The 40,614-nt window shown below is 71.4% G+C and carries 32 protein-coding genes; 16 read left to right on the top strand and 16 right to left on the bottom strand.

From position 1 onward, the window contains the following. Positions 1-104 precede the first annotated feature (104 nt). The 4 genes from CSC62_RS15045 (at position 105) to CSC62_RS15030 (ending at position 3,010) form a co-directional block, all read left to right on the top strand. The gene (locus tag CSC62_RS15045) at positions 105-599 is read left to right on the top strand and encodes a TPM domain-containing protein (protein WP_162407501.1); all 495 of its coding nucleotides are present in this window, start codon (positions 105-107) and stop codon (positions 597-599) included. 199 nt (positions 600-798) lie between these two features. Next, positions 799-1,716 (top strand): prolipoprotein diacylglyceryl transferase, encoded by a 918-nt coding sequence (gene lgt / locus CSC62_RS15040; RefSeq protein WP_162407500.1) that lies wholly within the window; start codon positions 799-801, stop codon positions 1,714-1,716. Beyond that, on the top strand, positions 1,713-2,507 hold the full coding sequence (locus CSC62_RS15035) for a thymidylate synthase (protein WP_162407499.1): 795 nt from the start codon (positions 1,713-1,715) through the stop codon (positions 2,505-2,507). Before lgt ends, CSC62_RS15035 begins: the two co-directional genes overlap by 4 nt. 68 nt (positions 2,508-2,575) lie before the next feature. Beyond that, positions 2,576-3,010: a dihydrofolate reductase gene (locus CSC62_RS15030; RefSeq protein WP_246194480.1), complete on the top strand. Its 435-nt coding sequence runs from the start codon at positions 2,576-2,578 to the stop codon at positions 3,008-3,010. Positions 3,011-3,018: 8 nt separating this feature from the next. Here the strand turns inward: CSC62_RS15030 and CSC62_RS15025 are convergent, their stop codons facing one another. The 5 genes from CSC62_RS15025 to CSC62_RS15005 form a co-directional block, all read right to left on the bottom strand. Continuing rightward, positions 3,019-3,870, bottom strand: a complete 852-nt coding sequence (locus CSC62_RS15025) for a symmetrical bis(5'-nucleosyl)-tetraphosphatase (protein WP_162407498.1) — start codon at positions 3,868-3,870, stop codon at positions 3,019-3,021. Between the two features lie 10 nt (positions 3,871-3,880). Next, on the bottom strand, positions 3,881-4,267 hold the full coding sequence (apaG, locus tag CSC62_RS15020) for a Co2+/Mg2+ efflux protein ApaG (protein ID WP_162407497.1): 387 nt from the start codon (positions 4,265-4,267) through the stop codon (positions 3,881-3,883). Positions 4,268-4,316: 49 nt separating this feature from the next. Continuing rightward, the gene (gene rsmA / locus CSC62_RS15015; protein ID WP_162407496.1) at positions 4,317-5,102 is read right to left on the bottom strand and encodes a 16S rRNA (adenine(1518)-N(6)/adenine(1519)-N(6))-dimethyltransferase RsmA; all 786 of its coding nucleotides are present in this window, start codon (positions 5,100-5,102) and stop codon (positions 4,317-4,319) included. Between the two features lie 38 nt (positions 5,103-5,140). Beyond that, positions 5,141-6,535, bottom strand: coding sequence for a sigma-54-dependent transcriptional regulator (locus CSC62_RS15010; protein WP_162407495.1), 1,395 nt, complete (start codon positions 6,533-6,535; stop codon positions 5,141-5,143). Between the two features lie 67 nt (positions 6,536-6,602). After that, entirely contained in the window at positions 6,603-8,204 is a 1,602-nt protein-coding gene (locus CSC62_RS15005; RefSeq protein ID WP_162407494.1) for a sensor histidine kinase, read from the bottom strand. Between the two features lie 203 nt (positions 8,205-8,407). Here CSC62_RS15005 and sucC point away from each other — a divergent pair, with 203 nt between their 5' ends. From sucC to CSC62_RS14990, 3 genes are all read left to right on the top strand, one after another. Further along, positions 8,408-9,571: an ADP-forming succinate--CoA ligase subunit beta gene (gene sucC, locus CSC62_RS15000; protein WP_162407493.1), complete on the top strand. Its 1,164-nt coding sequence runs from the start codon at positions 8,408-8,410 to the stop codon at positions 9,569-9,571. A 20-nt stretch (positions 9,572-9,591) separates the two neighbouring features. Beyond that, the gene (gene sucD / locus CSC62_RS14995; RefSeq protein WP_162407492.1) at positions 9,592-10,464 is read left to right on the top strand and encodes a succinate--CoA ligase subunit alpha; all 873 of its coding nucleotides are present in this window, start codon (positions 9,592-9,594) and stop codon (positions 10,462-10,464) included. 534 nt (positions 10,465-10,998) lie between these two features. Next, a complete protein-coding gene (locus tag CSC62_RS14990; protein ID WP_162407491.1) occupies positions 10,999-12,636 on the top strand; it encodes an NAD+ synthase in 1,638 nt (545 codons plus the stop codon). A gap of 15 nt (positions 12,637-12,651) precedes the next feature. Here the strand turns inward: CSC62_RS14990 and CSC62_RS14985 are convergent, their stop codons facing one another. Beyond that, the gene (locus CSC62_RS14985) at positions 12,652-13,521 is read right to left on the bottom strand and encodes an outer membrane protein assembly factor BamD (protein WP_162407490.1); all 870 of its coding nucleotides are present in this window, start codon (positions 13,519-13,521) and stop codon (positions 12,652-12,654) included. 102 nt (positions 13,522-13,623) lie between these two features. Here CSC62_RS14985 and rluD point away from each other — a divergent pair, with 102 nt between their 5' ends. After that, entirely contained in the window at positions 13,624-14,604 is a 981-nt protein-coding gene (rluD, locus tag CSC62_RS14980; protein WP_162407489.1) for a 23S rRNA pseudouridine(1911/1915/1917) synthase RluD, read from the top strand. Then, positions 14,601-15,371, top strand: coding sequence for a peptidoglycan editing factor PgeF (pgeF, locus tag CSC62_RS14975; RefSeq protein WP_162407488.1), 771 nt, complete (start codon positions 14,601-14,603; stop codon positions 15,369-15,371). The genes rluD and pgeF overlap by 4 nt, the downstream gene beginning before the upstream one ends. Before the next feature lie 99 nt (positions 15,372-15,470). Here pgeF and CSC62_RS14970 read toward each other — a convergent pair whose 3' ends face one another. The 5 genes from CSC62_RS14970 to CSC62_RS14950 form a co-directional block, all read right to left on the bottom strand. After that, on the bottom strand, positions 15,471-16,250 hold the full coding sequence (locus CSC62_RS14970) for a DUF481 domain-containing protein (protein WP_162407487.1): 780 nt from the start codon (positions 16,248-16,250) through the stop codon (positions 15,471-15,473). Between the two features lie 213 nt (positions 16,251-16,463). Then, positions 16,464-17,831, bottom strand: a complete 1,368-nt coding sequence (gene otsA, locus CSC62_RS14965) for an alpha,alpha-trehalose-phosphate synthase (UDP-forming) (protein ID WP_162407486.1) — start codon at positions 17,829-17,831, stop codon at positions 16,464-16,466. Beyond that, complete coding sequence (locus tag CSC62_RS14960) at positions 17,828-19,621, bottom strand: glycoside hydrolase family 15 protein (protein ID WP_162407485.1); 1,794 nt, start codon at positions 19,619-19,621, stop codon at positions 17,828-17,830. Before CSC62_RS14960 ends, otsA begins: the two co-directional genes overlap by 4 nt. A 52-nt stretch (positions 19,622-19,673) precedes the next feature. Then, positions 19,674-20,450: a trehalose-phosphatase gene (gene otsB / locus CSC62_RS14955; RefSeq protein WP_162407484.1), complete on the bottom strand. Its 777-nt coding sequence runs from the start codon at positions 20,448-20,450 to the stop codon at positions 19,674-19,676. A gap of 218 nt (positions 20,451-20,668) precedes the next feature. Further along, the gene (locus tag CSC62_RS14950) at positions 20,669-23,101 is read right to left on the bottom strand and encodes a TonB-dependent receptor plug domain-containing protein (RefSeq protein ID WP_162407483.1); all 2,433 of its coding nucleotides are present in this window, start codon (positions 23,099-23,101) and stop codon (positions 20,669-20,671) included. A gap of 164 nt (positions 23,102-23,265) precedes the next feature. Here CSC62_RS14950 and CSC62_RS14945 point away from each other — a divergent pair, with 164 nt between their 5' ends. From CSC62_RS14945 to CSC62_RS14925, 5 genes are all read left to right on the top strand, one after another. Then, on the top strand, positions 23,266-23,739 hold the full coding sequence (locus CSC62_RS14945; protein WP_162407482.1) for a DUF3574 domain-containing protein: 474 nt from the start codon (positions 23,266-23,268) through the stop codon (positions 23,737-23,739). A 67-nt stretch (positions 23,740-23,806) separates the two neighbouring features. Further along, positions 23,807-26,065 carry a TonB-dependent receptor gene (locus CSC62_RS14940; protein ID WP_162407481.1) on the top strand — a complete coding sequence of 753 codons (2,259 nt, stop codon included), beginning with the start codon at positions 23,807-23,809 and terminating at the stop codon, positions 26,063-26,065. Positions 26,066-26,114: 49 nt separating this feature from the next. Beyond that, positions 26,115-27,710, top strand: coding sequence for a hypothetical protein (locus tag CSC62_RS14935; protein ID WP_162407480.1), 1,596 nt, complete (start codon positions 26,115-26,117; stop codon positions 27,708-27,710). 125 nt (positions 27,711-27,835) lie between these two features. After that, positions 27,836-28,426, top strand: coding sequence for a DUF4166 domain-containing protein (locus tag CSC62_RS14930; RefSeq protein WP_162407479.1), 591 nt, complete (start codon positions 27,836-27,838; stop codon positions 28,424-28,426). Then, the gene (locus CSC62_RS14925) at positions 28,410-28,832 is read left to right on the top strand and encodes a thiol-disulfide oxidoreductase DCC family protein (protein WP_162407478.1); all 423 of its coding nucleotides are present in this window, start codon (positions 28,410-28,412) and stop codon (positions 28,830-28,832) included. Before CSC62_RS14930 ends, CSC62_RS14925 begins: the two co-directional genes overlap by 17 nt. Positions 28,833-28,838: 6 nt before the next feature. Here CSC62_RS14925 and CSC62_RS14920 read toward each other — a convergent pair whose 3' ends face one another. Both CSC62_RS14920 and CSC62_RS14915 read right to left on the bottom strand, forming a co-directional pair. After that, positions 28,839-29,969, bottom strand: a complete 1,131-nt coding sequence (locus CSC62_RS14920) for a saccharopine dehydrogenase family protein (protein WP_246194478.1) — start codon at positions 29,967-29,969, stop codon at positions 28,839-28,841. Then, positions 29,966-30,256, bottom strand: coding sequence for a GIY-YIG nuclease family protein (locus CSC62_RS14915; protein ID WP_162407477.1), 291 nt, complete (start codon positions 30,254-30,256; stop codon positions 29,966-29,968). Before CSC62_RS14915 ends, CSC62_RS14920 begins: the two co-directional genes overlap by 4 nt. A 114-nt stretch (positions 30,257-30,370) precedes the next feature. On the opposite strand from CSC62_RS14915, the gene clpB reads away from it, so the two are divergent. Together clpB and CSC62_RS14905 are read left to right on the top strand one after the other, a co-directional pair. Further along, on the top strand, positions 30,371-32,956 hold the full coding sequence (gene clpB, locus CSC62_RS14910) for an ATP-dependent chaperone ClpB (protein WP_162407476.1): 2,586 nt from the start codon (positions 30,371-30,373) through the stop codon (positions 32,954-32,956). A gap of 142 nt (positions 32,957-33,098) precedes the next feature. Beyond that, on the top strand, positions 33,099-34,388 hold the full coding sequence (locus tag CSC62_RS14905; RefSeq protein ID WP_162407475.1) for an O-acetylhomoserine aminocarboxypropyltransferase/cysteine synthase family protein: 1,290 nt from the start codon (positions 33,099-33,101) through the stop codon (positions 34,386-34,388). A gap of 13 nt (positions 34,389-34,401) precedes the next feature. On the opposite strand, the gene CSC62_RS14900 is transcribed toward CSC62_RS14905, so the two are convergent. The 3 genes from CSC62_RS14900 to CSC62_RS14890 form a co-directional block, all read right to left on the bottom strand. After that, complete coding sequence (locus tag CSC62_RS14900) at positions 34,402-35,610, bottom strand: NAD(P)/FAD-dependent oxidoreductase (protein ID WP_162407474.1); 1,209 nt, start codon at positions 35,608-35,610, stop codon at positions 34,402-34,404. 666 nt (positions 35,611-36,276) lie between these two features. Beyond that, complete coding sequence (ybaL, locus tag CSC62_RS14895) at positions 36,277-37,980, bottom strand: YbaL family putative K(+) efflux transporter (protein ID WP_162407473.1); 1,704 nt, start codon at positions 37,978-37,980, stop codon at positions 36,277-36,279. Between the two features lie 179 nt (positions 37,981-38,159). Then, a complete protein-coding gene (locus CSC62_RS14890; RefSeq protein ID WP_162407472.1) occupies positions 38,160-40,502 on the bottom strand; it encodes a TonB-dependent receptor plug domain-containing protein in 2,343 nt (780 codons plus the stop codon). Positions 40,503-40,614: the final 112 nt, after the last annotated feature.

Raw genomic sequence — 40,614 nt, 5'->3', positions numbered from 1 at the left:
GGCTGGGGCGGAGGCGGCTTCGGCGGCAGTGGTTTCGGGGGAGGCGGCGGCTGGTCGGGCGGTGGCGGCATGTCCGGCGGCGGCGGCGCCTCGGGGCGGTGGGGATGGCCGCCGGCCTACGTCTGCTGCGGCACCTGTTCGCGCCTTCGGCCGCAGGCCGCTTTCCCGATCAGGTTTTGGCCCGGATCGGCGAGGCGATCGCCGCCGGCGAGCGCCTGCACGACGGCGAGGGGGTGTTCGCGGTCGAGGCAGGGCTGCCGGCCGGCGAGGCCTGGCGCGGCACCGCGCCACGCGCCCGTGCCGAGGAAGTATTCGCCCGTCTGCGGGTCTGGGACACCCAGGCCAACAACGGTGTGCTGCTGTACCTGCTGCTGGCCGATCACGCCATCGAGATCGTCGCCGACCGCGGCCTGCACGGCCGGGTCGCCGCCGCGGAGTGGGAAGCGGTGTGCGCGGCGGTGCGCGAGCGCCTGCATGTCGACGGCGACAAGGCGGCGGCGGTCGACGGCGTGGCCCGGATCTCGGCGCTGCTGGCCGCGCATTTCCCGGCCACCGACGAGCCCCGCGACGAATTGCCGGACCGGCCCGTGCGGCTGTAGGCGTCCCTGGCGTAAAAGCGCTGGCTTCGGGCTGGGCCGCCGTGCCTTGGGTCTGCGGTGCACCGCTCGGGCAGGCATCCTGCCCGCAACTCGCGGCCGTGGCACGTCCCTGTGCCACTAAACGCAACTGTTGCCGTGCCGTTGCAAGAAATTCGACCTGCTCGGGCACAATAGGGCCCTCGCACCGCCGGCAGGTTCCATGACCGTCCTCCACCAGATCGATCCCATCGCCTTCTCGCTCGGCCCGCTGCGGGTCCACTGGTACGGACTGATGTACCTGCTGGGCTTCGGCACGGCCTGGTGGCTGGGACGGCAGCGGATCGCCGCCGGGCGCCTGCCGGGGGTGGACGCCAACGGATTCTCCGACCTGCTGTTCTACGCGATGCTCGGGGTGATCCTCGGCGGCCGCTTGGGCTATGTGCTGTTCTACGGCCTGGACGAACTGCTCCGAGACCCGCTGATGATCGTGCGCGTCTGGGACGGCGGCATGAGCTTCCACGGCGGCCTGGTCGGCGTGCTGGCCGCTGCCTGGCTGTGGTCGCGGCGGCAGCGCCTGCACTTCTTCGACACCATGGATTTCGTCGCCCCGCTGGTGCCGCCGGGCCTGGGCTTCGGCCGGCTCGGCAACTACATCGGCGGCGAGCTCTGGGGCAAGCCCACCGAGGCCGGCTGGGGCGTGGTGTTCCCGACCGGGCTGCCCGAGCGCTTCCAGCAGCTGGACCCGGCCGCGCTGCGGGCGCAGTTCGAGGCCGGCGCGCTGGACGCCTGGGCCCGCCATCCCTCGCAGCTCTACCAGGCCTGCCTCGAGGGCCTGGTGATGTTCGTGGCCTTGTGGTGGTTCTCCTCGCGCCCGCGACCGCGCTATGCGGTGTCCGGGCTGTTCGCCCTGCTGTACGGCGTGTTCCGCTTCCTGGTCGAGTTCGTGCGCGTGCCCGACGCCCAGCTCGGCTACCTGGCCTTCGGCTGGCTGACCATGGGCCAGGTGCTGAGCCTGCCGCTGGTGGCGCTGGGGCTGTACCTGCTGTGGCGCTCGCGGCACGCCCCGGTGCTGGAGCCGCTGCCGGCCGCGCCTGCGGCAGGCGTCGATGCCAGGGCGGGCAAGGGAGGCAGGCCATGAAGCAGTACCTGGACCTGCTCGGCCACGTGCTCGAGCACGGCACCGAGAAGGCCGACCGCACCGGCACCGGCACCCGCAGCGTGTTCGGCTGGCAGATGCGCTTCGACCTGGCCGAAGGCTTCCCGCTGGTCACCACCAAGAAGCTGCACCTGCGCTCGATCGTGCATGAGCTGCTGTGGTTCCTGAAGGGCGAGACCAATATCGCCTACCTCAGGGACAACAAGGTCAGCATCTGGGACGAGTGGGCCGACGAAAACGGCGAACTCGGCCCGGTGTACGGCAAGCAGTGGCGGCGCTGGACCGGCAGCGACGGCGCCGAGATCGACCAGATCCGCTGGGTGGTGGACGAGATCCGCCGCAACCCCGATTCGCGCCGGCTGATCGTCAGCGCCTGGAACGTGGCCGAGCTGCCGCAGATGGCGCTGATGCCCTGCCACACCATGTTCCAGTTCTACGTCGCCGGCGGGAAACTGAGTTGCCAGCTGTACCAGCGCAGCGGCGACATCTTCCTCGGGGTGCCGTTCAACATCGCCAGCTACGCCCTGCTGACCCACATGGTGGCCCAGGTCACCAGGCTGCAGGTGGGCGACTTCGTCCACACCCTGGGCGATGCGCACCTGTATTCCAACCACTACGAGCAGGCGCGCGAGCAGCTCGCGCGCAGCCCGCGGCCGTTGCCGACCCTGCGCCTGAACCCGGCGGTGACCGACCTGTTCGAGTTCGCCTACGAGGACATCGCCATCGAGGGCTATGACCCGGCGCCGGCGATCAAGGCGCCGGTGGCGGTGTGAGCCAGCCTCCGCGGCTGGTCCTGGTCGCGGCCCTGGACCGCGAACGCGGCATCGGCCGCGGCAACGCGATGCCGTGGCACCTGCCGGACGACTTCCGTCACTTCAAGGCGCTGACCCTGGGCAAGCCGATCCTGATGGGGCGCAAGACCGCGCAGTCGCTGGGACGCGCGCTGCCGGGGCGGACCAACCTGGTGCTGACCCGGCAGGGACAGGCGCCGTTCGCCGGCATGCAGGCGGTGGCCTCGCTGCGGCAGGCATTGGAATCGGCCTCGGCGCAGGGCGCGGACGAGCTGTGCGTGATCGGCGGCGGCGAGGTCTACGCCCTGACGTTGCCGCATGCGCACGCGCTGCAGCTGACCCACGTGGACACGGTGGTCGCCGGCGCCGATGCGTTCTTCCCGGCCTGGGACCCGGCGCAGTGGCGGGTGGCCTCGCGCGAGGCGCACGCGGCCGACGACCGGCACGCGCACGCGTTCGAGTTCGTGGAATACCGGCGGCCGTAGCCGCCGGGCTATTCCTTGCGCAGGTGCGGCGGGATCGCCGACACGTCGCGGCCGGGCGACTGCACCACGCGCAGCTCGTCGGTGTCCAGCTGCAGGGCGGTGAGCTTGCCGCCCCAGACCGCGCCGGTGTCGATCGCGTGCACGCCCTGGGCGATGGTCAGGCCCAGGGTCGACCAGTGGCCGCAGACGATCTTCAGGTCGCGCTCGACCCGGCCCGGCGCCTCGAACCAGGGATACAGCCCCGGCGCCTGGGTGCCGGGCGTGCCCTTCTCCTCGATCGCGATGCGCCCGCGCGGGGTGCAGTAGCGGGCGCGGGTGAACCAGTTGATAGTCGCGCGCCAGCGCTCGTGGCCGCGCAGGCCCGAGGACCAGTTCGGCTTGTCGCCGTACATGTTGCGCAGCAGGGTGCGGTAACCGTCGCCCTGCAGCTGGCGCTCGATCTCGGCGGCGTAGCGTTCGGCGTCCTGGGTGCTCCACTGCGGGGCCAGGCCGGCGTGGACCATCATCCAGCCCAGCGCGCGGTCGGCGTGGACCAGTTTCTGCCGGCGCAGCCAGCCCAGCAGTTCGTCGGCGTCCTCGGCCAGGACCACGCGCTGCAGGTCGGGGTTGACCTTGCGCTTCTCGGCCAGCGGACGCTCGCCGATCGCCAGCAGGGACAGGTCGTGGTTGCCGAGCACGACCACGCTGCGTTCGCGCAGGGAATGCACCAGGCGCAGGGTCTCCAGCGACTGGCCGCCGCGGTTGACCAGGTCGCCGCAGAACCAGAGGGTGTCGGCGGCCGGGTCGAAGCGGATCTTCTCCAGCAGTCGCTGGGTGGCGTCGTAGCAGCCCTGCAGGTCGCCGATGGCCCAGATGCTCATCGTCTCGGCCTCAGTGCAGGGTACGCGGGACGGTCAGCAGGAACGGGGCGATGGGCGCGTCGAAGCGGGTGCCGTCGGCGGCCAGCATGTCGTAGCGTCCCTGCATGGCGCCGTCGCCGGTCTCCAGCACCACGCCGGAGGTGTATTCGAAGTCCTCGCCCGGCTCCAGCCAGGGCTGTTCGCCGACCACGCCTTCGCCGTGGACTTCCTCGGTACGGCCGTTGCCGTCGGTGATCCGCCAGTGGCGGGCGATCAGGCGGGCGGCGACGCGGCCGCGGTTGTGGATGCGGATGGTGTAGGCGAAGACGTAGCGGTCGGCGTCCGGCTCGGACTGGTCGGCCAGGAACCGGGGCGTGACATCGACGTCGATCGCGTAGGGCGTATCGGTGCGGGACATGGCGACAGTGTAAGCGAAGGTCGTGATGGCGATGACCACGCCATGGTCGCTACTCGCCGTTCTTCGCGTTCGCCAGGCGGACGAATGCGGCGACCTCGATCTGCTCGGCGCGCGCGTCGGGACTGACCCCGGCGGCCTCGAACCGGGCGGCGTCGCAGACGCCGTGAAGGGCGTTGCGCAGGGTCTTGCGGCGCTGGCCGAAGGCCGCGCGCACCACCTCGGCGAAGCGGGCGCGGTCCTCGATCCCGACCGTGGCCGGGTCGCGCGGCACCAGCCGCACCACCGCCGAATCGACCTTGGGCGCCGGCCGGAACGCGCCCGGCGGGACTACGAACAGCGGCTGCACCTGGCAATAGGCCTGCAGCATCACGCTCAGGCGGCCGTACACCTTGCTGCCGGGGCCGGCGCCCATCCGGTCCACCACTTCCTTCTGCAGCATGAAGACCATGTCGCGGATCGCCGCGGCGTGGTCCAGGGCGTGGAACAGGATCGGCGAGGAGATGTTGTAGGGCAGGTTGCCGGCCAGCTTGATCGGGGTGCCGGCGGCCAGCGCGGTGAAATCGACCTGGAGCACGTCGCGGTGGACGATGGTCAGCTCGCCCACGCCTTGCGCCATCGCTGCCAGCGGGCCGACCAGGTCGCGGTCGAACTCGATCACGGTCAGGGCGCCGTGGCGGCGCAGCAGGGGCAGGGTGATCGCGCCCTGGCCGGGGCCGATCTCGACCACGCGGTCGCCGGGTTTCGGATCGATGGCCTGGACGATGCGGTCGATGTAGACACGCTCGTGCAGGAAGTTCTGGCCCAGGGACTTCTTGGGCGTGTGCGGGCTGCTCATGCGCCATTATCGCCGGAGGCGGGCGGCGATGGCGGCCCTCAGTCCATCCCCAGCTTCTTCAGCTTGTAGCGTAGGGCGCGAAAGGTGATGCCCAGCTGCGCGGCGGCGCGGGTCTTGTTCCAGCGGTTGTCCTCCAGCGCCTTCTGGATCGCGGCGCGCTCGAGCTGCTCGATGTAGGAGGGCAGGGCGCCGGTGCCCGGGTCCAGGTCCAGCACCGCCTCGGCGGGCGGGGCGGACGGGCCGTTGTCGGGCGTGCCGGCGGCGCGCATCGGCGCCTGCGGCAGGTGCAGGTCGGAGCCGTCGATGCGCTCGCCGTCGGCCAGGGCCAGGGCGCGCTCGAGGATGTTCTCCAGCTCGCGCACGTTGCCGGGGAAGGCGTAGCCGGCCAGGGCGGCGACCGCGCCGGGGGTCAGCTCGGGCGCCGGGCGGCCCTGGCCGGAGGCCAGCCGGGCCAGGATCGCGCCGGCCAGCTGCGGCAGGTCGCCGGTGCGCTCGCGCAGGGGCGGCACCCGCAGCTCGATCACGTTGATCCGGTAGTAGAGGTCGTGGCGGAAGCGGCCGTCGGCGACCAGTGCCGACAGGTCCTTGTGGGTGGCCGACAGGATCCGCACGTCCACCGGCACCTCGCCGGCGGCGCCGACCGGGCGCACCGATTTCTCCTGGATCGCGCGCAGCAGCTTGACCTGCATCGGCAGGGGCAGTTCGGCCACCTCGTCCAGGAACAGGGTGCCGCCGCTGGCGGCCTGGAACAGGCCGGGCTTGTCGGCATGGGCGCCGGTGAAGCTGCCCTTCTTGTGGCCGAAGAACTCGCTCTCCATCAGCTCGGCCGGGATCGCGCCGCAGTTGACCGGGACGAACGGCCCGCCGGCGCGCGCGCCCTGCTCGTGGATGGTGCGGGCGACCAGTTCCTTGCCCACGCCCGACTCGCCCAGGATGTAGACCGGCGCCTGGCTGCGGGCGACCTTGGCGATGGTGGCGCGCAGGGTGGCCATGGCCGGCGAATCGCCGAGCAGGCGGCTGGCCTGTTCCGGCGGCGGCGGGGGCGGCTTGGGCCGCTCGGCGTTGTTCAGCTCCAGCGCGTGCTTGACCAGGCCGCGCAGGACGTTGATGTCCACCGGCTTGCTGACGAAGTCGAAGGCGCCGGCCTTCAGCGCCTCCACCGCCAGGTCCATGCTGCCGAAGGCGGTGATCATCGCCACCGGGGTCTGCGGGTGGTTGCGGGCGATCTCGCCGACCAGCTCGATGCCGTTGCCGTCGGGCAGGCGCATGTCGGTGAAGCACAGGTCGTAGCGGTTGCCGCCCAGCAGTTCGCGGGCCTCGGCCAGGTTGGCGGCGGTGTCCACGCGCAGGCCCATGCGGCCCAGGGTCAGCACCAGCAGCTCGCGGATATCGCGTTCGTCGTCGACGATCAGGGCGCTGCGGCTTGGGCTCATGACCCTGAACGATAGCGGACCGGGCCGACCGGGCCAAGCCGGGCGTCGCGGCGACCGCGCGCCGGGCTCACACCGGCAGCATGTTGTGCGGGCCCGGCAGGACCACCCGGAAGCAGGCGCCGCCGCCGGGCACCGGCACGTACTCCAGCCGCGCCTGGTTGGCCCGGGTCAGCTCGCGGGCGATGTACAGGCCCAGGCCGGTGCCGTGCTCGGAGGTGGTGAAGAACGGCCGGAACAGCTGCGCGGCCACGCCCTCGGCGATCCCGGGGCCGCGGTCGAGGACGTCGACCAGGGCGTTGCGCTCGGTCTGGAACACCCGCAGCCGCACCCGCGCCGGCTCCTCCATGATCCGCCCGTACTTGAGCGCGTTGTGGACCAGGGCGGTGAGGATCTGCTGCAGGTGCTTGGGGTCGACCAGGGCCTGGACCGGCTGCGCCGGCACGATCGCCTCCAGGCTGTCGGTCTCGATCGACAGGGTCTGGCGGTAGTCGTCGACGAAGCGACGCACGAACGCGCCCAGGTCGATGTTCTCCGGGTTGGCGCGCTCGCGCCGGGCCAGGCCGAGCACGCTCTCGACGATGCCGTTGGTGCGCTGGCACTGCTGGTGGATGATCTGCAGAAGGCGCTTGTCGGCGTCGTCCACCCCGCGCGATTCCTCCAGCAGCTGGACCGCGTAGTTGATCGCCGCCAGCGGGTTGCGGATCTCGTGGGCCAGGCTGGCCGAGAACCGGCCCAGCGCGGCCAGGGTCAGCGACTCGGCCCGGCGCGAGACCACGGTGGCGTCGTCCAGAAACACCAGGACCACGTCGCTGTCGGCCAGCAGCCGGGCGAAGCGCGGCTGCACCTCGGGCTGGTCGGGCAGCAGCTGCAGGGGGCTGTCGTCCACCTGCCAGCCGTTGCGCCAGCGCTGCAGGCGCCGGGCCAGCTCGGGCGCGACCTGGGCCAGCGAGGTCGCGCCATCGCCGCCCCCGTCGCCCAGCAGCAGGGAGGCGGCCTCGTTGGCCAGGGTGATGCGGCTGTCGGCGTCCACCACCAGCACCCCGGTGCGCATGCGCCGGATGATCAGCTCGTTGATCTCCACCAGGTTGGCGACCTCGGCGGTGCGCTTTTCGGCCAGGCGCTGGCTGGAGCGCGCGCGCTGGCCGATCTGGTGGGCCAGCCAGGCCAGGGCCAGGTAGCTGGTGACGAACATCGACAGCTCGGCCAGCGAGCGCGGCGCCGGCCCGGGGTCGAGCATCGACCACACGTACTCGACTATCATCGCCCCGGAGGCCAGCACCGCCACCGCCAGGCCGTAGCGCAGGGGCAGCAGCATCGCCGCGGCGGCGACGTTGAACAGCAGCATCATCGCGATGCCGGCGCCGACCCCGGGCAGGGCGTGGGTGGCCAGGGTCGCGGCGAGGATGTCGATGCAGGTGCCGCCGAACACGATCGGCAGCAGCCAGCGCTCGTTGCGGCCCAGCACCAGCAGGACCAGGGCGGCGACCAGGTAGGCGGTGGCGACCGTCGCGGCCAGGGTGGCGCTGCGCGGCTCGCCGGCCAGCTCGCGCAGGGGGCTGAACGCCAGCGCCGCCACCAGCCCGGCCTCCAGCACCCGGTACAGGGCGAAGAAATAGAGTTCGCGCCGGGGAATGGACTCGATACGGTCGATCAGCGAGGCGTGCGGCAAGCGGCGGGCTCCCGGGGGCGCGACTGGCCCCAGTATAGGCGGCTGTCCCCGGGTCAACCGGACCGTTCCGGCCCGGATGTCCGGTGTTTTGCACCGCCGGGGGCTTGTCGGCGACAATACCGGCCCCGCCCCGAACGCCCACGGCCGCCTGCCGGCCCGGTCCGCGCCCGCCCGGCGGCCGTTCCCCCCCCCACTGGTGAAGCATGAATTTCCACGAGTACCAGGCGAAACAACTGTTTGCCGAATACGGCATTCCGGTCCCGGCCGGACGCGTCGCGTCCACCCCGGCTGAAGCGGTCGACGCGGCCAAGGCCCTCGGCAGCGGCCCCTGGATGGTCAAGGCCCAGATCCACGCGGGCGGCCGCGGCAAGGCCGGCGGCGTCAAGTTCTGCAAGACCACCGATGACGTGTTCAATGCCGCCATCGGCATGCTCGGCACCAGGATGGCCACCTACCAGTCCGGCGGCGTGGCCCTGCCGGTGAACCAGGTACTGGTCACCGAGGCCGGCGAGATCGCCAAGGAACTCTATCTGTCGGTGCTGGTCGACCGCGGCAGCAAGTCGATCACCTACATCGCCTCGTCCGAGGGCGGCGTGGACATCGAGCAGGTCGCGGCCGAGACCCCGCACCTGATCCAGACCCTCAACGTGAACTTCGTCGAAGGCCTGCAGCCGTACCAGGCGCGCGACGTCGGCTTCGCCCTGGGCCTGAACGCCAAGCAGGTCGGCCAGTTGGTCAAGATCATGACCGGCCTGTACCGGCTCTTCAACGAGAAGGACCTGGCCCTGGTCGAGCTGAATCCGCTCGCCATCCTCGACAGCGGCGACCTGTACGCGCTGGACGGCAAGGTCAACTCCGACGACAACGCCAGCTTCCGCCATCCCGAGCTGGTCGCCATGCGCGACAAGAGCCAGGAAGACGAGACCGAGGTGCTGGCCAGCCAGCACGACCTCAACTACGTCACCATGGACGGCAACATCGGCTGCATGGTCAACGGCGCAGGCCTGGCGATGGCGACCATGGACGTGATCAAGCTCAACGGCGGCGAGCCGGCGAACTTCCTCGACGTCGGCGGCGGGGCCACCAAGGAGCGGGTGACCACCGCGTTCAAGCTGATCCTGTCCTCGGACAAGGTCAAGGCGATCTTCGTCAACATCTTCGGCGGCATCGTCCGCTGCGACATGATCGCCGAGGGCATCATCGCCGCGGTCAAGGACGTGGGCGTCAAGGTGCCGGTGATCGTGCGCCTGGAAGGCACCAACGTGGAGGAAGGCAAGAAGCTGCTGAAGGAAAGCGGCCTGGCCATCATCCCCGCCGACGACATCAACGACGGCGCCAAGAAGTCCGTCGCCGCCGTCGCCGCCTGAATCTCGAGGACTAAAAACGCATGTCCGTTCTTATCAACAAAAACACCAAGGTGATCGTGCAGGGCTTCACCGGCCAGCAGGGCACCTTCCACGCCGAGCAGATGGTCGAGTACGGGACCCAGGTGGTCGGCGGCGTCACCCCGGGCAAGGGCGGCCAGCAGCACATCGGCCTGCCGGTGTTCAACACCGTCGCCGACGCGGTCAAGGCCACCGGCGCGGACGCGTCGGTCATCTACGTGCCGCCGCCGTTCGCGGCCGACGCGATCCTCGAGGCCGCCGCCGGCGGCATCAAGGTCATCGTCTGCATCACCGAGGGCATCCCGGTGCTGGACATGCTGCGGGTCAAGAACGTGCTCAAGGGCTACGAGGGCGTGACTCTGATCGGCCCGAACTGCCCGGGCATCATCACCCCGGGCGAGTGCAAGATCGGGATCATGCCGGGCCACATCCACAAGCCGGGCAAGATCGGCATCGTCTCGCGTTCGGGCACGCTGACCTACGAAGCGGTCAAGCAGACCACCGACGTGGGCCTGGGCCAGTCGACCTGTATTGGTATCGGCGGCGACCCGATCAACGGTCTGAACTTCGTCGACTGCCTCAAGCTGTTCAACGAGGATCCGCAGACCGAAGGCATCATCATGGTCGGCGAGATCGGCGGCAGCGCCGAGGAAGAGGGTGCCGAGTACATCAAGCAGCACGTCAAGAAGCCGGTCGTGGGCTTCATCGCCGGCGCCTCGGCCCCTCCGGGCAAGCGCATGGGCCACGCCGGCGCGATCGCGTCGGGCGGCCAGGGCACGGCCGAGGGCAAGTTCGCCGCGATGGAAGCGGCGGGCGTGACCACGGTGCGTTCGCCGGGCGACTTGGGCGCGGCGATCAAGGCCCGCCTGGGCTGATCCGGCGCCGCAAGCGATGCGAGAGGGCCGCCTTCGGGCGGCCTTCTTTTTGGTCCTGCTTTTGCAGGGGCGCGGGAAAGCTGGATGCACTGCTGCGGCGCTTTGGCGCGCGGCCTGCTGCCGCTCATGTCCCCCGGTCCCGGCCCGACGGGCCAGGACCTCCTCCTTTACTTCCCGTCAGCAGGCCACACGCCAAAGCGCTCCAGCCTGGCTGGCGGCCAACGGAAAGCGGGATCCGCGCGCGCCGAAACAGGCGTCAAGCGCCTTGGTCTTTCGTTCGGCGGCCGATGACCATGAAGCGGTGCGGTGCGATACCTGCTGACGGGAAGTAAAGGAGGAGGCTGCGGCCGCAGGCCGCGGCCGGGGGACATGAGCGGCAGCAGGTATCGTGCCGCACCGCCACGACCCGACTTCCCGCCCCCTGCTTTCCGGCCCAGTTGGAAGAAGGTTTGTCCCGGTCCCGCACGCAGCGCTGGCGCCGGCCTCACGCATTGCGCCGGTATCATGGGCCGCATCCCACGACCGGTGTCCGCCATGAAGGAATCCCTGCGTCTCGCAATGGCCCAGTTCGACTTCCCGGTCGGCGCGGTGGCGCGCAACGCGGAAAGGATCGCGGAGATGATCGCCGAGGCGCGCGACGAGTTCGGCGCCGACCTGGTGCTGTTCCCGGAGCTGGCGGTCAGCGGCTATCCGCCGGAGGATCTTTTGATGCGGCCGGCGTTCCTGGCCGAATGCGAAGCCGCCCTGCAGTGCATCGCCGCCGGGGTGCATGGCATCACCGCGGTGGTCGGCTGGCCGCAGGCGGCCGGCAGCGTGCTCTACAACGCCGCCAGCGTGCTGCGCGACGGCAAGATCGAGGCCACCTACCGCAAGCGCGAGCTGCCCAACTACGCGGTGTTCGACGAACGCCGCTATTTCGAGGTCGATCCCGACGGCGGCCCCTGCGTGTTCGAGGTCGAGGGCGTGCCGGTGGGCGTGGTCGTCTGCGAAGACCTGTGGTTCGCCGAGCCGCTGGCCGAGACCGCGGCCGCCGGCGCGCAACTGGTGCTGGTGCCCAACGCCTCGCCGTTCGAGCGCGGCAAGCACGCCCAGCGCGATGCCCTGCTGGCCGAGCGTACCCGCGAGAGCGGGGCGGCGCTGGCCTACCTCAACGTGGTCGGCGGCCAGGATTCGCTGGTGTTCGACGGCGCCTCGGTGGTGGCCGACGGCGATGGCACCGTGCATCCGGCCGCGGCCGCCTTCACCGACCAGTGGCTAGTGGTGGATTACGCCACCGCCACCCGCAGCTTCACGCCTTTGCAGTGGGTGGACGACGGCGACGAGAGCATGGACGCGCTGGCCTGGCGCGCGGTGGTGCGCGGGATCGCCGACTACTGCGGCAAGAACGGCTTCGCCAAGGCCTGGCTGGGGTTGTCGGGCGGGATCGATTCGGCCCTGGTGCTGGCCCTGGCGGCCGAGGCGCTGGGACCGGAGAACGTCACCGCCGTGCGCCTGCCCTCGCGCTATACCGCAGGCCTGTCCAACGACCTGGCCGCCGAGCAGTGCGCGGCGCTGGGGGTGAAGCTGGAGACGGTGCCGATCGAGCCGGCCTTCACCGGCTTCCTGCAGTCTTTGCAGGCGATGTTCGCGGGCCAGGACGCGGATATCGCCGAGGAGAACCTGCAGTCGCGCAGCCGCGGCGCCATCCTGATGGCGCTGTCCAACAAGTTCGGTGGGCTGCTGCTGACCACCGGCAACAAGAGCGAGTACGCGGTCGGCTACGCCACCATCTACGGCGACATGTGCGGCGGCTACGCGCCGCTGAAGGACCTGTACAAGACGGAGGTGTTCGGCCTGGCCAAGTGGCGCAATACCGTGGGCGGGGCGCCGGTGATCCCGCCGGCGGTGATCGCGCGGCCGCCGTCGGCCGAGCTGCGAGCCAACCAGACCGACCAGGATTCGCTGCCGGCCTACGACGTGCTCGACGGGATCCTCTACCGCTACGTCGACCAGGAGCAGTCGCGCGACGAGATCGTCGCCGCCGGCTACGCCGCCGAGGTGGTGGACCGGGTGCTGCGGCTGGTGCGGACCAGCGAGTGGAAGCGGCACCAGGCCGCGCCGGGCCCGAAGGTGTCGCGGCGCGCGTTCGGCCGCGAAAGGCGCTATCCGATCAGCAATGGTTTTGGCCGCTGAGCGGCCGGCGGCCGGTCAGCGCGTGCGCTGGCCGGTCGCGGCCGACTTCTCGCCGGCGAACGGGTTGAGCTTGCGGATCGCCCACGGGTACTTCGGCCAGTCGCCGCTCAGGTACGGGTGCTGCGGGGCGTTGAGTTCCAGCACCCGGCGGGCGTCGGCCGACAGGGTCTGCTCGCCCATCTGCTGGTAGGACTCGGCCAGGGCGGCGACGGCGTCGTTCTGGTAGTCGCTCTGCGGGTAGGTCTCGAGGATGTACTGGGCGCGGCCGGCGGCCGACAGCCAGGCGCCGCGGCGCATGTAGTACAGCGCGGTATCCAGCTCGTGCTGGGCGAACACGTTGCGCAGGGCGACCATGCGCTGGCGGGCGTCGGCGGCGTAGCGGCTGTTGGGGTAGCGCTGCAGGACGATGCTGAAGTCCTGGTAGGCCTGCTGCGGCGAGGACAGGTCGCGGCGGCTGGGATCCAGCGACCACACCCTCTGCATGAACACCGCGTCGCGGTTGGAGTTGGACAGGCCGCGCAGGTAGTAGAAGTAGGCGATGTTGCGGTGGGTCGGGTAGGTGCGGATGAAGCGGTCGATGGTCGACACCGCGTCGTCGTGCTTGCCCGACTTGTACTGGGCGTAGGCCGTCTCCATCAGCGCCTGCTCGGTGTACGGGCCGTACGGGTACTGGGCGACCAGGCGCTTGAAGGTCTGCTCGGCGCCGGCCCAGTTGCCCTTCTGCATCCTTTCGTGGGCCTTCTGGTACAGCTCGGTGACCGGCATGCCTTCCTCGGCATCCTTCTTGCTGTTGCGGTTGCAGCCGGTGGCCAGGACGGCCACGGCGAGCAGCAGGGCCGCCAGGCGCAGCGGGGAGGGGATGCGGAAACGGGGGCGAGGGGCCATCGGGGCGCGGGCTGGCGGGAAAACGGAGGGGCCGATGATAGCCTAGTGGCCTGTCCGGCGACTGACTCCGCGGTCCCGGGCCGTCCCCGCCAAGACTTTTCCATGCCCCAGCCTTCCGATACCCCCCGCCAGGCCGTCGTCCCCGACGAGGCCGCCGGCCGCCGCTTCGACGCGGTCCTGGCCGAACTGTTCCCCGAATACTCGCGCTCGCGCCTGGCGGCCTGGATCAAGTCCGGCGACGCCCTGCTGGACGGTGCGCCCGCCCGCCCGCGCGATCCGGTCCGCGGCGGCGAGACCGTCAGCCTGGTCGAGGTGGCCGAGATCCAGACCGAGGCGGTGGCCGAGGACATCCCGCTGGACGTCCTCTACGAGGACCCGCACCTGTTCGTGCTGGACAAGCCGGCCGGGCTGGTGGTCCATCCCGGCGCCGGCAACCCGGCCGGGACCCTGGTCAACGCCCTTCTGCACCGCGACCCGGGCCTGGCGGCCCTGCCGCGGGCCGGAATCGTGCATCGCCTGGACAAGGACACCAGCGGGGTCATGGTGGTAGCCCGGACCCTGCCGGCGCATACCGGCCTGGTGGCGCAGCTGGCCGCGCGCGAGGTCCACCGCCAGTACCTGGCGGTGGTGGTCGGCGCGCTGGTCTCCGGCGGCACCGCCGACGCGGCGATCGACCGCCATCCCCGCGACCGCCTGCGCATGGCCGTGCGCGAGGACGGCAAGGACGCGGTGACCCACTACCGCCTGCGCGAGCGCTTCCGTGCGCATACCGCGCTGGAGTGCCGGCTGGAGACCGGCCGCACCCACCAGATCCGGGTGCACATGCAGCACCAGCGCCATCCCATCGTCGGCGATCCGCTTTACGGCGGTCCGCTGAAGCTGCCCAAGGGCGCCACCGAGGCGCTGGCCGCCGGGCTGCGCGGCTTCAAGCGCCAGGCCCTGCACGCCGAGGTGCTGGAGTTCGCCCATCCGGTCGGCGGCGCGCCGGTGCGGGTGGAGGCGCCGTTGCCGGCGGACATGGTCGGGTTGCTGCGGATCCTGCGCGAGGACACCCGGGCGTGGGAGGAGAGCCAGCGCCGGTGAGCGCAGCGATCCTGCCCGCGGACTGGCCTTCGCCGGCGTCCGTGCACGCGTTCACCACCCTGCGCCATGGCGCGGGCGGCTCGGCCGCGCCGTTCGACCGCTTCGACCTGGGCGCGCGCAACGGCGACGATCCGGCCGTGGTGGCCGCCAACCGCGAGGAACTGCGGCGGCGCTTCGGCCTGCCTTCGTTGCCGCACTGGTTGCGCCAGGTCCACGGTACCGGGGTGCTGCGCTTCGACCGCGCCCTGGATGCGGCCAGGGCGACCGACGCCGAGCCGGAAGCCGATGCCGCGGTCACCTCGGTTCCTGGAGTCGTCCTGGCGGTGCTGACCGCCGACTGCCTGCCGGTGGCGTTCGCCGCCGAGGACGGCAGCGAGGTCGGGGTGGCCCATGCCGGCTGGCGCGGCCTGGCCGCTGGCGTGCTGGAGGCGACCGTGGCGGCGATGCGCACGCCGCCGGCGCGACTGCGGGCCTGGCTGGGTCCGGCCGCGGGGCCGCAGGCCTACGAGATCGGCGCGGACGTGCGCGAGGCCTTCGTCGCCGCCGATCCGGCCGCGGCCGCGGCCTTCGTCGCCACCCGTCCGGGCCACTGGCGGGTGGACCTGTACGCGCTGGCCCGCCGGCGCCTGGCGGCCACCGGCCTGCGCGCCGACGCTGTCCATGGCGGCGGCCTGTGCACGATCACCGACGCGGCGCGCTTCTACTCGCACCGGCGCGATGTGCGCACCGGGCGGATGGCGACATTGGCCTGGATCGAAGAGGGCTGAGCCGGCTTGCCGGCGAGCGCCGGGGTCGACGGATCACGGGCATCCGGCGCCTCTGCGCCAGCCCTCTGTGGACCGGAACCGCGGCTGCGGCCGGTGCCGTCAGCGGAAGTTGTAGACCAGGTTGACCGTGGTCAGGGTGTCGGTCTTCTTGATGTCCGCGCTTTCCACTTCGCTGTTGTGGCGCGCCTGCAAGCCCGCCTTGAGCGCGAAGTGCGCGTTCATCGCCACTGCCACGCCCAGGTCGTTCTGGGCGAAGGTGTTGTCCTTGCCCGACTCGACCAGCAGGGTGTTGAACAGTTCGGTGTTGCCGGTGAGCTGGTGGCGGAAGTCGAGCAGGCCGCGGCCGATCACGCTGCTCTGCACCTCGCCGGTCTCGGTTTCGCGCGCGCGCCGGTAGCCGGGGCCGATCTCGCCCACCAGCTTGGTGCGCTCGCTGTCGAGGAAGCGGTGGCCGTAGCCCAGGGCGACGGTGGCCTGGTAGTCGTAGGGCGCGAAGTCGTCGTTCTCGTAGCGCCCCGAACCGGACACGTGGTTGCGCGGGTCGAACTTGTAGGCGCTCGAACCGCCCAGCTCGTAGCGGTTGGCGCTGGTCTCGTAGCGCTCCTCCTCGATGCCGTCGTCGTCGAAGTCGCCCTGGACCTCGGCGCGCGAGCGCAGGGCCGAGGCGCTGAAGGCGTTCTTCCAGCGCTCGTCCTCGCGGCTGAAGCGCAGCCGGGTGTTGAGGCTCTCCGAGCGCGAGTTGCCGCGCGCCAGCGCCAGGCCGAGTTCGCCGCTGCCGGTCCAGTTGCCGGCGGTGGCGGCGTCCGCCTCCTGGGCCTGGGCGGCGAACGGAACGAGGGAGGCGAGCAGGAGCGGGATGGCGGCGTGGCGGACAGGCATGGGCGATCCTTGTCGGAGGGAGGGGAGGTGGGCGCGCATGCCTCAGCGGTCGATTGCATGATCGGCGCGACGCGGCACCGCCGCGCCGGGCATGCGCGCCCGGGGGGCCATGATGCGAACCCTGCCTGAGCAGAACCTGTCAGCCGACCCGCCGTCGGTGTGGAGCCGCTCAGGTTGGTCCACGCCGGGTGGACATGGCCGAAGCGAGTGTCATTAGGTGGCTTCCAGCGCCTGCAGGTAGTCGCGGCGCCAGGCGTGGATGTCGTGCCTGAGCAGGTGCTGCATCATCGCCTGCCAGCGCTCGCGACGCCGCGCCAGCGGCATGGTCGCGGCGGTGGCGATGGCGTCGGCCACGCCGTCCAGGTCATGCGGGTTGACCAGCAGGGCCTCACCCATCTCCTGGGCCGCGCCCGCCAGCAGGGACAGCACCAGCACGCCGGGGTCGTCCGGATTCTGCGAGGCCACGTATTCCTTGGCCACCAGGTTCATGCCGTCGCGCAGGGGCGTGACCAGGCCCACCCGCGCGCTGCGGTAGAAGCCGGTGAGGGTGGCGTGCGGGAAGTTGCGGTTGACGTAGCGCAGGGGCGTCCAGTCCGGGGCGGCGTGGCCGCCGTTGATGTGGCCGGCGATCTGCTCGAGCTGGTTGCGCAGCTTCTGGTACTCGCCCACCTCGCCGCGCGAGACCGGAGCGATCTGCAGGTAGGTGAGACTGCCCTTCTGGTCCGGATGCCGCTCCAGGTAGCGCTCGAAGCCATGGAAGCGCTCGGGCAGGCCCTTGGAGTAGTCGAGCCGGTCCACGCCGATCGCCAGCATCCGCCGCTCCAGGCTGGTGTGCAGGTCGCGCACGGCAGGCTTGGACATGGCCGCGGCGGCCTGGCGGGCGACGTGCGCGGTGTCGATGCTGATCGGGAACGCGCCGGTGCGGAAGCGGCGCCCGCCCGGGGCCTCCAGCAGGTTCTCGCCGACGATCCTGCCGCCGCCGTACAGGCGCACGTAGGACTGGAAGCGGTCGTTGTCGCGCCGGGTCTGGAAGCCGATCAGGTCGTAGGAATACAGGGTCGACAGCAGGCGCTGGTGGTCGGGCATGGCCATCAGCAGGTCGGCCGAAGGCACCGGCACGTGCAGGAAGAAGCCGATCCTGCAGCCCACCCCGCGCTCGCGCAGCAAAGCCGCCAGCGGGATCAGGTGGTAGTCCTGGACCCAGACCGTGTCGTCCTCGCGCAACAGGGGCGCGAGCTTGTCGGCGAACAGGGCGTTGACCCGGCGGTAGCCCTCGCGGGTGGCGCGGTCGTAGTCGACCAGGTCCAGGCGGAAGTGCAGCAAGGGCCACAGGGTGCGGTTGGAGAAGCCGTTGTAGTAGGCGTCCAGGTCGGTGCGGCTCAGGTCGACGGTGACGTAGCGGATGTCACCCTCGCGCTGCTCGTGGATCTCGCCGCTGGGCCCGCGCACGCTCTTGCCGCTCCAGCCGAACCAGACTCCGCCGCGTTCGGACAGCGCGCCCTGCAAGGCCACGGCCAATCCGCCGGCGCGGTTCTCGCCGGGGATGGCGACCCGGTTGGAAACGACGACGAGCCGGCTCACGAGGCCTCCTGCCAGGAACGCGACAGGCGCATGGCCGCGATGATCAGACCCACGTGCGAGTAAGTCTGCGGGAAGTTGCCCCAGCCCTCGCCGTCCTCGAAGGCCATGTCCTCCGACAGCAGGCCCAGGCGGTTGCGCCGGGCCAGCACCCGCTCGAACAGTTCGCGTGCCTCGTCCATCCGTCCGATCGCCGCCAGCGCGTCGATGTACCAGAAGGTGCAGATGGTGAAGCTGGTCTCCGGGGTGCCGAAGTCGTCCGGGGCGAGGTAGCGGAACACGCCGTCGCCGTGGCGCAGTTCGCGCCCGATCGCCTCGACCGTGGCCACGTAGCGCGGATCGTCGTCGGCGACGAAGCCGATGTCGGCCAGCAGCAGCAGGGAGGCGTCCAGGTAGTCGCTCTGGAACGAGGCGCTGAAGTGGCCGGCCTCCTCACGCCAGGCCCGCTCCAGGGTCGCGTCGCGGATGGTGTCGGCGCGCTGGCGCCAGTAGCCGGCGCGGTCGTCGCGGCCCAGGCGCAGGGCGATCTTGGCCAGGCGGTCGCAGGCGGCCCAGCACATCGCCGCGGTGTAGGTGTGGACCTCAGCGCGGCCGCGGAACTCCCACAACCCGGCATCGGGCACGTCGTACAGGGCGAAGGCGCGCTCGCCCAGCGGCTCGAGCCGGGCGAAGGTGTCGGCGTTGCCGGGATCGACCAGGCGCTGGTCGAAGAACAGCTGGGTCGAGGCCAGGACCACGCTGCCGTAGACGTCGTGCTGCTTCTGCACCCAGGCCAGGTTGCCGCGCCGCACCGGGCCCATGCCGCGGTAGCCGGCCAGCGACTCGACCTCGTGCTCCTCGAGCTTTTCCTCGAAGCCGATCCCGTACAGGGGCTGCAGGCTGCCGTCGTGGGTGGCGATGTTGAAGATGTAGCGCAGGAACTCCTCCATGCTGCGGGTGGCGCCCAGGCGGTTGAGCGCGCGCACCACGAACGCGGCGTCGCGCAGCCAGCAGTAGCGGTAGTCCCAGTTGCGCGAGCTGCCCGGCGCCTCCGGCAGCGAGGTGGTCATGGCCGCGATGATCGCGCCGCTGTCCTCGTACTGGCACAGCTTCAGGGTGATCGCGCTGCGGATCACCGCCTCCTGCCATTCCAGCGGGATCGACAGGTAGCGCACCCACTCGCGCCAGTAGTCGAGGGTGCGGGTCAGCGCTTCCTCGACGTAGCCGGTGATCGAGCGGGCCAGCGGCTCGTCCGGGCCGAGCACCAGGTGCATGCGATGGCCGAGCACGAACGGCAGGCCGTCGCGGACGAAGCGCACCGGCACGTCGGTGGTCAGGCGCAGGGTGAACTGCGGCAGCAGCCAGCGCATGTGGTTGCTGCCCCAGGTGTGCTCGGGCACCCGCGCGCCCCAGTCGGCCAGCGGCCGCAGCCGCACCCGGATCCGCGGGCTGCCGGCCAGCGGGGTGATCCGGCGCACGATCGAGACCGGGCGGTAGACCCGGTCGTTCTGCTTCCAGCGCGGGGCGAAGTCCAGGATCTCCAGCGAGCCGCCGTGGGCGTCGTGGAGCACGGTGCGCAGCACCGCGGTGTTGGGCACGTAGGCCTGCTCGGCGCGGGCGAAGTCCTCCAGCTCGATGCCGAAGTCGCCGCCGGCGTGCCCGCGCGGCGAGAGCAGGTCGCAGAACGCCGGGTCGCCGTCGAAGGCCGGCAGGCAGCCCCAGACCACGCGCCCGCGCTCGTCGACCAGGGCGCCGAAGCTGCCGTTGCCGATCACGCCCAGATGCAGGTTCGATTGTCGTACGTCCAGATCCATTCCTTGTCCCCTTGCTCGTCCCGTCGGATGCGGGCGCGGCGACGCCATGGCGCTACCGCGTGTCGGTGGCCTCCCCTTGTGCCGCATTGGCGATGAGCCAGGCGTGCACGGCGCGCGTGTCGGCCAGCGCGTGGCTGGCGTGGCTCGGTTCGCGCGTGCCCACGCGCACGCTCCAGCCGCCGCCGCAGTTGGCGGCGGCGAAGCCGAATTCGTCGGTGAGGTCGTCGCCGACGAACACCGGCACCCGCCCGGCGAACGGCGCGCGCGCCATCATCCGTTCCAGGGCCCGGCCCTTGTCGGCGCCGGCGGGGACGAACTCGACCACGTGGTCGCCCGGCTGCAGGCGGTAGCCGGGCAGCCCGGCGATCGCCTCGCGGGCGAAGCCGTGCACGGTCGTGGCGTGCTCCGGCGCCTGGCGCCAGTGCAGCGCCAGGCTCACGCCCTTGTCCTCCACCAGCACGCCGGGATGGGCCGCCGCCAGGTGCGCGGCGCGGCCGTGCAGCTCGTGCAGGAAGGCGGAGGTGTCGGCGGGGATCTCCGCTTCCGCTTCGGCGGTGGCGCGGAACTGGTGGCCGTGCAGGCCGGCGGCGGGCAGCCGCAGCGGTGCGAACAGCGCGTCCAGCTGCGCCAGTGGGCGGCCGCTCACCAGCGCCACCGCGCCGCCGAGGCGGTCGCCGATGCGGCCGATGGCCTCGCGCACCTGCGGCAGCAGGCGCACGCTCGCCGGGTCGGGATCGAAGTCGATGAGGGTGCCGTCCACGTCCAGGAACAACGCACAGGAGGCGTCGAGCAGTGGCGGCGCCGGGCGGTGTGGGGTCGCGTCGGCCATGGCCCCATTGTGCACGATGACGGCGTGATGTTCAGGTCACGCGCCGGAATGCTGTCTTGGCAACGGCAGGAGCATCGGGTTGCGCCGGCTTCGGAAGGAGTCCGCCGTCACATGGGGGATGGCCCACCCCTCGGGACGACATCCTGTCTTTACTCGGGGCCGTGGCACATCCCTGTGCCACTTGGTCCGCCATTCGCCAGACGCTAACGAACCCAGGCTCAGAACGTATAGCGCACCCGCCCGTACCAGTAGGCGCCGTTGCTGCCGACCGGGGAGAGCACGTCGTAGGGCAGGTTGCCGAAGTAGTAGATGTCCTCGTTCGACAGGTCCGGGTACTCGTCCGTCAGGTTCTGGCCGCCGATGGCCACGCTCCAGCGCTCGCTGATCCGGTATTCGGCCTCTGCGTCCAGCTGCCACTCGGCGCCGTAGACCTGCTCAGGCTCGTAGCCGCCGCCGAAGTTGAACACCCGCTTGGCGCTGCCGTGGCGCTGCAGCCGCGCCAGCAGGCTCCAGCGGTCGTTGTCCCAGCCGGCGCTGAACTGGGCGCGGGTGCGCGGCGCAGCGTCGGTGAGAGTGTTGCTCTCCTCCACCCCGAACACGATGTAGTCCGGGTCCAGCGCGGCCAGCTGCGCCGGGGTGGCGACCACGTTCTCCAGCTCGGTCTTGGCGTAGCTCCAGGCGGCGGTCAGCAAAAGGCGGCCACCGGCCAGCTCGTCGCGCCAGTTGGCCACCAGCTCGGCGCCGCGGGTACGGGTGTCGGCGGCGTTGACGAAGAATTGCGCGCTCTCGATCCGGGCCACGTCGAAGTTGGCCTCGACGAAGTCGGTGAGGGCGTCGCCGGTGATCGCCTCGGACAGGGCGATGCGGTCGTCGATCTCGATCTGGAACAGGTCCAAGGACAGGTCGAAGCGCTCGCCGATCCGGCTGGTGAAGCCCAGGCTGAGGTTGACGGACTTCTCCGGGTCCAGGTCGGTGGCGCCGAGCGCGCGCGCGATCGGATTGTTCACCGACAGCAGCCGGCCCTCGACGATCTGGCCGGCGGCGTTGTAGCCGGTGCTGGTCGACTCGTAGCCGACCTGGGCCAGCGCCGGTGCGCGGAAGTTGCTGGAGACCGCGCCGCGCAGGGCGAAGGCCGGGGCGAACTCGTAGCGCGCGGCCAGCTTGCCGGTGAACTGGCCGCCGAAGTCCTGGTAACGCTCGTAGCGCGCGCTCAGGTCGGTGCTGAACTTCTCGCCGAAGCGCGAGGACACGGTGGCGTAGGCGCTGGCCACGTCGCGGTCGAGGTCGGCCTCGTCCTGCGGGGTCAGGCCGCCGCCGGCCTGGGAGCCGGCCGGGCGGTCGGTGTAGGGACCGATCGCATAGCTGGCCGGGTCGCCCGCGCCGGTTTCGTAGTGCTCGGCGCGGAACTCGGCGCCCACCGCCAGGCTGTGGAAGGCGTCGCCGGACTCGAAGCCGCGGCTCAGGTCCAGGTTGGCCAGGGTCTGTTCGAAGGCGTAGTCGCCGGTGCGGAAGCGGGTCGGGCTGGAGGGGCCGAGCGAGGCGTTGAGCGAGTCGCGCAGGCGGTAGGTGAAGTCGTTGCGGCCATGGTTGAGGCTGGCGTCGTAGTCCCAGGCGCCCCAGCGCCCGCGCACGCCGGCGACCACGCCGACATCACGGTTCTCGCCGACCGATACCGGCCGGTAGCCGTCCGGATAGACCTGCGGCCAGTTGGCGTCGCCCTCGGGGTAGCGGTAGTAGTTGGCGCCCTCGGTGTCGCGCTGGTTGAAGGTGCCGAAGCCGTACAGGGTGGCGTCGGCGCCGAGCGCGATCTCGGTGTTGAACCAGGCGTTGAGGTCCTTGGAGTCGCCGTCGCCGAGGTGGTAGTTGCGGCGGCCCTGCACGGCCAGGTTGGCGTCGGTCTGGTCCCAGGGCGGCACCTGGTCGTAGCCGGCGCGGTTGGTCGCCTCGCGGTTCTTCAGTTCCAGGCCCACGCGCAGGAAGCCGTCGGCGCCGAGCGCGGTGCCTACCTTGCCGGACAGGAAGCTCGTCTGGCCGTCGCTGAGGGTGCGGCCGATCGGTTCCACGTCGGTGTGGTGCAGGCCGTAGCTCGCCTCCAGCGCGCCGCCGTCGGCGCCGTCGTCGAGGATCACGTTGACCACGCCGGCCACCGCGTCCGAGCCGTACTGGGCGCCGGCGCCGTCGCGCAGCACCTCGATCCGCTTGATCGCGCTGACCGGGATGGCGTTGTAGTCCACCGGGGTGGTGCCGCGGCCGATCTTGCTGCCGGTGCTGACCAGGGCGCTGGTGTGCCGGCGCTTGCCGTTGACCAGGACCAGCACCTGGTCGGGCGAGAGCCCGCGCAGCTGCGCGGCGCGGACGTGGTCGGCGCCGCCGGAGTTGGACTGGCGCGGGAAGTTGATCGAAGGCAGCAAAGCCTGCAGGGCGCTGCCCAGCTCGCCGTTGACCACGCCGGCGCGGCGGATGTCCTCGGCGGTGAGCACGTCCACCGGCGAGGTGGATTCGAGCACGGTGCGGTCGGCGGCGCGGGTGCCGGTGACGATTACCTGGTCGAGGGTGGTGGTGGACTGCGCGGCGGCGGGCGCGGCGAGGGCCGGCAGGACGGCGGCCAAGGCCAGGGCGAGCGCGGACGGGATCGGGTGCGGGCGGGACATCGGGTGTTCCAGGCTGTGGGGATACATCCATCCGGATGAAGCGATATGATCGCCGCCGGTGCCGGCCCGGCGAAGTCACGCCGCGGCATGACCTTATGCCGCGGCGTTGTTTGCCGGCCCGCGCCGCCGCGCACACCCTGCCGGCCTTTCACAGGAACCGCCCCATGCGCCTGCGCCTTCCCGTCCTGCTGCTGTCCGCCGCCTTGCTGGCCGGCTGCGCCTCCGTCCCGGCGCCGGCGGGCCCGGCCGCCAGCGCCAGCCTGCAGGGCGATGCGGCCCGCCCGGCGCAGGCCCAGGGCTGGGTCCGCAGCGAGCTGTACTTCGGCGTCGGCCGCGAGGACGGGCCGTCCGAGCGCAGCCAGACCGACGCCATCGGCGAGGAGCGCTGGCGCGCCTTCCTCGACACCGAGGTCACCCCGCGCTTCCCCGACGGCCTGACCGTGTTCGACGCCTACGGCCAGTGGCTGTTCCGCGGCGCGCCGGAGCCGAACCGGCTGCGGACCAAGGTGCTGGTGATCCTGCACGAGGACACCCCGGAGCGCCGCGCCGACATCGAGGCCATCCGCCTGGCCTGGAAGGAGGCCACCGGGCACCAGTCGGTGCTGTGGTCGCGGCAGCCGGTGGAAGTATCGTTCTGAGGCCGGGCGGCGCGCCTGCCGCCGCGGCCGCTGTTCCCGCGTCCATTCCCACCCCCGAGGACCCGCCATGACCACGCCCTCCCGCCGTACGCCGCGCCCGCACGCGCTGGCCGCCGCCACCATCCTGGCCCTTTCGCCGGCGCTGGCCGCCGCCCAGGACAGCGCCACCACCCTGGACGCGGTCCAGGTCACCGCCCAGCGCAAGGTCGAGAACATCCGCGAGGTGCCGGTGTCGATCACCAGCATCGACGCCGAGAAGCTGGACGTGCTCGGCTCCGGCGGCACTGACATCCGCTTCCTGTCGGCGCGGGTGCCCAGCCTGAACATCGAGTCCTCCTACGGCCGCGCCTTCCCGCGCTTCTACATCCGCGGCCTGGGCAACACCGACTTCGACCTCAACGCCTCCCAGCCGGTGTCGCTGGTGTACGACGACGTGGTCCAGGAGAACCCCCTGCTCAAGGGCTTCCCGGTGTTCGACATCGCCCAGGTCGAGGTCCTGCGCGGCCCGCAGGGCACCCTGTTCGGGCGCAACACCCCGGCCGGCGTGGTCAAGTTCGATTCGGTGCGCCCGGCGCAGGAGACCAGCGGCTACGCCCAGGTCGCCTACGGCAGCGACGCGATGTTCAACTTCGAGGGCGCGGTCGGCGGCGCCCTGGGCGGCAACTGGTCGGGGCGGGTGTCGGCGCTGTACCAGCGCCGCGACGACTGGGTGGACAACACCTACGCCGCCGGCGCCAACGACGGCTTCGAGGGCTACGACGAATCGGCCGCGCGGCTGCAGCTGCTGTACGAGGGCGAGGGCTTCGAGGCCCTGTTCAACCTGCACCGGCGCGACCTCAACGGCACCGCGCGGCTGTTCCGGGCCAACATCATCGAGCCGGGCAGCAACCGCTTCGTCGCCGGCTTCGACAGGGACAAGGTGGCGGTCGACGGGATCAACTTCTCCGACCTGGAGGCCTGGGGCGGCAGCGCGCGCCTGCGCTGGGACTTCGGCGACCTGAGCCTGCACTCGATCACCGGCTACGAGACCCTGGAGTCGCTCAACCGCGGTGACATCGACGGCGGCTACGGCGCGGTGTTCCTGCCCGACTCTGGCCCGGGGCTGATCCCGTTCGCCTCCGAGTCGGCCGACGGCATCCCCGACCACAAGCAGGTCAGCCAGGAACTGCGCCTGGAGTCGGACTACGGCGGCCGCTTCGACTGGCAGGCCGGCCTGTTCTGGTACCGCGAGGACCTGACCATCGACAGCTTCAACTACGACTCGCTGGCGCCGGGCAATCCGCTGGCCGGCCACGCGGTGCAGGAGCAGGAGAACACCGCCTGGGCCGTGTTCGCTTCCGGCGAGTTCGCCGCCAGCGAGCGGCTGAGGCTGCGCGCCGGCGTACGCTACACCCAGGACGAGAAGGACTTCTCGGCGCGGGTGCTGGAGGCGGCGCCGTTCGGCGCCCCGGTGGGCGGCCCGTACACCGTGGCCACCGACGTGGACGACGTCAGCTGGGACGCCAGCGCGGTCTACACCGTCAGCGATGCGGTGAACCTGTACGCGCGCGTGGCCAAGGGCTTCCGCGCGCCGTCGATCCAGGGCCGGCTGCTGTTCGCCTCGGCCGCCGCGCCCAACGGCGGCGTGTCCACCGCCGACTCGGAGAAGGTGATCTCCTACGAGGCCGGGATCAAGGCCGACCTGTGGGACCGCCGCGCGCGGCTGGGCTTCAACCTGTTCCGCTACGAGGTCAGCGACCAGCAGCTGATCGCGGTCGGCGGCGGCGCCAACATCGCCACCCTGCTCAACGCCGACAAGACCCTGGGCCAGGGCGCGGAGCTGGACCTGGAGGCGTGGCTGGCCGAAGGCCTGCTGCTGACCTGGGGCAGCAGCTACAACGACACGCAGATCGACGACCCGAACCTGGCCGTGGCCATCTGCGGCGGCGGCTGCACCATCACCGACCCGACCACGACCATCGCCGGGGGCACCTACGCCCTGATCGACGGCAATTCCCTGCCGCAGGCGCCGGAGTGGATCCACAACCTGACCCTGCGCTACGGCGTGCCGGTGGGCGAGGGCGAGTTCTACGCCTACACCGACTGGGCCTACCGCAGCGCGGTCAACTTCTTCCTGTACGAGTCGCCGGAGTTCCGCGGCCGTTCCTCGCTGGAGGGCGGCCTGCGGGTGGGCTACGGCTGGGGCGGCGGCGACTACGACCTGGCGGTGTTCGGCCGCAACATCACCGACCAGACCCGGATCGTGGGCGGGATCGACTTCAACAACCTGACCGGCTTCATCAACGAGCCGCGGACCTGGGGCGTGGAGTTCAGGTACGCGTTCTGAGCCTGTGGCCGGGGCATCCGCCCCGGCCGTCTCCCACCACGGAACCACGATGCCGCACGCTTCCGCTTCCCGCCGCCTGCCCTGGTTCGTCGCCGGCGACCTCAACGGCTTCTTCGGCCTGGTGGTCGACAACCTGTCGATCCTGGGCTTCATCGCCGCCGCGCTGGTCGGCATCTTCGGCTTCCCGGCCGAGGTGGTGTTCCAGAGGATGTTCCCCGGCACCGCCCTGGGCGTGCTGGTCGGCAACCTGGTCTACACCGCGATGGCGCGGCGGCTGGCCGCGCGCGAAGGCCGCGCCGACGTCACCGCGATGCCGCTGGGCCTGGACGCGCCGACCAGCATCGGCATGGCCCTGCTGGTGCTGGGGCCGGCCTATGTGGGCTTCCGCCAGCAGGGCCTGGACGAGGCGGCCGCGGCCCAGGCCACCTGGCAGCTGGGCATGGCCTCGCTGGTGGTGATGGGCGTGCTCAAGCTGGCCCTGTCCTTCGCCGGCGACTGGATCACCCGGGTGCTGCCGCGCGCGGCCCTGCTCGGCTCGATCGGCGGCGCGGCGCTGGCCCTGCTGGGCTTCCTGCCGCTGGTGGAGACCCTGCGCAACCCGGTGGTCGGCCTGGCCAGCCTGGGCCTTTTGCTGTACGTGCTGCTGGGCCGGGGCCGGCTGCCGTGGGGCGTGCCGGGGGTGTTCGCCGCGTTCGTGCTCGGCACCGTCCTCTACTACGGTCTGGGCCTGGCCGGGCTGGGCCTGCCGGGCTTCGCCCTGCCGCAGGCGCAGCCGCTGAGCTTCGTCCTGCCCTGGCCCAGCCTGGGCTTCGTCGACGGCCTGGCCGATACCGTGCCCTACCTGCCGCTGCTGCTGCCGTTCGGACTGCTGATGGTGGTCGGCGGGATCAACGTGGCCGAGAGCGCGCGCGCGGCCGGCGACGACTACCGCACCCGCGACGTGCTGCTGGCCGAGGCCTTCTCCACCCTGGTGGCGGGGCTGTGCGGCGGCGTGGCCCAGACCACGCCCTACATCGGCCAGCCGGCCTACAAGCACATGGGCGCGCGCCACGGCTACACCCTGCTGACCGGGCTGTTCATCGGCCTGGGCGGGATCCTCGGCTACGTCGCCACCCTGGTGCAGTGGCTGCCGGTGGCGGCGCTGGCGCCGATCATCGTCTACGTCGGCCTCGACATCACCGTGCAGGCCTTCCACGAGAGTCCGCGCCGGCATGCGCCGGCGGTGGCGCTGGCGTTCCTGCCGGCGATCGCCTACCTGCTGGGGATCAAGCTCGGCAACCCGGCCTGGATCGCGCCGGACGCGTTCGCCGCGCTGTACGCCGGGATCGACGCCCACGGTCTGCCGGACCTGGCCACGATCGTGACCCTGGGCAACGGCTTCATCATCACCGCGATGCTGTGGAGCACCGCGCTGGTGGCGATCGTCGAGCAGAGGCCGCGCCGGGCGGCGGCGGTGCTGCTGCTGGCCGCGGCGCTGACCCTGTTCGGGATCGTGCATTCGGTCGATCCGCGCGGCGGCATCTACCTGCCGTGGAACCTGGAGGGACTGCGCGCGACCATCGCCTGGCAGTTCGCCGCGGCCTACGCGGTGCTGGCGGCCCTGCTGGGGCTGCTGTCTTTGCAGAAACCGGCGAAGGCGGGCTGAGGCGGGCTGAGGCGGGGCCAAGGCGGCGCGGCGCGGCGGTCCGGCCGGCGGCATCCACCGCCGGCGGCCGTTCCCGCCGGGGCAGGCGGTATCCTGCGCGCCAGCATCCCGTCCTCCGTTCCCGCATGCCTCGCCCCAGCCAGCGGCCCGCCGCATCGCCGTCCAGCGCCATCGAGCCGACCGTGTTCCAGCAGGTGCTGCGCGCGCCGTTCTTCAACCTGCCCGACAGCCTGCGTCTGCTGCATTCGCTCCGCGGCCGCGGCGAGTACGCCGGGCGGGTGGAGATCGAGCGCGGCCGCAACCCGCTGGCGCGCCTGTGCGGCTGGCTGGCCGGGCTGCCGCCGGCGATGCGCGACGCGCCGCTGCGGGTGGAATTCCAGGCCGACGCCAGGGGCGAGACCTGGCGCCGCGACTTCGGCGGCCACCGCATGGCCTCGCGCCTGCGCTGCCGCAAGGGCCTGCTGGTGGAGCGGCTGGGGCCGATCCAGTTCCGCTTCGCCCTGCACACCGCCGGCGGCGCGATCTACTGGAACGCCGTCGGCGCGCGCCTGCTCGGGATCGTGCCGCTGCCGGCGCGGCTGTTCGCCCGGGTGCAATGCCGCGAGCGCGAGCACGAAGGACGCTACGAGTTCCGGGTGGAGGCGGCGCTGCCGCTGGCTGGGCCGCTGATCCGCTATGAAGGATGGCTGGAGCCGGCCGATGGCCGATCGCCCTGAGGCGCCGGCACCGGGCGGGATCGTCGTGTTCGACGGCGTGTGCGCGCTGTGCAACGGCTGGGTCGATTTCCTGTTGGCCCGCGACGCACGCGGGCGCTACCGCTTCGCCGCGATGCAGTCGCCGGCCGGGCGCGCGCTGCTGGCGCGGCACGGGCTGGATCCGGACGATCCGGCCTCGTTCCTGCTGCTGGACGAGGCCGGCGCGCACACCGACAGCGACGCCATCGTCCGGGTCCTGGCTGGGCTCGGCGGACCGTGGCGCGCTGCGGTACTGGCACGGCTGTTGCCGCGGCGCCTGCGCGACGTTCTCTACCGCGCGCTGGCGCGCCGCCGCTACCGCTGGTTCGGGCGCCGCGACGCCTGCCGCGTGCCCGATCCGGCCCAGCGCCACCGCTTCGTCGAGTGATCCGGATCAGATCACCTGCAGGCGGGTCTCCACCGCGAAGCCACGCAAGGCGTCCAGGTACTCGTCCAGGGTGAACAGGTCCAGACAGGCCGTCGCCCCGGCCGCCGGCAGGCGGCCTTCGGCCAGCCTGCGGGCCAGCACCACCGCGGCCGTGCACGGGATCTGCGGCCCGTCGCCGTCGCGCGCGACCAGGGTCCAGCGCAGCGCCAGCGGACGCCCGTCGAGGCCGGTGCCGGCCAGGTCCACGTGCATCACCCCGACGTCCGAGCCGGCATCGAGCCAGCGCTCGCTCAGGCGCAGCAGAGGCCTCGCCCAAGGCCGCAGGCTGCGCAGCAGGCGCGCGCGCACCGCCCAGCTGGCCAGCCACAGCCCCAGGTGCATGCGCCGCAGTTCCAGCCCGGCGCGGAAGTCGCAGCCGCGCAGCTGCGGGTAGCGCGCGGGCAGCACGTCCAGGTCCGGCACGTCGCAGCGCGCCAGCCAGCGGCTGCCGACGTCCGGGTAATGCTCGCGCCGCAGCGACTGCCAGCCGAACGCGGTACGCCGCACGCCGCCGGCCAGCACCGGCAGAGGGCGGCCGACGTAGCCCAGGATCGCCTCGGTGGTCGCCAGCCCGCGCGGGGTGCGGTTGCCGGGGCTGATGCCGCTGGACACCGACTCCAGCGTGGCGAAGCGGTCGCGGTAGGCCTCCACCACCGCCGCACTCAGCCCCGGCACGCTGCTGGCGCCGGCCACCGCCAGCCGGCCCGCGGCGCGGGCGGCGGCGTCCAGGCGGTGGAAGCCGGCGACGTAGCCGCGCGCGTCGGCCAGGTCGACGTAGTGGGCGCCGGCCGCCAGCGTGGCTCGGGCGACGGCGTAGTCGCGCTCCTGGAACGGACCTGCGGTATGGATCACCAGCGCCGGGGCGAGCGCGATCAGCCGCGCCTCCAGGTCCGGCGTCGAAGCGTCCACCGCGGCCGCGCGCATGTTGCGGCCCGGGGCGCCGCTGGCGTCGACGAAGGCCTGGGCGCGGCCTGCGTCGCGGCCGGCGACGACCACCTCGAAGCGCGGATCGGCCGCCAGCGTGCGCGCGATCCGGCCACCGAAGTGCCCGTATCCGCCCAGGACCAGGACGCGCAGCGGCACGCAAGCGGCGGTCATGCCCCGGGGACCCCGTCCGCGTCCGCGGCTTCCCCGCCGAGCAGGAACGCCAGCTTGCGCCCGCGCGGCATCCGCTTGAGCGCCCATTCGGCCCGCGAGGCCGCGGCGCGGTCGGGATAGGCGCGGGTGCCGAGCAGCCGCAGGGGCGGGTTGGCCCGGGTGTAGCGCGCGCCCCTGCCGGCGGCGTGGGCGCGGTAGCGGGCCTCGACGTCGTTGCTGATTCCGGCGTACAGGCTGCCGTTGCGGCACAGCAGCAGGTACAGGAACCAGGGGCGGGGATCGGCCATGCTGGCATTGTAGGAGCCGGGCTTCCCCATCTCACCTCCCCTTGAAACCCCCCGCCGCAACCTCATCTGGGTAGCATCGCCGGCACCGCCGGCCACTCCTTCGAGGGACTCCCGATGCGGATGGACAAGCTCACCTCGCGTTTCCAGCAGGCGCTGGCGGACGCGCAGTCGCTGGCCGTGGGCCGCGACCACAACCTGCTCGAGCCGGTGCACGTGCTCACCGCCTTGCTCGACCAGTCCGGCGGCAGTACCCGGCCGCTGCTGGCCCAGGCCGGGGTCAACGTGCCCCTGCTGCGCGAGCGCCTGGGCGAGGCCCTGGAGAAGCTGCCGAAAGTCTCCGGCCAGGCCGGCAACCTGTCGGTCGGCAACGACCTCACCCGCCTGCTCAACCTCACCGACAAGCTGGCCCAGCAGAACGGCGACCAGTTCATCGCCAGCGAGTGGTTCGTGCTGGCCGCGCTGGAGGACGGCGGCGCGGTCGGCCAGGCGCTCAAGGCCGCCGGCGCGAACAAGGCGAAATTGCAGGAAGCGATCACGAAGATCCGTGGAGGCGAGACCGTGCAGTCCGAGAATGCCGAGGACCAGCGCCAGGCGCTGGAGAAGTTCACCATCGACCTCACCGCGCGCGCCGAGTCGGGCAAGCTCGACCCGGTGATCGGCCGCGACGAGGAGATCCGGCGCACGATCCAGGTGCTGCAGCGGCGGACCAAGAACAACCCGGTGCTGATCGGCGAGCCGGGCGTGGGCAAGACCGCCATTGTCGAGGGCCTGGCCCAGCGCATCGTCAACGGCGAGGTCCCCGAGGGCCTGCGCGGCAAGCGCGTGCTGTCGCTGGACATGGGCGCGCTGATCGCCGGCGCCAAGTTCCGCGGCGAGTTCGAGGAGCGGCTCAAGGGCGTGCTCAACGACCTGGCCAAGAACGAGGGCCAGATCATCCTGTTCATCGACGAGCTGCACACCATGGTCGGCGCAGGCAAGGCCGACGGCGCGATGGACGCGGGCAACATGCTCAAGCCGGCGCTGGCCCGCGGCGAGCTGCACTGTATAGGGGCTACCACCCTGGACGAGTACCGCCAGTACATCGAGAAGGACGCCGCGCTGGAGCGCCGCTTCCAGAAGGTGTTCGTGGGCGAGCCCTCGGTCGAGGACACCATCGCCATCCTGCGCGGGCTGAAGGAACGCTACGCAGTGCACCACGGCGTGGAGATCACCGACCCGGCGATCGTCGCCGCCGCCACCCTGTCCAACCGCTACATCACCGACCGCCAGCTGCCGGACAAGGCCATCGACCTGATGGACGAGGCCGCCTCGCGCATACGCATGGAGATCGACTCCAAGCCGGAGGAACTGGACCGGCTGGAGCGCCGCCTGATCCAGCTCAAGATCCAGCGCGAGATGCTGAAGAAGGAGAAGGACGAGGCCTCGCGCCAGCGCCTGGCCGACCTTGAGGCCGAGATCGAGCGGCTGGACCGCGAGTTCTCCGACCTGGACGAGGTCTGGAAATCGGAGAAGGCCGCACTGCAGGGCGCGACCAAGGTCAAGGAGCAGATCGAGCAGGCCAGGATCGAGCTGGAGGCGGCCCAGCGCGCGCAGGACTATGCGAGGATGAGCGAGATCCAGTACGGGCGCATCCCGCAGCTGGAGAAGCAGCTGGCCGCCGCTAGCGAGGCCGAGCAGAAGGAATTCAAACTGGTCCAGGACCGGGTCACCGACGAGGAGATCGCCGAGGTGGTCTCGCGCTGGACCGGCATCCCGGTCAACCGGATGCTGGAAGGCGAGCGCGAGAAGCTTTTGCGGATGGAAGCGGACCTGGGCCGGCGCGTGGTCGGCCAGGAGGAGGCGATCCGGGTGGTGTCCGACGCGGTGCGGCGCTCGCGCGCCGGCCTGTCCGACCCGAACCGGCCGATCGGCTCGTTCCTGTTCCTCGGCCCCACCGGCGTGGGCAAGACCGAGCTGTGCAAGTCGCTGGCCGAGTTCCTGTTCGACAGCGCCGACGCGATGGTGCGGATCGACATGAGCGAGTTCATGGAGAAGCACTCCGTGGCCCGCCTGATCGGCGCGCCTCCCGGCTACGTCGGCTACGAGGAAGGCGGCTACCTGACCGAGGCGGTGCGCCGCCGGCCGTACTCGCTGATCCTGCTGGACGAGGTCGAGAAGGCCCATCCGGACGTGTTCAACATCCTGCTGCAGGTGCTGGACGACGGCCGCCTGACCGACGGCCAGGGCCGCACCGTGGACTTCCGCAACACCGTGATCGTGATGACCTCCAACCTGGGCTCGCACCAGATCCAGGAGCTGTCCGGCGACGGTAGCGCCGAGGCCTACACCCAGATGAAGGCCGCGGTGATGGGTGTGGTCCAGGCCCACTTCCGCCCGGAGTTCATCAACCGCCTGGACGACATCGTCGTGTTCCACCCGCTGGACAAGCAGCAGATCAGGCAGATCGCGCGGATCCAGCTGCGCGGGCTGGAGAAGCGCCTGGGCGAGCGCGGGCTGAAGCTGGAGCTGTCGGACAAGGCCTTCGAGCTGCTCGGGAACGTGGGCTTCGACCCGGTCTACGGCGCGCGCCCGCTCAAGCGCGCGATCCAGGCCCAGATCGAGAACCCGCTGGCGCAGAGGATCCTGGCCGGCGAGTTCGGTCAGGGCGACACGGTCAGGGTCGACGCCGAGGGCGGGCAGCTGGCGTTCGTGCGCGGCTGAGAGGCGGCGTCCATGGCGCGCGGTCATGCCGCCGCGCCATGAGCACATGCCCACGCCTTGGCGGTAACAGCTGGAACGATGCATGCCCGGCGCCCGCCGCCGGGCTATGGTGCGCGCTCGCATCCCAACCGAGCGCAGCGCCATGAGCGAACCGAACTGGAAGCCCGAAACCATCGCCGTCCACGGCGGCTACAGTCCCGACCCGACCACCCGCGCGGTGGCGGTGCCGATCTACCAGACCGTGGCCTACGCCTTCGACAGCACCCAGCACGGCGCCGACCTGTTCGACCTGAAGGTGCCGGGGAACATCTACACCCGGATCATGAACCCGACAACCGACGTGCTGGAAAAGCGCGTCGCGGCGCTGGAGGGCGGCATCGCCGCGCTGGCGCTGGCCTCCGGGCAGGCGGCGATCACCTATGCGATCCAGACCATCGCCGAGGCCGGCGACAACATCGTCTCCTCCAGCGCGCTGTACGGTGGCACCTACAACCTGTTCGCCCACACCCTGCCGCAGTTCGGGATCCAGGCGCGGCTGGCCGACTACCGCGACCCGGAGGCCTTCGCCCGGCTGATCGACGACCGCACCAAGGCGGTGTTCGTCGAGTCCATCGGCAACCCGCGCGGCAACATCACCGACATCGAGGCGGTCGCCAGGGTCGCGCACGCCCACGGCGTGCCGCTGATCGTGGACAACACCGTGCCCTCGCCCTACCTTTCGCGGCCGATCGACTTCGGCGCCGACATCGTCGTGCACTCGCTGACCAAGTACCTGGGCGGGCACGGCAACAGCATCGGCGGGGCGATCGTCGATTCCGGGCGCTTCCCCTGGGCCGAGCACAAGGCGCGCTTCCCGCGGCTCAACGAGCCGGACGTGAGCTACCACGGCGTGGTCTACACCGAGGCGCTGGGGCCGGCCGCCTTCATCGGCCGCGCCCGGGTGGTGCCGCTGCGCAACACCGGCGCGGCGCTGTCGCCGTTCAACGCCTTCCTGATCCTGCAGGGGATCGAGACCCTGGCGCTGCGCATGGACCGGATCAGCGAGAACACCCTGGCCATCGCCCGCTACCTGCAGAAGCACCCGAAGGTGGCCTGGGTGAACTACGCCGGCCTGGAGAACCATCCCGAGCACGCGCTGGCGCGCAAGTACCTGCGCGGCGGAGCGGCCTCGGGGCTGTTCACCTTCGGCCTGCCGGGCGGGCGCGATGCCGGCGCGCGCTTCCTCGACGCTTTGCAGCTGTTCACCCGCCTGGTGAACATCGGCGACGCCAAGTCACTGGCCACCCATCCGGCCTCGACTACCCATCGCCAGCTCTCGCCGGAGGAACTGGAGAAGGCGGGGGTGAGCGAGGACACCGTGCGCCTGTGCATCGGCATCGAGCACGTGGACGACCTGCTGGCCGACCTGGAACAGGCCCTGGCCGCGGCCTGAGCGCGTCGAGCGCTTACCCGCGCTCGAACGAGAACAGCCGCCGCAAGGGATGCCGCCTGCGTTCGATCGTCGCCCGCAGCAGCCCGGCGCCGATCGCCGAGTAGGTGATGCCGTTGCCGCCGTAGGCCATGGCGAACAGCACCCGCGGCCCCCACTGCGGGTGCGCGCCGAACCAGGGCAGTCCGTCCTTGGTCTCGGCGAAGGTGCCGGCCCAGGCGAAGGCCGGTTGCAAGGGCAGGTGGGGGAACAATGCGCGGGCGCGCTTGAGCAGCTTGCCGGCCTTGGCCATCACCCTGGCGTCGCGTTTGGCCGGCACGTCCACCGCGTCGTCTTCGCCGCCGACCAGCAGGCGGTGGTCCGGGGTGGTGCGCAGGTAGAGGTAGGGACGCGCGGTTTCCCAGACCAGGCTCTCGCGCAGAGCGCCCAGCGCATCGCGCGGCAGGGGATCGCTGACCACTGCGTAGCTGCTGCGGTTGCGCGCCACCGGCCGGCGCAGCCAGCGCTGGCTCTCGTAGCCGGCGGCGACGACCACGTGCCCGGCGCGGACCTGGAAGCCGGAGGCGGTGCGCAGGCGCAGGCCGCGGCTGCCGGCCTGCAGGTCCACGACCTCCTCGTGGTCGTGGACGGCGGCGCCGGCGCGGACCAGGCGCGCAAGCAGGGCCTGGGCCATGCGGTAGGGATCCATCTGCGCGGCTTGGCGGCTGAGGATCGCAGCCGGGGCGTCGAAGCCGTAGGCCTCGCGGATGGCCTGCGGCTCCCACCATTCGACCTCGATGCCGTGCCGGCGGCGGGCCTCGAACTCCTCGCGCATGGCGCGCACGTGCCGGCGGCGGCTGGCGTAGTACAGGCTGCGGCAGGGCGAGAAGGCGACCTGGGGCAGGCCGGCGGCGCGTTCGCGCAGCCAGGGGATCGCCTCCACGCAGGCGCGGTAGGCGAGGGCGGCGTCGGCTTCGCCGTACTTCTTCGCCAGATCGACCAGGTGGGTGTCGATCTCGTACTGGAGCAGGGCGGTGCTGGCGCTGGTGCTGCCCCAGCCGATGTCGCGCTTCTCCAGCACGGCGACGGCGTGGCCGTGGGCGGCCAGTTCGTCGGCGATCAGGGCGCCGGTGATGCCGCCGCCGATCACCGCCACGTCGCAGTCCAGGTCGGCCGCCAGCGCCGGCTGCGGCCGCGCCAGCCCGTTCCTGATCGCCCAGAAGGGATATCCGCTCTTGAGGTCCATGCCGGCCAGTCAAGCCGGAGGCCACGCACGGCGCCGTGAAGGCTGGAGCCGGGAGACCGGACATCCGTCCGTGGAAGAGCGCCGGCAACGGTGCGTCAACCGCAACCGCAAAGGCAACGGCATTGAGTTGGCTGGCTTCGGGCTGAGCCGCGGCGAACCGGTTGTGTCGTGGCCGCTCGGGCGCACATCCGTGTGCGCACTCGCTCCCGCGGCCATCCCTGGCCGCTGCCCCGACACAACCGGTCCGCCACGTCTTCTGCGCGCTGGAAGTTCAGGACTTCTACCAGCCGTCGTCCCGGCGGAGGCCGGGACCCAGCGCCTTGCTTCTCCGCTTTGCTGTGCCCCTCCTGTAGGAGCCGGTCTTGCCGGCGACCGTGGAGGCGGATGGATCACTGGCATCCGATTTCACGCAAACGCATCCGCCATGGCGGTCGCCGGCAAGACCGGCTCCTACAAAAAGCCAAGCCAAAGCCGGAAGAGCGGAGCGCCAGAAGCGGTGACCGTCACGCCCGCAGAGGCCGTCGTGCCTTGGGTCCGCGGGGCAAGTGGCACAGGGACGTGCCACGGCCGCGAGTTGCGGGCAGGACGCCCGCCCGAGCGGTGCACCGCAGACCCAAGGCACGGCGGCCCAGCCCGAAGCCAGCGCTCTTGCTTGAGACTGCGCGCCTACACCGGCGGCACCGCCACCTCGCGACCGGCATAGCGGAAGGTCGGGGTGGACATGACCATTTCCGCCAGCGAATAGGCCAGCTCGCGCTCGGCCATCACCGCGCCGTCGGCGCCGTGGGCGAGCAGGTGCTTGACCTCGGCGTCGCTGTGCGCGCGCGCCAGCACCGGCAGCGCGGGATTGAGCACCCGCAGCTTGGCGATAGCCTCGCCGGCCTCCAGCGGCTGCGGGATCGCCAGGATGGCGATGGCCGCCGACTCCGGATGGGTCTCGGCCAGCACCCGGTCCGAGGCCGCGTGGCCGCGGATGCCGGGGATGCCGTCGGCATGGGCGCGGTCCACGTGCAGGGCGTTGTCGTCGACGATCACCACCGGCACGCCGCGGTCGCGCAGCACCTGGGCCAGCTCGCGGCCGACCCGGCCGTAGCCGATCACGATGGCGTGGTTGCCCGGGCGCAGCGGCGGGCCGACCGGCTGCTCGGGCTCCGGCTGCACCGGCGCGTCCTCGCGGTGGCGCGCCTCCCAGCGGTCCAGCAGCATGAAGATCATCGGGTTGAGCATGATCGAGATCAGCGCCCCGGCCAGGACCAGCGCCTGGCCCGCGGGCGGCAGGATCCGCAGCGCCACGCCCAGGCCGGCGATGATGAAGGCGAACTCGCCGATCTGGGCCAGCGAGGCGGAAATGGTCAGCGCGGTCATCTTCGGATGGCCGAAGGCGCGGACGATGAAGAACGCCGCCGCCGACTTGCCGAACATGATGATCGCCGCGGTCGCCAGCACCTGCCACGGATGCTCGACCAGGATCGCCGGGTCGAACAGCATGCCGACCGAGACGAAGAACAGCACCGCGAACGCGTCGCGCAGGGGCAGTGAGTCGTTGGCCGCCTTGTGGCTGAGCTCGGACTCGTTGAGCATCATCCCGGCGAAGAACGCGCCCAGGGCGAAGGACACCCCGAACAGCGCGGCCGCGCCGAACGCCACGCCCAGGGCGATGGCCAGCACCGACAGGGTGAACAGCTCGCGCGAGCCGGTGCCGGCGATCTTCTCCAGCACCCACGGGATCACCCGCCGCCCGACCAGCAGCATCACCGCCACGAACAGGCCCAGCTGGACGATGGTCCAGCCGATGCTGGCCAGCACGCTGCCGAGCGTGTGCGACTCGCCCGCCGCCTCCGGGCCGAACAGCCCGGCGATCACCGGCATCATCACCAGCGCCAGGACGCAGGCCATGTCCTCCACGATCAGCCAGCCCACCGCGATCTTGCCGCGCAAGGTCTCCAGCAGGCGCCGCTCCTCCATCGCCCGCAACAGGACCACGGTCGAGGCGGTAGCCAGGGAGAAGCCGAAGATCACCCCGTGCAGGGCCGGCCAGCCCATCAGCGAGGCCACGCCCCAGCCCAGCAGGGTGGCCGCGGTGATCTGGGCGACCGCGCCGGGGATGGCGATCCATTTCACCTCCAGCAGGTCGTCCATCGAGAAGTGCAGGCCGACCCCGAACATCAGCAGCATCACCCCGATCTCGGCCAGCTGGTTGGCGATCTCCTGGTCGGCGACGAAGCCGGGGGTGAAGGGGCCGACGCAGATCCCGGCCAGCAGGTAGCCCACCAGCGGCGACAGCCGCAGCTTGTTGGCGATGGCGCCCAGCACGAAGGCCAGGGCCAGGCCGACTGCGACGATGTCGATCAGGCTGGTGTCGTGGTGCATGGGGAGGGGGCGCTGCGCGAGGACCGCTTGGAGTCCGAGTTTCGCCGATCGGTCGGGGCGGCGGCAAACGCCGCGTGCGTGGCATGGCGTGGTCCCGGGCAGCGCCGGGATGGCGGGGCCGCGAACGGCGACGCCCCGCCGAAGCGGGGCGCCGTCGTGGCTGCGCGTCCGGTCCGCGCTTACCAGCGGTAGGCGATGCGCCCGTACACGTAGGCGCCGTTGAAGCCGGCCGGCGACTGGCTGCTGTACGGGAACTGGCCGGCGTTGGAGTTCACCAGCAGGGTGCGGTCCGGGTACTCGTCCAGCAGGTTGTCCGCGCCCAGGGTCAGGGTCCAGTTCCCGTCCGGGCGGAAGCTGGCCGAGGCGTCGACGATCCACTGCGCGCCGTAGGTCTGGTCGTTGGCCGGATTGCCGGTCTCGCTGACCCGGGTGGTGAACTCGCCGTAGCGGGTCGCGCCCAGGCTCAGGTCCCAGGACGACAGGTTCCAGGTGGCGTTGAGGGTGGTCTTGTCGTGCGGGTAGCCTTCCTCGATCCGGCCCTGCTCGTCGCGGCCGATGCGCCACAGGTTGGCGCCCAGGGCGGTCAGCTCCGGCGGGTTGGCGGCGATGCGCTGGATTTCGGTCTTGTTGTAGTTGTAGCCGGCGGTGAGGTTCAGCGCGCCGCTGTCCAGCGGGATCCGGTAGCTGCCGATCACGTCCACGCCACGGGTGCGGGTGTCGGCGGCGTTGGTGAAGTAGCGCGCGCTGTTGACCCCGGTGACGCCGAGGCTGGCCAGCAGGGCCTGGGCGGCGGCGTTGTTGTTCAGTGCCAGGTTGGAGGACAGGACGATGCGGTCGTCGATGTCGATCTGGTAGCCGTCGACGGTGATGTACAGGTTCTCGGTCGGCTGCAGCACCAGGCCCAGGCCGTAGGACAGCGAGGTCTCGGCGGTCAGCGGGTCTGCGCCCAGCGCCTGCGCCACCGCGCCGTTGGCCGGGAAGGTGCCCGAGTCCAGGAAGCGGTCGAGGCTGGCGTTGTACTGGGTGGTGACCACCTGGTAGTACTGCTGGGCCAGCGCAGGGGCGCGGAAGCCGCTGGCCACGGTGGCGCGCAGGGCGACCGCGTCGCTGAAGGCGTAGCGCGCCGACAGCTTGCCGGAGAACTCGCTGCCGAAGTCCGAGTAGTCCTCGTAGCGGCCGGCGATGCCGGCGGAGAACCTGTCGGTCAGGTCCGCTTCCAGGCCGGCGTAGGCGGCCCAGTTGTCGCGGCTGGCGTGGACCGCGTTGGTCGGGGTGAAGCCGCCGAAGCCCTGGGCGCCGCCGTTCTGGTAGGAGTCCGGGTTGCCCGGCGACTGGTTCCACTTCTCCTCGCGGTACTCGGCGCCGAAGGAGAAGGTGGCCGGGTAGGCCAGGCCGATGTCCAGGGTCTTGCTGAAGTCGGCGTTGAGCACATTCTGGGTGTACTCCAGCGCGCCGTCGTAGAAGCGCGACGGGCTGCCTGCGCCCAGGCTGTAGTTGATCGAGTTCTGGGTGTAGAACGCCAGGTGGTTGTAGCCGTAGTTGTAGCTGATGTCCCAGTTCCAGCCCTGGTCGTTACCGCCCTTGAGGCCGGCCACCAGCGATCGGTCCTGCGAGAGCTGGTTGATCTCCGGCACGTAGCCGCCCGGGTAGACCTGCGGCACCAGCGCGTTGTGGCCGATCGAGCGGTAGAACGCGAACGAGGTGATGTCGCGGTTGCTGGCGATGGCGGTGGCGTAGGCGCTCACGTTCTCGCTGAAGTCGAAGCCGGCGTTGAGCGAGACCGCCTGGGCGTCGACGATCGGGTCGCCGTAGGTGTAGGCCACCTCGCCCACGGCCGGGTTGTTGCCGGTGTTCGGCGCGCTGCCCTGGTAGGGGCCGGCGCGGTTGGTCTCGTCCTGGTGGGTCAGCTGGCCGGCCACGTGCACGCTGCCGCGGCCGTCGCCGAAGGACACCCCGGTGTCGCCGGAGAGCTGGTACTGCTTGCCGTCGCCGGCCGAGTACTGGCCCAGGTCGGCGACCAGGCTGCCGCCTTCGCCGGCGCCCTTGAGCACGATGTTGACCACGCCGGCGATGGCGTCCGAGCCGTACTGGGCCGAGGCGCCGTCGCGCAGCACTTCCACCCGCTCGATCGCCGAGACCGGGATCGCGTTGAGGTCCACTGCCGAGGAGCCGCGGCCGATGCTGCCGTTGACGTTGACCAGGGCCGAGATGTGCCGGCGCTTGCCGTTGACCAGGATCAGCACCTGGTCCGGGGACAGGCCGCGCAGCTGCGCCGGGCGCACGCCGCTGGTGCCGTCGGTGATGGCCGGGCGCGGGAAGTTGAGCGAGGGCAGGGCGCGGGCCAGGGCGGTGGCCAGCTCGGTGGTGCCGGTGGCCTGCAGCGCTTCCGGGGTGAGGATGTCGATCGGCGACTGCGACTCGGCCACGGTGCGGTCGGCGGCGCGGGTGCCGGTGACGATCACCGTGTCCAGCACGGTGGTGGAGGCGGGGGGGGGGGGCCAGCCACAACGGGGGGCCCCCACCCCCCCCCCCCCCGCCGGGCTCTCTAACGATCATGCCCCGCCCCCGAAAACGAGCGGGGAGTACGCCGGTGTGTCGCCGACGCGCAGAAATCAAAACAACGCAAATACGGAG

The sequence above is a fragment of the Pseudoxanthomonas jiangsuensis genome (genome assembly GCF_010093185.1).
Lineage (GTDB): Bacteria > Pseudomonadota > Gammaproteobacteria > Xanthomonadales > Xanthomonadaceae > Pseudoxanthomonas > Pseudoxanthomonas jiangsuensis.
The sequence above is the reverse complement of the archived record's forward strand: the minus strand, read 5'-3'. Positions and strand labels throughout refer to the sequence as shown.

Coding starts and splice junctions, on each gene's coding strand:
- CSC62_RS15045 (WP_162407501.1), top strand. CDS start 105: ATGGCCGCCGGCCTACGTCTGCTGCGGCACCTGTTCGCGCCTTCGGCC.
- lgt (WP_162407500.1), top strand. CDS start 799: ATGACCGTCCTCCACCAGATCGATCCCATCGCCTTCTCGCTCGGCCCG.
- CSC62_RS15035 (WP_162407499.1), top strand. CDS start 1,713: ATGAAGCAGTACCTGGACCTGCTCGGCCACGTGCTCGAGCACGGCACC.
- CSC62_RS15030 (WP_246194480.1), top strand. CDS start 2,576: ATGCCGTGGCACCTGCCGGACGACTTCCGTCACTTCAAGGCGCTGACC.
- CSC62_RS15025 (WP_162407498.1), bottom strand. CDS start 3,870: ATGAGCATCTGGGCCATCGGCGACCTGCAGGGCTGCTACGACGCCACC.
- apaG (WP_162407497.1), bottom strand. CDS start 4,267: ATGTCCCGCACCGATACGCCCTACGCGATCGACGTCGATGTCACGCCC.
- rsmA (WP_162407496.1), bottom strand. CDS start 5,102: ATGAGCAGCCCGCACACGCCCAAGAAGTCCCTGGGCCAGAACTTCCTG.
- CSC62_RS15010 (WP_162407495.1), bottom strand. CDS start 6,535: ATGAGCCCAAGCCGCAGCGCCCTGATCGTCGACGACGAACGCGATATC.
- sucC (WP_162407493.1), top strand. CDS start 8,408: ATGAATTTCCACGAGTACCAGGCGAAACAACTGTTTGCCGAATACGGC.
- sucD (WP_162407492.1), top strand. CDS start 9,592: ATGTCCGTTCTTATCAACAAAAACACCAAGGTGATCGTGCAGGGCTTC.
- CSC62_RS14990 (WP_162407491.1), top strand. CDS start 10,999: ATGAAGGAATCCCTGCGTCTCGCAATGGCCCAGTTCGACTTCCCGGTC.
- CSC62_RS14985 (WP_162407490.1), bottom strand. CDS start 13,521: ATGGCCCCTCGCCCCCGTTTCCGCATCCCCTCCCCGCTGCGCCTGGCG.
- rluD (WP_162407489.1), top strand. CDS start 13,624: ATGCCCCAGCCTTCCGATACCCCCCGCCAGGCCGTCGTCCCCGACGAG.
- CSC62_RS14970 (WP_162407487.1), bottom strand. CDS start 16,250: ATGCCTGTCCGCCACGCCGCCATCCCGCTCCTGCTCGCCTCCCTCGTT.
- CSC62_RS14960 (WP_162407485.1), bottom strand. CDS start 19,621: ATGGATCTGGACGTACGACAATCGAACCTGCATCTGGGCGTGATCGGC.
- otsB (WP_162407484.1), bottom strand. CDS start 20,450: ATGGCCGACGCGACCCCACACCGCCCGGCGCCGCCACTGCTCGACGCC.
- CSC62_RS14950 (WP_162407483.1), bottom strand. CDS start 23,101: ATGTCCCGCCCGCACCCGATCCCGTCCGCGCTCGCCCTGGCCTTGGCC.
- CSC62_RS14945 (WP_162407482.1), top strand. CDS start 23,266: ATGCGCCTGCGCCTTCCCGTCCTGCTGCTGTCCGCCGCCTTGCTGGCC.
- CSC62_RS14940 (WP_162407481.1), top strand. CDS start 23,807: ATGACCACGCCCTCCCGCCGTACGCCGCGCCCGCACGCGCTGGCCGCC.
- CSC62_RS14935 (WP_162407480.1), top strand. CDS start 26,115: ATGCCGCACGCTTCCGCTTCCCGCCGCCTGCCCTGGTTCGTCGCCGGC.
- CSC62_RS14930 (WP_162407479.1), top strand. CDS start 27,836: ATGCCTCGCCCCAGCCAGCGGCCCGCCGCATCGCCGTCCAGCGCCATC.
- CSC62_RS14925 (WP_162407478.1), top strand. CDS start 28,410: ATGGCCGATCGCCCTGAGGCGCCGGCACCGGGCGGGATCGTCGTGTTC.
- CSC62_RS14920 (WP_246194478.1), bottom strand. CDS start 29,969: ATGACCGCCGCTTGCGTGCCGCTGCGCGTCCTGGTCCTGGGCGGATAC.
- CSC62_RS14915 (WP_162407477.1), bottom strand. CDS start 30,256: ATGGCCGATCCCCGCCCCTGGTTCCTGTACCTGCTGCTGTGCCGCAAC.
- clpB (WP_162407476.1), top strand. CDS start 30,371: ATGCGGATGGACAAGCTCACCTCGCGTTTCCAGCAGGCGCTGGCGGAC.
- CSC62_RS14905 (WP_162407475.1), top strand. CDS start 33,099: ATGAGCGAACCGAACTGGAAGCCCGAAACCATCGCCGTCCACGGCGGC.
- CSC62_RS14900 (WP_162407474.1), bottom strand. CDS start 35,610: ATGGACCTCAAGAGCGGATATCCCTTCTGGGCGATCAGGAACGGGCTG.
- ybaL (WP_162407473.1), bottom strand. CDS start 37,980: ATGCACCACGACACCAGCCTGATCGACATCGTCGCAGTCGGCCTGGCC.